Consider the following 49,289-nt stretch of genomic DNA (forward strand, 5'->3'; position numbering starts at 1 on the left):
CCGCGCGCAGGAAGAACTCCGTGCGCGCCCCGCCCGACCAGCCCCGGAAGCCCCGGCCGCCCAGCTCGGTGCCGCGCTCGTCGAAGATGCCGATGTCGAGGGCGTTGCCCGCGGTCCCGGCGGGCACGGAGGGGCGGTCGTAGGTGTAGGAGACCCTGATCTCCCGTACGCCGCCGGGGACTTCGACGGGGACGTACACGAAGTCGGGGGAGCCGGGCGGCAGGGTGCCGCGCACGGTCCTGGTCTCCTGGCCGCGGCCGGCCGCGGAAGCGAAGCTCACGCCTCCCAACGTAAGCGCGGCGGCGGCGCCCGTCACGAACAGGGCGCGTCTGCCGACCGCGCCGTGGCCGCCGCCGTGGTGGTCCTCGCACATGCTGCTGCTCCCGGGTGTCGTGGGTGGCGTGGCGTGGTGGTGCGGGGTGGTGCGGTGTGAGCGGTGCGGGGGGTGCGGGGTGATGCGGGGTGATGCGCGCAACCCTCGTATTGAGCAGTGAACCGCCGTGTACGGCAAGGGAGTCGGCAGTTTTCCGGGAGAAGGACGACATCCGATCCCGACCGGTCGGTATGGACAGGGGGAGCCGGGCCGGGTAGAGAGGGGGGCATGGACATCGCCGTCACGATCTTCCTCACCGACGAGACGATCACCCCGACCCGGCTCGCCCGGGAGCTGGAGCAGCGGGGCTTCGCCGGGCTGTACCTGCCCGAACACACGCACATCCCCGTCGAGCGGACCACCCCGTACCCGGCGGGCGGCGAGCTGCCGCCCGAGTACGGCCGCACCCTCGACCCCTTCGTCGCGCTCGGCCAGGCGGCGGCGGTCACCGAACGCCTCGGCCTGGGCACCGGCATCACGCTGGTCGCCCAGCACGACCCGATCGACCTCGCCAAGCAGGCCGCGACCCTGGACCACCTCTCCGGCGGGCGCTTCACACTCGGCGTCGGCTTCGGGTGGAACGTCGAGGAGGCCGCCGACCACGGTGTCCGGTGGGACACCCGGCGCGCGCTCGTCCGGGACCGGATGGCGCTGATGCGGGCGCTGTGGGCGCAGGAGCCCACCGCCTACCGGGGGGAGTTCGGCAGCGTGCGGGCCAGCCACGCCCACCCCAAGCCGGTGCGCAAGCCGCGCGGCCCGGTCGTCGGCCCGCGCACGCTGGTCGGCGGGGCGGCCGGGCCGAAGCTGTTCGCGCACATCTGCGAGTACGCCGACGGCTGGCTGCCCATCGGCGGGCGCGGCCTGTCCGAGTCCCTGCCGGCGCTGCGCGCCGCCTGGGCCGAGGCGGGCCGCGACCCGGACGACCTCCAGGTCGTCCCCTACGCCGTCCGCCCCACCCCGGGCAAGCTCGCCCACTACGCCGACCTCGGCATCCGGGAGGTGGTGGCGCAGCTGCCGCCGGCGGGGGAGGCGGAGGTGCTGCGGGCGCTGGACGGCTACGGCGCCCTCCTGGGCTGACACCGCCGCGTTGATCAGCGCGATCGTATGCTCGAAGGATGACGACTCCCGCGGCCTTTGGAACCGGTCCCACCGAGAACTCCCTGCGTCGCGCCCTCAAACGCGCCCGTGACGGCGTCTCCCTCGACGTCGCCGAGGCGGCGGTCCTGCTCCAGGCCCGCGGCGAGCACCTGGAGGACCTGGCCGCCTCGGCCGCCCGGGTGCGCGACGCGGGTCTGGAGGCGGCGGGCCGGCCCGGCGTCATCACGTACTCCAAGAGCGTCTTCATCCCCCTGACCCGGCTGTGCCGGGACAGGTGCCACTACTGCACCTTCGCCACCGTGCCCGGCAGGCTGCGCCGCGCCGGGCACGGGATGTTCATGTCCCCCGACGAGGTCCTGGACATCGCGCGCAAGGGCGCCGCCCTCGGCTGCAAGGAAGCCCTCATCACCCTCGGCGACAAGCCCGAGGACCGCTGGCCCGAGGCCCGCGAATGGCTCGACGCGCACGGCTACGACGACACGATCGCCTACGTGCGGGCCGTCTCCATCCGGATCCTGGAGGAGACCGGGCTCCTGCCGCACCTGAACCCGGGCGTCCTGACCTGGACCGACTTCCAGCGTCTGAAGCCGGTCGCCCCCAGCATGGGCATGATGCTGGAGACGACGGCGACCCGGCTGTGGTCCGAGCCGGGTGGCCCGCACCACGGCTCCCCGGACAAGGAGCCCGCCGTCCGCCTGCGGGTCCTTCAGGACGCGGGCCGCTCCTCCGTCCCCTTCACCTCCGGGATCCTCATAGGGATCGGGGAGACCTACGAGGAGCGCGCCGAGTCGCTGTTCGCGCTGCGGAAGGTGGCGCGCGCCCACCACGGCATCCAGGAACTGATCATCCAGAACTTCCGGGCCAAGCCGGACACCGCGATGCGGGGCATGCCCGACGCCGAGCTCGACGAACTGGTCGCCACGGTGGCCGTGGCCCGGCACGTCATGGGCCCCTCGGCCTGCCTCCAGGCGCCCCCCAACCTGGTCGACTCCGAGTACGAGCGCCTGATCGGCGCCGGCATCGACGACTGGGGCGGGGTCTCCCCGCTGACCATCGACCACGTCAACCCCGAGCGTCCCTGGCCGCAGATCGAGGAACTGGCGCGCAGGTCGGCGGCCGCCGGCTTCGAGCTGCGCGAACGGCTGTGCGTGTACCCGGAGTTCGTGCGCCGCGGCGAGCCCTGGCTGGACCCGCGCCTGCGCCCGCACGTCGCGGCCCTGGCGGACCCGCACACCGGCCTGGCGCGCGAGGACGCCGTCGTCGAGGGCCGCCCGTGGCAGGAGCCGGAGGAGGTGTTCACCGCCTCCGGCCGCACCGACCTGCACGCCTCGATCGACACCGAGGGCCGCAGCGCCGACCGCCGCGAGGACTTCGACGAGGTGTACGGCGACTGGGACGCCCTGCGCGAGGCCGCCGCCCCCGGCATGGCACCGGAGCGCATCGACACCGACGTGCGGCAGGCCCTTGCGACGGCCGCCGACGACCCGACGAGGCTGACCGACGCCGAGGCGCTGGCGCTGCTGCACGCGGACGGCCCGGCGCTGGACGCGCTGTGCCGGATCGCGGACGACGTGCGCAGGTCGGCGGTCGGCGACGACGTGACGTACATCGTCACCCGCAACATCAACTTCACCAACGTCTGCTACACCGGCTGCCGCTTCTGCGCCTTCGCCCAGCGCCGCACGGACGCCGACGCCTACACGCTGTCGCTGGAGCAGGTCGCCGACCGGGCCCAGCAGGCCTGGGACGTCGGCGCCGTGGAGGTCTGCATGCAGGGCGGCATCCACCCCGACCTGCCGGGCACCGCGTACTTCGACATCGCGCGGGCGGTGAAGGAGCGGGTGCCGGGGATGCACGTGCACGCCTTCTCCCCGATGGAGGTGGTCAACGGCGCGGCCCGCACCGGCCTGTCGATCCGCGAGTGGCTGACCGCCGCCAAGGAGGCGGGCCTGGACACCATCCCGGGCACGGCGGCGGAGATCCTCGACGACGAGGTCCGCTGGATCCTCACCAAGGGCAAGCTGCCCGCGGCGACCTGGATCGAGGTGGTGACCACCGCCCACGAGCTCGGCATCCGCTCGTCGTCGACGATGATGTACGGCCACGTCGACCAGCCCCGCCACTGGCTCGGCCACCTGCGCACCCTGGCCGGCATCCAGCAGCGCACGGGCGGCTTCACGGAGTTCGTGACCCTGCCGTTCGTCCACACGAACGCGCCGGTGTACCTGGCGGGCATCGCGCGCCCCGGCCCGACGGTCCGCGACAACCGCGCGGTCACGGCGATGGCGAGGCTGCTGCTGCACCCGTGGATCCCCAACATCCAGACGAGCTGGGTCAAGCTCGGCACCCAGGGCGCGGCCGAGATGCTCCGCTCCGGGGCCAACGACCTGGGCGGCACGCTGATGGAGGAGACGATCTCCCGCATGGCGGGCTCCTCGTACGGCTCGTACAAGTCGGTCCGGGACCTGGTCGCGGTCGCGGAGGCGGCGGGCCGCCCGGCGAAGCCGCGCACCACCCTCTACGGCGAGGTCCCCGAGGAGCGGCAGCGGGTGGCGCGGGCCTCCGACGGGCACCTGCCGGAGCTGCTGCCGGTACTGGACTGACGGGACGGGAAGGCGCCCGGGGTCCCCGCAGTACGATGATCGGGCCCCCGGGACGTCCGGGGCCCCGTGGCGTCCCGTAGCTGAGGAGATGCGTGCCCGTGGCTGCCCGAATTCCCTCATCGGCCTGGGTGACCGGCCTGACCGTGGGGGCGGTCGCGGCGGTGACCGTCCTGGCCGTGCAGGCGGACCGGGGGCCGCACCCCACCGCCGCGGCGGCCCGGCCGAGCGCCACGGCCTCCGCGAGCCCGCGGCCGGCCCCGAAGGAGTCCGCCCCGGCGGCGGTGCCCGACGGCTCCGGCACCGGGCGGCGCATCGTCTACTCCCTGGAACACCGGCGGGTGTGGCTGGTCGACGCCAGCGACAGCCCCCGCCGCACGTTCCCGGTGTGGCCGGGCACGGTCGACCCCGACCCCGGCACCTACACGGTCGGCACCCGGACGCAGGCCACCACCGGCTCGGACGGCGTGCAGATCGAGCACGTCGTCTACTTCGCGGCCAAGTCGGGCGTCAACATCGCCTTCTCCGCCGCCGTGGACGGCGCGTCGCCCCCGCCGCCCGCCTCCGGCACCCGCACCGGCGGCATCCGCATGAAGTCGGCGGACGGCTCGGCACTGTGGACGTTCGGAACGGCGGGGACGACGGTCGTGGTGGTCAGATAGCGTCGGCCTGCCGGGCCTGTCCGAAGGGCAGGTGGTTGACGAGCAGCACGATGCCGCTGAACGTGAACACCCGCGTCGCCGCGTCCAGCCCGTTCCAGTCCTCCGACTGCCACATCGCGAACCACTCGCCGCCGATGGCGATGAACCCGGCCCCGAACAGCAGCATGACCATCAGCAGGCCGTAGGTGGAGAACCGCCGGGCCCGGGCGTGGTCGCGCCGCGCCCACAGCCAGGTCCCGTATATCAGCACCAGCGCGGCGACGGTCTCCCAGACGATGATCGCGACGTAGGCGGCGTCCTGGAGCGGTCTGCTGGTGATCGCCCGCCACATCAGGTCCTCGTCCTTGAACGTCGTGTCCATCGCCAGGACGTGGCGCACGAACTGCTGGTTGGTGCCGAAGTCGGTGATGTTCCCGAGGGCGACGAGGGCCATGTAGAGGGCGACGCAGGCGGTCAGGAGGGTCGCCGCCAGGGGAAGCGTACGGGGGGTGGTAGTCATGCCGATCATTCTCCGCACGGGGCTCGGCGACGGGTAGGCATTGAGCCAGAACGAGGGCCGCTCCGAACCCCGTTGAGGAGGCCCTCACCCGGCGGGCGGCAGTCCCGTCCCGCCTCGGCGGGCGGCGAAACCGACGAACTCCACCCAGGAGCCGCCGGCGAAGGCGAGGCGCGGACCTGTCCTGTTCTTGGAGTCGCGGACGTGGACGGTGGTGTGGGCGGGGGGTATGGCGACTTCGACGCAGTCGGGCTCGTCGTTGCCGCTGTAGCTGCTCTTGAACCACGTCAGCGCGGAGGTCATGTCGCTTCTCCCTGTGCGTTCTCGACGGGGGCCAACGACTCCCGGTCAGGGGTCACTTGCCGACGTACGTGAGGAAGTCGGTCCAGGCGGCGGGAGCGATGGTCAGGTGGGAGGTGTCCGGGGTCTTGGAGTCGCGGACGTGGACGGTGGTGTGGGCGGGGGGTATGGCGACTTCGACGCAGTCAGGACCGTCGTTGCTGCTGTAGCTGCTCTTGATCCAGTTCAGCGTGGAGGTCATGTCTCTTCTCCCAGCACTTTTTCGATGAAGGCCATTGACTCCCGGGGGGCGAGAGCCTGCGCGCGGATCATGCCATAGCGCATCTCCAGGATCTGGACCTCCCGAGGATCGCTGATCACCCGGCTGTGCAGTTGGGCTTCCGAGTGCCCCAGCGTCTTGCCGTCGCGAAGTTTCAGCAGCCGGATCGACCCCGCCATGCCGGCGTGGACTTCCACACCCGTAGGCATCACCTGGATGGCGACATTCCGCAACTGACTTACGCGCAAAAGATGTTCGAGCTGTTGTCGCCACACCATTCTGCCGCCGATGGGCCGCCGCAGCGTCACCTCTTCCAGGACGAAGGTGAGCAGAGGCGGAGGCACCCGCTCGAAGACACGCTGGCGTGCCATGCGCGCGGCGACCTGCCGGTCGATCTCGTCTTCGGTGAGCGATGGGCTCCGCATCACGAACAAGGCCCGCGCGTACGCCTCCGTCTGAAGCAAGCCATGCATGTTGTGGTTGGCGTACGCCCCCAACTCGACCGCTTCGTCCTCCAGCTTCGCCAGGTCCCGGACCTGCTTCGGATACCGGGCCTTCTCCACGTCCTCCTTCATCGCGGCGAGCTTCCCGTCCGCCCCGAGCACCTCGTCGGCCTTGTCGAGGAAGTCCGGCTTCGGGATCCTGCGCGCACGCTCCACCGACGAGACCATCTCCTCGCCGTACCCGATCGCCGCGCCGAGTTCCGCCTGCTTCATCCCGGCGGCCTCGCGCCACATCTTGATCTGCCGCCCGACCGCCCTGAGCACGGCCGCGGCCTCCTCGTCCTCCATGTCGTCCCCTCCCGATGTACCAGCCGTACGACCCCGGCCCACGTCCGGACAGTCACTCTCCGTACCGAGGTCATCACTTTTCAGAGTAGGGGCGAACGGACACTCTGGGTGACATGAGCCAGAAATCCCTCCCGCGCACCACCGCCCCCGTCCGCCACTTCGCGGTCCAGCTGTCCTCCACCCGAAGGGGCGCCCGACTGGCCCGGCTGCTGGCGGAGCGCCAGCTCGACGAGTGGGGCGAGCCGTTCGAGGCGGCGGCGCAGGTCGTGGCCGAGCTGGCGTCGAACGCCGTGCTCCACGGGCGCGTACGGGGACGGGACTTCCGGCTCGGTCTCGGGCTCCGCCCCGACGGCACCCTCCGCGTCGAGGTCACCGACGCCCGGGGCGACCGGGTCCCGCGCGTCCCCGACCCGGTGGCGCCGGACGCGGAGTCGGGCCGGGGACTGCTGCTGGTGGCGGCGTACGCGGGCCGGTGGGGCGTGGACGCGGCGCCGGCGGGGTGCAAGACCGTGTGGGCCGAGCTGGCACCGGATCGCGCGGACCCATGACCCGGCCCGGCGCGACGCCAAAGACCAAAGAACCGGGGAAAGAACCCACCCCGCCCCCACCGCCCCCGTCGATCACCCGCAGGGGTGAACATCGCCAACTCGGCTGGCGCCAAGGGGAGTCGATGGTGCAGCGTCGGCCACGACAACCGCACACATGCATCGGCCCCCGCCGGGACTGCCATCCCAGTGCGAGGGCCTGATCACCGAGGAAGACAGGCCTTCCCGATGACTGACCAGCAGCCTAGCGCGCCCGCGCGCCCTTCGTCCGGCCGTTCCGCAGGCGGCGTCGAGCACGTCAGCGAACCCCACCACGACCGGTTCGTCGTGGTCGGCAACCACCTCGCCCAGCACCCGGAGCTGTCCCTGACGGCGATCGGTCTCGCGGTCCACATCCAGTCGCTGCCCGCCGGGACCCCGGTCGGCATCAAGGCGCTGGCCGCGAAGTTCCCCGAGGGCGAGGTCCGGATCGCCGCGGCCCTGCGGGAACTGGAAGCGCACGGGTACCTCGCTCGCCCCAAGGAGCGTCTTCAATCGGGCCGATTCGTGACCCGGACGATCTCGTACAACAAGCCCCGGACGGCCGCGGCGCCCCCCGGACCGGCACCGGCACCAGTGCCGGCACCGGCACCCGCCCCGAAGGCGCCGGACGCCGTTCCCCGGGCGCCGCACCGCGCCGCCGTCGGCCTCCTCGCCGGTCTGCGGGCCCTCGACCCCCGCCTGCTCCTCACCGAACGCGACGTGCACCGCCTGGCCCCGGACGTCTCGGCCTGGCTGGACCGGGGCGTACCGCCCGCCGTCGTGCAGCGGGCCCTGACGGCCGGACTGCCCCAGGACTCGATCAAGCACCCGGCGGCCCTCCTCGCCCACCGCCTCACCGCTCTGCTGCCGCCCCCGCTCCCCGTCCCGCCGCGCCCCGCTGCGGGCCCCGTCCCTGCCCGCCCGGACCCCTTCCAGACGTGCGACGGCTGCGACCGCGCCTTCCGCGCCCCCGGCCCCGGCCGCTGCCGCGACTGCCGCCCCTCCGATGCGGCGGCCTGACGAACCGCCGGCCCCTTCGCCCGAGCTCACCCCGGACGCGCTGCGGGCGGTGGTCGAGCGCGTCGCCCCGAGCCGGCTCCCGGACCTCACGCGGCACCTGTTCGAAGCCGCGACCAACGCCCACCGGACCCAGAGCCTCGCGCCCCTGCGGGCCTTCGTGCATTCCTGGGCGGTCCTCGTGGCGATCGAACGGAATCCGCAACGAGCCGCCCGGCTGCGTGAACTGGAGCTGACGGTGGACGCGGGGGAGCAGGACCCGGCGGAGGCCATCGCCGGGATCCGCGCGATCCGGGCGGCGGCCGAGGCCGAGGCGGGACTGTGACGGAGGGGGCGTAGTCGGCCACTCGCGGCCGCACCGGTCACTCCCCGCATTCCGGCCGACACCCGAACCGCTCCTTCCCCTTCGATTACAGTGCTGAGCGTCGTACGTACGGACGGTGCCTCCGGGGAGGACTGGGTGAGCGCGACAGCCGGTGCCGTCTGGGGGCGTACCGAGCAGCAGGACTTCCGCAGCCGGGTGCGCGGGACCCTGCTGGGCGTGGCCGTCGGGGACGCGCTGGGGGCGCCGGTCGACGGGCTGGACCTGCCCGGCATCCGGGAGGCGCACGGCCCCGAAGGGCTGCTGGACCTGGCTCCCGCCTACGGCAGGCGCGGTGCCGTCACCCACCTCACCCAGCTCACCCTGTTCTCCGTGGACGGGCTGATCCGCGCCCAGGTGCGGCGCGACACCGGCGCCTGGCACCCGCCGACCGACCTGCACCGGGCCTATCTGCGCTGGGCGGTGACCCAGCGGGACTGGGGGCCCGACGAGCGGCGCGGTGAGGACGGCTGGCTCGCCCGCGAGGAGTGGCTGTACGCCCGGCGCGGCCCCACCCGCGCCCTGCTGCTCGGCCTCGGCGACGACACCATGGGCACCCTCGACGCGCCCAAGAACCCCAAGGAGCGCGGGCCCGAGGCCGCCGTCCGGTCCGCGCCCTTCGGGCTGCTCGTCGGATGGGAGCCGCAGCTGGTCGCGCAACTCGCCGTGGAGTGCGCGGCGCAGACGCACGGGCATCCGGCGGCTTACCTCGCGGCGGGCGCGTACGCGCTGGTCGTGCACGCGCTGGCCCGGGGCGACAGCCTGGACGGGGCGGTGCAGCGGGCGCTGGCGCTGCTGGCCGCCCGTCCGGGGCACCAGCCCGTCTCGGACGCCCTTCAGCACGCGCTGGGCGCGGTGCGGCAGGGGATGCCGGCACCGGAGCGGGTGGCGCGGCTGGCGGGGGAGGGGACGGCGGAGGGGATGGTGGCCGCCGCCGTGTACTGCGCGCTGGTCGCCGAGGACGTCCGGCACGGGCTGTGCCTGGCCGTCAACCACGACGGGCGCTCCGCCGCGGCCGGGGCCCTGACCGGCGGTCTGCTCGGTGCCCTGCACGGCGAGACCGCCCTCCCGCCGGCCTGGCTGGCCGGGCTGGAGGGCCGTCCGACGATCCTGGAACTGGCCGACGACTTCGCCATGGAGATGACCCAGGGCCCCGCGCTGCACGGCCCGGGGGCGTCCAGCCCGGCCTGGCTGGCGCGGTATCCGAGGGCCTGACCGGGCGGAGACGACGGCCTGGCTTTTCACCGGCCGGTCCGCTCGTGCACGATGAACTGCTTTCATCATGCAAGTCGTCTTTACGATCACCTGGCGGGAGAATCCCACGTGTCCGAACAGCCGAACCAGCCGCCCCAGCCGCCCCAGTCCCCTCCGCCCGGGTACGGGTACCCCGGTTCCGGGCCGCAGGCCGGCGGCCCGGCCGGCCCCTACGGCTACCCGCAGCAGGACTACGCGCAGCAGGGCTACTCCCAGCAGGGCTACTCCCAGCAGGGTTACGCGCAGCAGGGCTACCCGCAGGGCGGCTACCCCGGTGCCGTCCCGCCGGGCACCTACAGCGGCGACCCCAACGCGCCCTACGGCTACGACCCCTACGGCCGCCCGTACTCCGACAAGTCCAAGATCGTCGCCGGTATCCTCCAGCTCTTCCTCGGCACCTTCGGCGTCGGGCGCTTCTACATCGGCAACGTCGGCCTGGGCCTCGCCCAGCTGTTCACCTGCGGCGGGCTCGGCATCTGGGCGCTGATCGACGGGATCGTCCTGCTGACCGGCAACAACACCACCGACGGCAACGGGCGGGTCCTGCGTGGCTGATGCGGTGGACCCGGCCGGGCCCGCCGCGGCGCGCCGGTTCCCCCCGCTGCACCCGGCGGCGGCACCCCTCGCCGTGCTCGCCGCCGGGGCGGCCGGCTCCGCCTACCTCTACGTCACCGACCCGCACGAATCCGGCCACCTCCTGCCGCGGTGCCCGTTCCGCCTCGTCACCGGGCTGCTCTGCCCCGCCTGCGGCGGCACCCGCATGGTGTACGACCTGATGCACGGTCACCTGGCCGGGGCCTGGCTGGACAACAGGGTCCTGCTGCTCGCCTCGCCGTACGCGCTGGCGCTGTGGGGGCGCTGGACGTGGGAGGGGCTGCGCGGCCGGCGCTGGCGGCCCCGGACCGGCCGCCGGGCGCAGGCGGTGATCCTCGCGGTGGCGGTGGTGTGGACGGTGGTCCGCAACGTGGTCCGGACGGCCGGGTGAGCGCGCCGCCCCTTGATCACGGAAGAGGAACAATCGGTTCTCGCCACTCCCCACGGTGGTGCGCGGTTCCTTAGACTCACCGGTCACAGGGGGGATCACCGGGCGGGGTCGGGGTCATGCAGCGTCGTGTTCAGGACACGGCCGAGGATGTCGCGGCGCTCTCGACGGCATTCGCCCTGGCGCCGGAACAGCCTGTTCCGGTCGCTCGCGGAAACTTCAGGAGCAGTTCGTCATGACCGTCCCCACCCCCGGAGCCCCCTACGGCGTCGACCCGCAGGGCCGTCCGTACTCCGACAAGTCCAAGATCGTCGCCGGTATCCTCCAGCTCTTCCTCGGCACCCTGGGCATCGGGCGCTTCTACGTCGGCTCCGTCGGCGTGGGCCTCGCCCAGCTGTTCACCTGCGGTGGTCTCGGCTTCTGGGCGCTGATCGACGGCATCCTGTTCCTGACCAGCAACGACCGCACCGACAAGCAGGGCCGCGTCCTGCGCGGCTGAGCACCGGCCCACGGCGAGGGCCCCGCTCCCCACGGGAGACGGGGCCCTCGCCCGGTCCACGGGGCCGGTGTCAGTCCTTCACCGGTGTGCGCACCGCGTCCTGTGCTCCGCCCGGGGGCGCCGGGACCGCGGCCGCCGCTCCGTCCCCGTCCGTGTTGATCCGCTCGATGACGGCCAGCCGCTCCGGGGTGTCCTCCGGCCGCAGGTAGCCGACGAGGACGTACAGCACCAGCGACACCGCCAGCGGCACCGACACCTGGTACTGCAACGGCACCCCGCCCTCGACGTTCCAGTCGACCGGGTAGTTGACCAGCCAGAAGGCCAGCAGGCCCATCGACCAGCTGACCAGGGCCGCGGTCGGGCCCGAGCGGCGGAAGGGCCGCAGCAGGCCCAGCATCATCGGGATGGCCATCGGGCCCATCAGACCGGCCACCCACTTGATGACGACCGTGATGATGTCCTTGAACGCGGGGGAGTTGACCTGCGTCGCCGCCGCCATGGACAGCCCGAGGAAGACGACGGTCGCGACCCGCGCCATGCGCAGCCCCTGCCCCTCGCTCCACATCCGCGCCCTGCGCCAGATCACGGGCGCGCAGTCCCGCGTGAACACGGCCGCGATGGCGTTGGCGTCCGAGGAGCACATGGCCATCGTGTGCGAGAAGAAGCCGACGATGACCAAGCCCAGCAGGCCGTGCGGCAGGAGCTGTTCGGTCATCAGGGCGTAGGAGTCGGAGCCGTCCGGCTTCTGCGACTCCACCAGCAGCGGCGACATCCACATCGGGAAGAACAGCACCAGCGGCCAGACCAGCCACAGCACCGCCGACAGCCGGGCCGAGCGCTCGGCCTCCTTCGCGCTGGGGGTGGCCATGTAGCGCTGGGCCTGGTTGAGCATGCCGCCGTTGTACTCGAAGAGCTTGATGAAGAGGAAGGCGAGCAGGAAGACCGTGCCGTACGGGCCGACCAGGGGCTTTTCGTGACCCTGGAGTTCGGGTGAGTCCCAGACGCCGAAGAAGCCGCCGTGGTCGTCGAGCCGTACCGCCACCGCGATGAACATCGCCACACCGGCCAGCAACTGGATGACGAACTGGCCGAGTTCGGTCAGCGCGTCCGCCCACAGGCCGCCGATGGTGCAGTAGATCGCGGTGATCCCGCCGGTGATGAGGATGCCCTGGTTGAGCGAGATCCCGGTGAAGACGGACAGCAGGGTCGCGATCGCGGCCCACTTCGCGCCCACGTCCACGATCTTCAGCAGCATGCCCGACCAGGCCAGCGCCTGCTGGGTCTTGAGGTCGTAACGGTTCTTCAGGTACTCCAGCGGGGAGGCCACGTGAAGGCGGGACCGCAGCCGGTTGATGCGCGGCGCGAACAGTTTCGACCCGATGGCGATGCCGAGGGCGATGGGGAAGGACCAGGTGACGAAAGAGGTGACGCCGTAGGTGTAGGCGATGCCCGCGTACCCGGTGAACATCACCGCGCTGTAGCCGGACATGTGGTGCGAGATGCCGGACAGCCACCAGGGCATCTTCCCGCCGGCCGTGAAGAAGTCGCTGACGTTGTCCACCCGCTTGTGCGACCAGACGCCGATCACGACCATCACGGCGAAGTAGCCGATGAGCACGGCCCAGTCGAGACTGTTCATGTGCCCCCTTCCAGGGTTCCGCCATGTGAACGGCTCGCTCATCGTGGGTGCGGTGAAGCGGGCACGACAAGCGCACGTCAGGTCAAGAGGAAGTAAAATAGTTCTACTTGTTGACCTGCGTTCATGCACATGAACGGCGGCGGGCGGTGTCGAGGAACGGTCCTGACAGGGTGGCCGCCGAGCCGGGAGGGCTCAGCGCAGCTCCTCCGGGCAGGGCGTCCCGCGCGGCAGCTGATAGGGGGCGGCGAGCCGGTACGTGCCCGCCTTCGGCGCCAGCAGCACCGTCCACCGGTCGCCGTGCGCGTCCTCCTCGGTCTCCATCAGGCAGCCGTTGACGTTCTCGTACGTCCTCGGCTCGCCGTCGGGCCGGTTCCGGGACTCCTCCGTCTCCTGCGGGGGCCGCAGGCTCCTGCCGTCCGCGTCGACGACGCTCAGCCACGGCGAGTAGGGGATGCGGATGAGGACCCGGCCCGCCCTCTTCACGTCGATCGTCATCTCGCCCTGCTCGGCGCGCTGCACGACCGCGTGCGGCTCGGCCAGCGGGGTGGGGTCGGTCACCCTGAACAGCTGCCAGTTGGCGTCGCCCCAGACCTGCTCCAGATAGGGCAGGCCCCGCTGCACCAGCTGCCGCTCCCGCTCGCCGCCGTCCCCGTCCGGCTCGTCCTTCGGCAGCACCACGAAGTGCACGGCCCAGCGCTTGAGCCACTCGTGGTAGTTCGCCGAGTTGAGCGTGTCGTCGTAGAAGAGCGGGTTGCGCTCCATGTCGGCCTGCCGGTTCCAGCCCCGGGCCAGGTTGACGTACGGCGCGAGGGCGGAGGCCTCGCGGTGCGAGCGGGCGGGCACGACCTCCACCCGGCCCTTCTCCGCGCCGACCTCCTGCAACTCGTTGACCAGCGGCGCCAGCTCGCGCGCCCAGGAGGCGGCGGGAGTGGTGTGGACGACGTCGTCGACCGACTTGAAGCCGATCCAGAAGGTGAAGCCGGCGAAGGCGACGACGATCGCGTACCACTTGCGCGTCCGCGGCGCCGCGAACGGCAGCGCGGCGATCAGCACGACCCCGCCGAACAGCATCGCCAGCCGCGTGATGTTCGAGCCGATCTGCGAGCTGATCAGCCACACCAGCACCACCGACAGGCCGTACACGGCGGCCGTGAGCCGGACCGTCCGCCACCCCTTCGGCACCAGCAGGAAGACCAGGACCGAGTACGTGAACGGCAGGATCACCGAGGCGAACGACATCGGCTGCGTCCCCGAGAAGGGGAACAGCCAGGCCGACACCGCCACCACGGCCGCCGGGGCCAGACCCAGGGCCCAGGCCCCCGGACGGCGCTTCTGCAGGAACAGGGCGACGGCCACCAGCCCCACGAACAGGCCCGCCACCGGCGAGGCCATGGTGGCCAGCGCCGCCAGCGGAGCCGCGCACAGGGCCTTCGCCCACCGCTTGCGGCGCCAGCGGTACGGCCAGCAGAACACCACCGCGACCGCGCCCAGCGCGAACATCGTGCCCAGACCGAAGGTCACCCGCCCGGACGCGGCGTTGCACAGGAACGCGAAGACACCCGCCAGCGCCGCCCACAGGGGATTCCGTATCGCCCGGCTGCGGATGAGGAGCAGGGTCAGCAGCCCCGCCGACACCGTCCCCGCGACCATCATCGTCGTCCGCACGCCGAGCAGGGACATCAGGTACGGGGAGACCACGCTGTACGACACCGGGTGCATGCCGCCGTACCAGGCCAGGTTGTACGCCGAGTCCGGGTGCCGGCCGACGAACTCGGCCCACGCGTCCTGCGCCGCCAGGTCGCCGCCGCTGTTGGCGAACGTGAAGAACCACACGACGTGCAGCACACCGGCCAGGCCGGTCACGGACAGCACCGGGTGCCGCAGCACACGCGCGCGCACGGCCGGCACGGCGGCCCTCATCCGGGAGGCGTCACGGGTGCCGCCGCCGTTCTCCCCGGCCGGCCCGGGCGGCTGTATTCGCGGGCCGCTCCCCGGGCCCGGACCGGTGTCGTCGGCGCGTGTCGGCTCCGCAGTGGCCACCTGAAGGCACTCCCCGTGTCCCGTCCTCTGTCCTGGGCCGCCCCCGCCGGCCCCGTCTTCACAGACGCGTCCGCCCGCGCGGCGACCTGTCCCGTTTCGCGACGCTAGCACGCGCCCCGCCGGGGGAGCTCCCCCGGCGGGGCACGGTCCGCGGCACCCCGTCCGGGGTCAGCCGAGACGGGTCAGCCGGTCCGTGAAACCGGGCTCCACGAGGTCCTCCCGGAGGGCGACCGGGACCTTGACGGCGCTGCTGCTGCCGTCGCCGACCGTGAGCGTGCCCACCTTGGTGCCGGCCTTCGCGGAGTGCGGCAGGCCGTCCGCGGCGAACGTCAGCCGCACCGTCAGGCCCGCCCAGCCGACCGCCTTGACGTCCTCGGTGACGACGACCGGCGTACGGCCGCCGAGACCGTCGTCGGCGTACCCGACGACCGTGCCCTTCTTCAGGATCGTCGCCGACTCCAGCGCCCCCTGCGCGGCCCGGATCAGCCGGTCGCCCTCGTACAGCGCGGCGCCCAGGATGGTGTTGTCCGGGCCGCCCGCGGGCTGGCGCACCACCGCGCCGACGATGGTCCGCGTCTCGCCGCCGACCTCCTTCTTCGCCGCGAAGACGAGGTTGCCGAGCGCCGAGGTCGTGGTGCCGGTCTTGATGCCGACGACGTCGTTGTGGCCGACGAGCTGGTTCCAGTTGGGGTGGTTGACGCCCTTGTAGTCGTCGTACGACATCATCGCGGCCACCTCGCGGAAGGCGGGCTGCTTCATCGCCGCCTTGGCCAGCTTCACCTGGTCCACGGCCGTGCTCACCGTCGTGTTGTTCAGCCCCGACGGGTCGGTGTACGTGGTGTTCTTCATGCCGAGGTCCTCGGCGGCCTTGTTCATCTTCGCCACGAACGCCTTCTCCGACCCGGCGTCCCAGCGGGCCAGCAGCCGCGCCACGTTGTTCGCGGACGCGATCAGGATGCCCTCCAGGGCCTCCCGCTGGGAGATCTTGTCGCCCTTCTTCACGTTGACCGTCGACTCCTGGCCGGCGTCGGACTGGTCCTCGGCGGCCTGGTCGATCTCGATCTGCGGGCCCTCCTCGCCGCTCTTGAGCGGGTGCTCGCGCAGGATGAGGTACGCCGTCATGACCTTGGCGACACTGGCGATCGGGACGGGCTTCTGCTCGCCCGACGAACCGAACGTGCCGATGCCCTGCACGTCCAGCGCGGCCTGCCCGGCGGACGGCCACGGGATGTCCACCTTGCCGCCCTCGAAGGTGTAGCCGTCCTCGGCGGTGAGGTCCAGGGTGGGCTCCGGCAGCGGGCGCACGCTCTGCACGACCGCGAAGACGACCACGAGCAGCAGGACGATCGGCGTCCAGATCTTGACGCGCCGCACGGCCGTCCGCAGCGGGGTGTCCGGCGGCGGCGGGGTGTTCGTCAGCTCGGCCAGCAGATCCAGCGGCGGCTTCGGCGGCAGCGGCTGCTGGGTCGTGCGCTCCGGCCCGATCTGCGGCACGGCCGCGGTCGCCTCGGCCGGGGACACCTCGGGCAGCGGCGCGGTCCGGTCGGCGGCCGGCGCCTTCGGCAGCGCGGCCGTCGCCCCGGCCGCCCTCGGCTTCCGCGTCGCCGGGTCGTCCGGGTCCTTGAGCGGGTCCTTGAGCGCGACGAACCTGCTGGTCCGCTCGGCACCGGACTCGGCCTTCGGCCGGGCGGTGTCCTCGGTGGCGGACTCGTCGCCGTCCTTGGCGGTCTTGGTGTCCTTGGCGTCCTTGGCAGCCTTGGTGTCCTCGGCGGTGTCCTTGGCGGCCCCGGCGGTTTTGGCGGTGCCCTCGGCGGCCTTGGCCGCGCCGCCCAGCTTCAGCATGGTGGTGGGCTGGTCGACGGGGGGCGCGGAGGGCCGCGCGGTCCTGAAGACGGCGGTGGGCTGATCGACGGGACGCCCGTCGGCACCGGCCTCGGGGGAGCCGGTCCCGGAGCCTGCCTCGGACTTCACCTCGGCGGGCTGTCCCTTGCCCTTGCCGGTGTCCGTGTCGGCGTCGGTCTTCGGCCCGGACGACCCGGGCGTGGACTCGGCGTCCCCGGCCTCGGGAGCGTCGTCCTCGGCCTTCCCCGCGCCGGTCCCGTCGGCACGGTCCCCGGCGGTCTTGCCGGCGACACCGCCCGCGCCGGGCTCCGCGGCGGAGCCGGACTCCGGGCCGGAGCCGCGCTCGGGGCCGGAGCCGGTCCGCGGGGCGGGCGCGTCGGCGGCCCGCGCGTCCTCGTCGCGCTCGGCGTCCGTCGCGGCGCGGTCACCCGCGGGCCCGGCGTCCGCACCGGCGCCCCCGTTCCCCGCCTCCGGCGCGGAAACGCGTTCGCCCTCACGGGCGGCAGCCGCCTTCCGGCCGGCCCCGCCGCCCTTCGCCGCGCGCTCCCCGGCCTCGTCGGCCCCGGTGGTTTTCGTCTCGCGGTCCCCGGCCTTGCCCGTGCGGGCCGTCTCGGCCTTGTTCGTGCCGGCGTCCTTCGCCCCGCGGTCCCCGGCCTCGTCCGTGCCGGAGGCCGTCCGCTCCGGGTCGCTCCCGGAGGCGTCCCCGTCCCGGCCCTCGTCCTCGTCCGTCGAGTCCGCCGACCGCGCCCATGCGGCCACGGCGTCCCGCAGGCGTCCGTCACGTGCCGGGGCGGCATCGCCGTCGCCGCCGGAAGGGCCGTCGGAAGAGCCGGAGGAGCTCGAAGGGCCGGCGGAGCCGGGCGCGTCGGCCCCGGCCGAGCCGGCGGCTTCGGCGGCTTCCACGGTCGCCCGCTCCGCCTCGCTCCCGCCCTCGGCGGAGTCCACGCCCTCGCCCTCGGCGGAGTCCTCGCCCTCGGCGGAGTCCTCGCTCCGCCCGGCCGCCGCGGGCTCCGGCCGCGACAGCACGCGGGTCGCCGTATCGACCCGGCCCCGCGCCGCCGAGGACGGCGCCGCGGCCTCACGGGCCACCGCGATCCGCGGATCGCGCGCCTTGCGCGACGAATCCGTCTCGCCCGCCTCGTCCTTCCCGGCCCTGGCCCCGGGAACCGGACCCGCGCTCCCCGACGTCGGTTCCGCCGACGACTCGCGCTGCTTCGACCTGTCGGGGGACTCGCCCGCCACCGATGCCTCCTCCATGCGCCGCACGCGCCGCGTGCGCGAACCGAACCGTGAACCGCCGCCCGGGCCATCGCCTCCAGGCGCTGTCCGAACCAAGTACCAGTGTCCTGTGTGCGGACTCGACTCACGCGGTAGACGAGAACGACATACCTACTGGTTCCACTACGAACCGGTCACGCACCCTCGACAGACCAATGTGAGAGGGGTCACCCTGTCATTCATCCACGCGGGGAGGCATGGATGGGCAGGAGCCGCAGAACACTTCCGGAGGAGCTTCTGCTGCTGGCACTGGACCCGACCACGGGTACCACTGCACAGCCGCAGTCGCTCGACCTGGGTCTGGCCGGAGCACAGCTAGTGGAGCTGGCGCTGGCCGGACGGATAGCCCCAGACGGGGATCGTATCGCCGTGGTGGTACCACGGCCGACAGGAGATCCGACACTGGACTGCGCGTTGGAGTTGCTGCGAAGGCGCGGCGCTCCGGTACGGGCCGTCCACTGGATCGGCGGGCCGCGTCTCGGGCTCCGCCAGACCTACCTCTCGCATCTGGAGCGGTGCGGCATGGTGCATGCCGTGGAGGGCCAGATGTGCGGAGTGCTGCCGACGACTCGCTACCAGGCGACGGACAACGCCATCAGCCGGGAGATCAGGGCCCGGCTGGATTCCGCGATCCGCACCGGCGTACCGCCGGACCCGCGGACCGCGGCGCTCGCCGCCCTGGCGCACGCGGTCGGCCTCGGCAAGCACCTGTACCCGGGCAACGAGGGACGCTCGTCCCGCTCCCGGCTCAGGGACCTGATCCGGCACGACCCCATGGGCGGCCTCGTGGCGCACGCCGTGATGGACGTCCAGAACGGCGCGGCGGCCCAGCCGCGCCGCGCCCCGGCCCCGCCCGGCCGCCCGGCCGCCGGGGGCAGGGCCACGGCGGAACCCGCCCGCGGTGTTCCGATGCAGCCGCGCCGCGGATCCATGGAGCGCGCCGTGGCGCACTGAGCCGCAGCCGCGGCAGGCAGCACCGCACGACCCGCACGACCCCGCACCACCCGCACCACAGCACGGCAGTCCGGCAGTACGGCGGCCGACACCACGCGCAACGGGACCCCCAAGACCCGGTCACCGGGAGCCGCTGTCCGAGCGGGGCGGAGAGACCTGACGGCCTCTCCGCCCCGCTCGGCGTGCCGAACTGGCGTGTACCCGTCGCATATCCGCCGTTTCCCAGCGGTAGAAAGCACCTTGGTGGCAATCTGCTCAACAGCAGATACGCAAAGTAGAGGCACGCAGCCGGAGGTGCACGTCCCGTGGCGTCCAATGTCAACCCCACCGTCAGGCGGCGCCGGCTGGGCCAGGAGCTGCGCAGGCTCCGCGAGCTCAAGGGCATGACGGCCGAGGAAGTGGCCGAACGGCTGCTGGTGTCGCAGTCGAAGATCAGCCGGCTGGAGAACGGCCGGCGCAGCATCAGCCAGCGTGACGTCCGCGACCTGTGCGGGGTCTACGAGGTGGAGGACCAGCGGATCGTCGAGTCGCTGATGCAGATGGCCAAGGACTCGCGCCAGCAGGGCTGGTGGCACGCCTTCGGCGACATCCCCTACAGCGTCTACATCGGCCTGGAGACGGACGCGGAGTCGCTCAGGGTCTACGAACCCCAGATCATCACCGGCCTGTTGCAGACCCGTCCGTACGCCGATGCCATCATCCGTGGCGGTTCGCCGGAGGCGACGGAGGCGGAGAACGACAAGCGCGTCGAGGTCCGCCTGCGCAGGCAGAGCCGCATCACCGCCGACAAGGACCCGCTGCGGCTGTGGGTGGTCCTGGACGAGGCGTCCCTGCACCGGGTCGTCGGCAGCCGGCAGGTGATGCGCGAGCAGCTGGAGCACGTCATCGAGATGTCCCGACTGCCCCACATCACCGTGCAGGTGCTGCCCTTCGAGGTCGGCGCGCACGCCGGCATCAACGGCCAGTACTCGATCCTGGAGTTCGCCGACGCGGCCGACTCGAGCGTGGTGTACATCGAGGGCGTGACCAGTGACCTGTACCTGGAGAAGCCGCACGACGTGCAGAAGTACACGGTGATGTACGAGCACCTCAGGGCGCAGGCCCTGAACGTGGACCAGTCGCGCCAGCTCGTCGAGCGGATCGCGAAGGAGTACGCGCGCTGACCATCTGTCGGGCAAGGGGGCGGGATGCTACCCCCTGATACACCTGACTGGAAGTCTCCTCTGGAATATGCCATCCGGTCGAGTGAATGACTGCTCCGTATGCGGATGTAGGCGAGTAGCGTCGATCACGCCAACGGCGAGTGAACGTTGGCGCAAACCGTTCTGCGGGTCCAAGACGGAACGAGCAGCCCGGTTACAGCAACTCGGCATCTGGCTACGGAGCGAACATGGCAATTCGTCTGGGCGCCACGGAAACGTGGACCACGTCCTCCCACACCAACAACAACGGCGCGTGCGTGATGGTCAGGTCGACCACCGAGGAAGCGCTGGAGCTCGGGGACACCAAGATCCCCGAGGGCCCCAAGCTGGCCTTCCCCGCCGACGCGTGGAACGCCTTCGTGGCCTCCGTCAGGGCCTAGCGGCCGCACCACCGGGACCGACAACCGAACAAGCACCACCGACAGAGCCCTCTCGACCAGTTCGCCGTCCTAGCCGAGGGGGCTCGGCTCGTACCCGGGCCCGGCCCGCCCTCACCCCACCGGAAACGCCACGTCACACACCGGGTCCCCGGGGCCCGCCGCGTCCCAGTCGGCGAAGTACACCTCCCGGCACGGACCGGCCGCCGTCAGGCCCCGCTCCGCCATCCACGCCTCCACCGCCTCGAACGCGGCCAGGATCTGAGGGTGCGCCACCTGCGCCTTGGTGATGCGGGTGTACGCGAGCCGCCGGGCCGGCTCCACCCGGACCCCCGTCCCCCGCGCCCGTCCCCGCCGCTGCGCCCACGCCCGCGCGGCGGCCTCGTCGGCCACCGGCACGCACGCCTCGGCGGGGCCGTCGCTCTCCGGCGACACCTCGGCGTGATAGGCCACGAACGGCGCCCCGGCCAGGCCCCCGCACACCCGGGCCGCCTCCTCCAGCCGGCCCAGCGACGCGCCGATCCACGCCGGCAGCTCCTCCACCAGCGTGTGCCGCACCTCGGTGACCAGCACCTGCTCGGGCACCTCCACCGTCTCCACCACGAACCCGCCGTACATCTCGGAACTCCTCCCCGACAGCCGTCCACGGAGGTACGCGGCGAGCGTGCGCTGCCCGGCCACCCGCGCCTCGACGTCCGCCCAGTACGCGTCGAGCAGACGGGCGGCCTCGGCGCCGTCCGCGGCGACCACCTCGGCGACCCGGGCCAGCGGCATGTCCAACTGCCGCAGCAGGGCCACCAGGCGGGCGCGTCCGACCTGGCCGGCGCGGTAGTAGCGGTAACCGCTGGAGCCGTCGACGTGCGCCGGGGCCAGCAGCCCGAGCCGGTCGTACAGCCGCAGCGCCTTGGGCGACAGCCGGGCCCGGGCGGCGAACGCCCCGATGGTGAGCAGCTCCCCGGCATCCCCGTCCGCGACGTCCACCACAGCATCCTCCGTCACCGGGCGGCCGTTCCGCCCGGTGACGGGGAGGCTCGGCCCTGCCCCAGGGGCAAGGTCAAGCGGCCAGCCGCTCCTCGATCGCCGCCACCACCTCGGCCGACTCCGGATCGGTCTGCGGCGAGAACCGGGCGACGACCTCGCCGTCCCTGCCGATCAGGAACTTCTCGAAGTTCCAGCGGACGTCCCCGCTGTGGCCGTCGGCGTCGGCGAAGCCGACCAGGCGCTCGTACAGCGGGTGCCGGCCCTCCCCGTTGACCTCCACCTTCTCGGTCATCGGGAAGCTCACGCCGTACGTCGCCGAGCAGAACTCGGCGATCTCCGCGGCGCTGCCGGGCTCCTGCCCGAGGAACTGGTTGCACGGCACGCCGAGCACGGTGAAGCCCCGCTGCGCGTACCGCTCGTGCAGCCGCTCCAGTCCGGCGTACTGCGGGGTCAGCCCGCACTTGGAGGCCACGTTCACGACCAGCACGACCTTGCCGGCGTACTGGGAGAGGTTCGCCGGACCGCCCTGGAGGGCGTCCATCTCGACGGTGAGGGGCGACTCGCCCCGGATGTCAGTCGTCATGGGCGGATGCTAGCCCGGCGGGTGCCGGCCGCGGCCGCGCGGCATCCAGGAGCGTCTGCCCGGCGGCCGTGCGCGCGTACAGCACCGACCGCCCCGCCCGCCGCCGGTCCACCAGCCCCGCCTCCAGCAGCACCTTCAGGTGCCGCCCGACCGAGCCGAGGCCCTGCCCGGTCACGGCGGTCACCTGGGTGGTGCTCATGGGGGCGTCGAGCAGGGCGAGCACCCCGGCCCGGGCGGTGCCGAGCAGCGCGGCCAGGCCCGCGGGCACGGACCTGCCGCGGCCGTCGGCGAGGACACCCGCGCACGGATAGACCACCGCGTACCGCTCGTCCCGCGTCCACGCCACCCAGCCGTGCCGCTGCGGGGTGACGGGGACGAAGACCAGCTCGGCCCCGGAGATGTCCCGCGGCGGATACTCGTGCGCGTTGACCTGGAACCGGTTCCCGCCGAGCCACCGGGTGCCCGGCCGCAGCCCGTCCAGGGCCGCCGCCCAGCCGCCCCGGCTCACCCGCGCGGTGCGCGCGACGACGTCGGCCTCCAGGATCCGCCGCCGCCGCGGCCAGGAGAGCCGTACCGTCTCGTGCCAGACGTACTCCATCAGCCGCGCCGCGCGTTCGGGCAGGTCGTCCCGCTCCAGTTCGGCGGGGAGCGGGCCGTCGAGCGACATCCGCAGGTGGCGGCGGGCCTGTGCCGGACGGACCGCCCGCACCCGTGCCAGGCCCTCGTCGAGGCTCTCCCCGTCCAGCGGGGTGGGCGTGAGGAAGTCGGCGATCCAGGCCCGCCCGAGCCCGCACCGCACCAGCAGCGCGGTGACCGGGTCCGCCGCCAGCCGCCGCCGGTAGCCGGGCAGGTGCTCGCGCAGCCAGGCCTGCTCGCCGGGGTGGGCGCCCGCGCCCGCGTGCAGCAGCTTCAGGCAGGCGAAGGTCTCGGCGAGGGGGGAGAGGACGAACCTGCTTCCGGCGAGGGTGTCGGCGTCGACCTGCCACCAGCCCATGAGCGCTCCCGGTGTTTCGCGGCTGCGCGAAACTCTAACGACCGGACCGCGGGCCGCCGGAGCCTGAAGCGCATGCGCAGCTACCGCGAGCTCTTCCGCACACCCGGGTTCACCCCGCTGTTCCTGGCGTCGTCGGCGCAGACCATGGCCCGGACGGTGGGCGGCCTGGCCCTGGGCGTCCTGGTGTTCCGGGCGACGCAGTCGCCGCTGCTGTCGGCGGTGAGCATGTTCGGCTCCTCGCTCACCCAGGTGTTCGGCGTGACGTTCCTGCTGTCGGCCGCCGACCGGCTGCCCCCACGGGCGGCCCTGACGGGCCTGTCCCTGACCTTCGCGGCCGGTACGGCCCTCCTCGCGCTGCCCGGCCTGCCGGTGTGGGCGGTCCTCGCCGTCGTCCTGGTCCAGGGACTGGGCGAGTCGGTGGGCGGCGGGGTCCGCTGGGGCCTGCTGGCCGAACTGCTCCCCGAGGAGGGCTACCTGCTGGGGCGCTCGGTGTTCAACATGACCGGCGGCGCCGTGCAGATCGCCGGATACGCCACCGGCGGCATCCTGGTGGCGGCCCTGTCCCCGCGCCCGGCCCTGCTGCTCGCCGCCGCGCTGTACGGCACGGCGGCCCTCACGGCCCGCCTCCGCCTGACCCGCCGCCCGGCCCGCGCCGACGGCCGCCCGTCCGTCGCCGCGACCCTGCGCACCAACGCCGTCCTGTGGTCGTCCCCGCCCCGCCGCCACGCCTACCTGGCCCTGTGGATCCCCAACGGCCTGGTCGTCGGCTGCGAGTCGCTCTTCGTCGCCTACGCCCCCGGCGGCGCGGGCACCCTGTTCGCCTGCGCCGCGCTCGGCATGCTCGCCGGGGACGTGACGGTGGGCCGGCTGGTCCCGCCCCGGCTGCGGCCCCGCCTCGGCACCCCGCTGCTCCTGCTGCTGGCCGCGCCGTACCTGGCCTTCCTCCTCCGCCCGCCGCTGCCCGCGGCCGCCGCCCTGGCGGCCCTGGCCTCCGTCGGCTTCGGCGCGAGCCTGGTCCAGCAGGAACAGCTGATGTCGCGCACGCCCGGCCACCTCGCGGGCCACGCCCTGGGGCTGCACTCCGCCGGCATGCTCACGGCGCAGGGCGCGAGCGCGGCGCTCGCCGGCACGCTGGCCCAACTGGCCTCCCCCGCGTGGGCGATCACCCTGCTGGCGGCCGGCTCGATCGTGGTCACCGCGGTGCTGTGGGGGAGGCCGCGGCGGGAGAAGGAGAAGGAGGGGGAGGGGGAGGGGGAGGGGGCCGAATCCGTGCGGTAGCCAGGGGTCCGTCGCGGACGCCCGGCCGGGCCGCCCGCACGGGTGGGCGGGCCGCCGGTGCGTCCGGGTCACCCGTCGTCCGGGTCACCCGTCGTCCGGGGTACCCGTCTTCCGGGTCACCCTTCGCCCGGGTCACCCTTCGCCCGGGTCACCAGTCGTCCGGGGCCCCGCCCTCGACGAGACGCTCCGCGATGTCGTCCGCCCACTCCTGGGCCCACCGGCGCAGCGCGGCGACGGCCCGCTCGTCGAGGCCGTACGCGCCGAACCGGGCGTCGTCGAACCAGTCCGTACCGGTCAGCCGGGCCTGCAGATCGGCGAGGTCGAAGGTGTCGGGGGCGTGCCGCCGGCCCAGCTCCTCCAGCTCGGGACGGCTCCAGCGGTCCGCCGCCGCGCGGACGTCCACGAGGTCACCGGGCAGTCCCCGGCCGGCCAGGGCCCGTACACGGGTGCCGACGAGGTCCTCCAGGCAGAGCGCCGGGCCGAGCCCGGTCCGCACGGGCGGTCGCCACAGCACCTCCTTGTGCACACCGGCCTCGCACCGGGCACCGCTCACCGGGTCGGTGACGACCAGCCGCGCGGCGAGCGGAACGGTTTCGGCCACGCGTACGTCCCAGCCGCGCGCCTCCAGCCCGCTGCGGACCGTGACGACGATGTCCGCCATCGCCGCGGCGTGCTCGGTGGCCGCGTCCACGCCGCGGCCGGGCCGCTCCACCAGACCGTGCGCCAGCACCGCGTAGTCGCCGGCGAGCACCAGCCGGTACCGCTCACCGGCCTCCAGCAGATCGCCCAGCAGCCGCAGGTGCGCCTCGTCCGGCTTCACGCGGCCGCCCGCGCACGGGTCGTACGGCACGGTTCCAGGACGCGGGACGGTACGGGCATGCCTCGATTGTCACCCGCGCCCGGCACGCGTCACAGGGCCCCCACATGTTGGCCGAAACGACAACTGCGGTCCAGGGAAACACAGTTGTTCGATCGTCACACGGTTGTCAGACTTTCCCCGCCGGCGGAACCGACGAGCGGTCGCGCCGGCGACGGGGCACTTCCATCTCTTCAGGGGGGACATCGATGAAACTCAGCGCGCCCGGACGCGTCCTGGCCCGCGCCACGGCCGTCCTCGTGCTCGCCCTGGGCATGGCGACCGGCACCACCGGCCTGCTGTCGGGCACCGAGGCGCACGCCCTGCCGGTCACCGAAGGATCCTTCGGCTTCAGCGGCGACGAGGGCGACTGGGTCAGCGGCGGCCGGTCCTACGCGTACGCGACCGCGTCCGGGGACCGCATGGACGTCTCCGCCGACGGCGACGGCAACGCGGTCCGCCTCTCGGTCGACGGAGCCAACGGCGACTGGTGGCACCTGGACCTGGCCGCGCCGTCCGGCCGGACCCTCGCGCCGGGCACCTACACCGGGGCCACCCGCCACCCGTTCAACGCGCCGACCGAGCCCGGCCTCTCCCTCGGCGGCAACGGGCGCGGCTGCAACACGCTCACCGGCGAGTTCACCATCCAGGCGCTGGAGTTCGGCCCGCAGGGGTACGTCAAGAAGCTCGACGCCACCTTCGTGCAGCACTGCGAGGGCGGCACGACCGCCGCCCGCGGCGAGGTCCACATCGACAACCCGCCCCCGCCGGCCCAGCTCGACCTCGGCCTCGCGGTGGCGCTGGAGGGCACGGCCAGCACCCTGAACGGCAAGGCCACCCTGCACGGGACGGTGAGCTGCAACAAGCCGGTACAGGTCTCCGTGTCCGGCGACGTCACGCAGGTGAAGAGGCAGCGCCTGATCCGAGGCTCCTACGTCACGTCGGTGTCCTGCGTCCCGGGCGCACCGGTCGCCTGGACCGCGACGGCCGAGCCCACCGGCGACGTCCCCTTCCAGCGCGGCGACGTCGAGGTCGCGGCCCGGGCGACGGCGACGGACCCGGACTACGCCCAGCCGGTGACGGCGACCGAGACGGTGGCGGTCACCCTCAAGCGCGCCTGACCCTTACCCGACGCCCCACGACCGGGGCCCGCACCACACGGCCGAGCCCGGGTCCCCGGCCCTCCCGCGAGGAGGCCGGGGACCCGGGCTCGGCCGTGTCCGCCGCGATCCGCCCCCGAAGAACGAGACCACCCCCCTTCTGTACCTACTAGTATGTACACTCGCGGGGAGGGCGACCCGTCGCCGGTGGGAGCAGCACGGCAGCGCACGACACCCCGTACGGACGCCGCCGCGCAGCCGCCCGGCCGGAGCCGCCACCGGTCCACCGCTTTCCGGAAGGGGCACGCCACCATGCCGCTTGTCCGCATCGACGCGCTGAAAGCCGACAGCGAACGGCTCGAAGCGCTCGGTCGCGCCGTGCACGAGGCCCTGGTCGAGACCATCGGCATCCCGCCCGACGACCGGTTCCAGATCCTGACGAGCCACGACGGCGTCAGCGGCACGCTGCGCCACGACGACTACCTCGGTGTGCACCGCGACGACGGCATCGTGTACGTGTCGATCACCCTGCGCTCCGGACGCACACCCGACCGGAAGCGGATGCTGTACCGGCGGATCGCCGAACTCGCCCACGCCTACGCGGGAACCGAGCCGCGCAACGTCTTCATCGTGCTGACGGAGAACGAATCGATCGACTGGTCCCTGGGCGAGGGAGCGGCCCAGTACGCCGCCCCGCCGGACCCGCCCGCACCGCCTCCCACGACCCCGCACCCGGAACCGGGGACACGCATGGTGCCCGGCACCTGAAAGGCCCTTTCCTCTCCGCCCCCTCCTCCGGCCCCGGCAGGACGCGAACCCGCGACACCCGCGTCGGGAGTTCTCCCTGGGGAGGGCTTCGACCTGCGAGAAGCCGGCCTCGGGGTGTCCGGCCCGGAGAGACGCCCCTCCTCGGTTCTCCCGTCTCCGCGGGGTTTCCCGGCCTCCTGCGCGCCGAATCCGTTCCGGCGGAGCCGACGACGACCGCCGGCCCGCCCCGGTCGCTCGCTGCATGCACGGCCGAAGCCTTGCCGACACAGGCCTTCGGCGGAAGTGCTACGTGGTGGCACCCGGTGCTACGGTGGTCGGTATGAGCGTTCAGCCCGAAATCACCCAGCGGGATCTGCGCAACCGGTCCCGGGAGATCATGGACGCCATACAGGGCGGCCAGTCGTTCACCGTCACCCGCGACGGACACCCGATCGGTCAGCTCGTCCCTCTGCGCCGACGCCGGCGGTTCGTCTCCCGCCAGGAGTTCGCCGCGATGTCCAGGACCGCCCCCGGCATCGACCTCGACACGTTCCGCGCGGACCAGGACGCCACGGCCGACACCTACCTGGACGATCCCTATGCCCGCTGACCGTCCGGCGTACAAGCAGGGACTCCTCGACACCAACATCATGATTCTGCGCCGGTGGGTGGCACCCGAGGAACTGCCGGACGAAATGGCGATCACCGCCATCACCCTGGCCGAGTTGTCCGCCGGTCCGCACGAGGTCCGTCGCAACGACGAACAGAGCGGCTATGACGAACACGCCGAACGCGCCCGCAGGCTCGACGTCCTGCAACGCGCCGAGAACGAGTTCGACCCCATTCCCTTCGACGCCGACGCGGCCCGCATCTACGGGCGCATCTGTGCCGCGGTGATCGGTTCGGGCCGCAAGCCGCGCCGCCGGGTGGCCGACCTGATGATCGCCGCCATCGCCGTGGCCGAGGACCTCCCGCTCTTCACCACCAATCCCGACGACTTCAAAGGACTGGACGACCTCCTCACCGTCGTACCGGTCACCCGCCCGAAGGTGCCTCACGAAGGCTGATGCCGGGGCGCCGGGGCGCCGGGTGGGCGAGTGCTCAGTCGATGTCAGTCGTGGATGTCGGAGGAAAGGTTCGTCGGCACCGGACCGGGCGTCCAGGTCCTGCCCGGGGGCAGAGAGGAACCGCTCCACAGCCGACGAGAGCCGTCACCCCGCGGAAAAAGGCAGGCGCCGGAGCCAACCGTCCACGTTGTCGTCCACCTGGTGTGCCGCTATTGAGACGCGATCGTCTTGAGCCAGTCGTCGACGGTGACGACATCCGCCCACTGCGGGAACAGCCGCTCGACGAGGACCCGGTGCACCTCCGGGTCGGTGTCCAGACAGGCGTCGGAGAGGACGGTGAGGCCGAAGTCCAGGTCGTTCGCGTGGCACAGGGTGGACAGCACCACAGCGCTGGTGGCGATGCCGGTGAGCACGAGGCTCCCGATACCGCGTGCCCTCAGCACCACGTCGAGATCGCTGCCCGAGAACGCGCTCGCCCGCCTCTTGGTGACCACCACGTCGCCCGGCCGGGGCGCGACCTCGGGGTGGATCTCGGTGCCCGGGGCGCCCTCGACGTAGAGGCCGGCGCGTGCGATGGCAGTGAGGGCCCTGTTGCGGGTGCCGACTTCCGGGAAGCCGGGACGTAACGCGATGACCACGTAGATCACGGGGATGTCGGCCGCCCGGGCTCCGTCGATCGCCCTGCGCAGGCGTGGCAGGTATCCGGAGCCGTCGTCGGCGATGTCCACGATGGCCCGTTGGACGTCCATCACGAGAAGGGCGCTGCTCATGTCGTCTCCAGTAAAGGAAGCCGGTTCGGCGTTGAAACGGGCCGGGTTCTCCGCGCCCTCGGGCAGGGTGGTGGTGCGTCTGTCGGGCAAGATAGGGCGGGCGCGGGCGCTCAGCCGGCAGTTCGCGCGACGCACGGTGAACGACACGGCCCGGCACGGCTCTCACCGAAGACGGCGTTCCCGAACGCCGACGGGTCCAGCCATACGTCCCGTCACCATGGGGAGTTGGCCAGAGCCAGGACTGCCGGGACGAGGTGGATCCGGAAGTTCGCCAGGCGCCGGCTGTCCTCCTTCACGGGCGCGAGGGCAGGGGGCAGTACTGACACCGGAACGTCGCCCATCGCCTCGAAACCATGATCCGCAAGGGTGGCAGGAGTCTCCGGCCAGGAGGGATGGACTCTGCGTGGACGCTGGTGACACGCCTGAGGCACGGCATCCGGAACGACAAGGGCCGGCCCGAGAGGAAACCCCTCCCGAACCGGCCCTTTCCCCTGTGCCCGGCAGGATTCGAACCTGCGACACCCGCTTCAGGAGTTCGATCCGGCAACCACCGTGAAGCCTTCAGGCTTCTTCCGCCACGGTCCGGGGGATTGCTCAAAACTGCCTGTGTCTGTCTCGTTGATGTCAGCTGGCGTTGCTACGCGGGCGTAGCCGATACGAGGTTGGTGACCGGCTTGCTGCCGTGCTTGCGGCGGATCACCGGTGACTCGACCGTGGCCGTTGTTCAGCACCATTGCGTTTTCGCATGGTCCGCGACGATTTCCACCTGGACAAGGCCGTCGTCCGGTCCTTCTACGCCGAGGTAAGCGGTCGTGCCTCCCATTGATTTGGTGAAACAACCGGGCACAAGCTCGTCGCCGGCCGCAAGCCGCGGCCGCCAGCCGTCGGCCCGAGCGGTCTTCTCGTAGTACCGCAAGGCCTTCTCCGGCGAACCGTCGTACCGGTACTGCGTCCCCACGACCACGAAGCGGTCATCGTCGTCGCACTCCTGGTAGCGGTCCTTCCGACCCGCTCCTTCCGGAGCCGCGTCCAGTACCGTCTCCGCGGCCATCACCTCGGCAAGCCGGTCCTCCTTCTCGCCGCAGCCGTAGCCAGCCAGGAAGTACAGCGCGGGCAACCCCAACAGCAGCAATCCTGAAACGGCCACGACAGCGGTCAGCCGGGCCCCCGTTCCCATCTCTCTCATGCCTCCGGACGTTAACGCACCACCGTGAAGGCATACCGGGCACTCCAGCCCCGCCGCACCACTCGGGCCGTGACCAGCCTGGAGCATGCAATGGCAGCACTTCCGGCAGGGGCCCCAACCTCCACTCCCGCTTTGGGGAGAGGCTGGGTGATCCCGGGCCTGATCTGCGGCCTCGCCGGCCGAGGGAGCGAGCGGCTACTCCACCGCAGAGCGCCGGCGTCGACCGGGCTGACCCCTGCATCCGGCACGGTCGTGGCACGAACCTCAGCCGACGACAGCCAGCCACGATGGCGTGTGCCAAGTTGAAGGACCTCATGGTCCGCGCGGGCCAGTTCTCGGAGCGTGCCCATCCGATTCACCAGCACTCGACGGCGAAGCACCAGCGCAGGCTGATCCAGGGGATCGATTCCGAGGTGCAGCAGCAGCTGCGTGAGCCAGCTGCCAAGCAGACGGGAGCCAAGGAAGCGTAATGGCATTTCCGGCAGTCTCCGGAGCACCGTGCGCCCCTTGTGCCCCCTTGAGGGACGGCGGTGAATGAGATCAGCTTTTCCTGCGTGTGATGCCAGGGGAGTTGTGGTCGGCGGTGACCGGCCCGACCGGAGGGGGAGCGATGGCGATCAAGCTGGTATCCGTTTCGCCCGCGCAGGACGAGCTGATCGACAAGGCCATAGCCCTGGGTGATCGCTACACGAAGAGGCTGGGACTTCTCACACCTCCTGCTTACCGGAAGGCAGCGGAAGACGGCGGACTTCTGGCTGCGGTCGAAGCGGACGAGGTGCTCGGCTACGCGCTGTTCGGACTACCGAAGAGGAGCGCGCGTATTCGGCTCGCACACCTGTGTGTGGCTGAGGAACAGCGCGGCCGGGGAATCGCCCGTCGGCTGGTGGAGGGCATCAAGGAGCGGTACCCACAGCGACTCGGAATCAAGGCCAAGTGCCGACGGGACTACAACCTGAGCGGGATGTGGAGGAGTCTCGGCTTCGTCCCGGATGGCGAGGTGCGAGGGCGGGGCCGTGACGGCGAGATCCTGGACGGATGGTGGTTGGATCTCGGTCACCCGGACCTGTTCACGGAGATGGAGAGCGACGCGCTCCTGGTGGTCACGGTCGACCATGGAGTCTTCGCCGATCTGCGTGGCCTCGTTGACACGGCCGACGCGGAGGAGTCCCGCGCGCTGGAAGCCGGCTGGATGGCGGATCTCGTCGAGCTCGCCTACACACCCCAGTTGGTCCATGAGATCCGGGACCTCCCGGACACGGCAGAACGTCAGCACCAGCGGGCGGCGCTGACCGGCCTGCGCAAGCTCTCCCCGGACTTGGCGGCCGTGGACGAGCGAAGCCGTGAACTGCTCCAAGCCGCTACGCGGGCCATGCCCGACCTGACCGACGACGCTGAGTTTCGATCACGCCTGCGGTATGTGGCCGAGACGTCGTGCGCCGGTCTGCAAGTCCTGGCGACCCGTGATCCACTGCTGTCCCGTCTGGCCGACGTGGCCTGGGAGGTCGCCCGTGTCCGGGTCGTCTCACCTCCTACCGTGACGCTGCACGTGGACGAGTTGCGGCAGGCCCAGGTGTATCGTCCGGCCGATCTGATGGGGACCGAGTTCCGGTCCGGAGAAGTGGCACCAGGTGCGGAGGATGAACTGGTCGCCTTCTTCCACCAATCGGGTGGCGACGACGGATCGGCCTTCGCCGAGCGGCTGCGGTCGCTGAACGAGGGCGCGGTCGCCTGGCGCCGCGAGCTGCTCCGGGATGGTCGGGGCCGCCCGGTCGCCCTCTACGCATGGGCACTGGACGGACGAACCCTGGTTGTCCCCGTCCTCCGCACGGCCGGCCACCCACTGGAACAGACCCTGGCCAGGCAGCTCCTCTTCCTGATCAAGCGGCTCGGCCGGGACTGCGGTGCAGAGATCATCCGCATCAGCGACCCGCATCCCTCCGATGCCGCCAGGTCCGCGGCAGGCGACGATGGGTTCTTCGAGCATGACGGCAGGCTCGTAGCCCTCCTCGTGAATGTGTGCGGGACGGCAGCCGAGGTGGAGGCTGTGGCCGGCGGGCTCGCCCGCGAGCTGACTGTCGATACGACTGCGCTCCGCGCCGGCATGCCCGCCGAGGTGGCTGCCGTGGTGGAGCGCGCGTGGTGGCCGGCGAAGGTCATCGACTCGAAACTGCCGTCCTTCCTGGTGCCCATCAAGCCGCGCTGGTCGACCGAGCTGTTCAACGTGCCCGCCATGCTCATTCCGCGCAGTGACGTCCTGGGCATCAGCAGAGAGCACGTCTACTACCGCTCCTCGGGCCGCCGCGGAGAAAGCGTTCCGGCTCGCCTGCTCTGGTACGTCAGCGAGGGCAACTTCCCGGGCGAGGGCCAGATGGTGGTGGGCAGTTCGCGACTCGACGAGGTGCTCATCGACACACCCGACACCCTCTTCTCGAAATTCGAACACCTGGGCGTATATGGTCGGGCTGAGGTTCAAGAAGCTGCCGACGCCTCCGGTCGCGCCATGGCGCTGAGATTCTCGGACACCGAGATCTTCCCGAAGCCGGTGACGCTGCGGCGATTGACCTCCCTGGCGAAGGAGCTGGGACTACCGTTGTCGCTGATCTCACTGTCGAAGATCAGTAGCGAGCTGTTCCAGGCGGTCTACCAAGAGGGGCACCGAACGACGTGAACGATCCGGAACGCGCGATGCTGCTGTCCGTCCACCCGCGCTTCGCCACCGCGATCCTGGCCGGCAGCAAGACGGTGGAGGTACGCCGCCAGCGCGTCGCCGCGCCGCCCGGAACCCCGGTTCTGCTGTACGCGACCGCACCCACCATGGCCCTGGTGGGCATGGCGCGCATCGCCTCGGTTCATGTGGGCTCCCCCAAGGAGGTCTGGTCGGCGCATCGTGCCCAAACAGGGATCACTCGACGCGAGTACGACGCCTACATGGACGGTGCTACCCAGGCGAGCGGCCTGACCTTGGAGGATCCCGTGCCCTTCGACGAGCCGGTGCCCCTCAGTGCACTGCGCGCCGCGGGGACCTTCCATCCGCCGCAGAGCTATCGCTACTTGAGAAGTACTGATCTGCGTCGGGTATCAGAGGCCGGGCCCGCCGTGGGCAGTGCGCTTCGAAAGGTGCTGCCGGACGCGGTTCACGCGTAGCGGGCCGAGGCTCCGAGCGATTGATCGTCGGATCCCGTGCGGCGCTGGTCAGCCACCGAAAACGGCTTGACCTGATGCGCTTCTAGCGCAGGGTTGCCACGCCGCATGCCGGGTATCCGTCCCTGCATGCTGGCCATCGTGTACCGGTCCTACGACGCAGCGACGACCGTCTGGGCGTTCGCGCTGTCGCTTCTGGTTGTGCTGGTCGTGGGCTGGTACGTCCGGCGTCGCAGGTAGGTGTGACCACCACATCAGAAGTTCGAACAAGGGGGCGTCACGGCACGCCGGAGTAGAGGGTGCGAGGGCGGGGCGGGCTGCCGGGGACCGTGGGCGTGCGTCGTCGTCGATGTCGGATATGGACGTCAGGCAGGCCTGGGCACAATGCTCACCGCTCGGTAGTCGTATCCGTCCTGCTTGAAGCCAGGGGCCTCCCACATGAGGACCACCTGTTGTCCGGGCGACAGGGTGCGGAAGCCGGACGCTTGGATGTCGGAGTAGTGGCCGAAGCAGCCGCCGGGGGTCTCGGGGGAGTCGAGTACGCCCCAGCCTTCCTCGTCGTCCCACTCGCGGACGGTCGCGGTCACCATGAGCGGAACCCTACAGACGCTGTCCGCGTCGGCACGTGCCTGGCTCTCAGCTCGGATCGTCTACGGGCGGTTGCCGGGCCGACCTGTGGTGGAGCGGCCCTGAGGCCTGGCCGGCCGACCCTCTGGTCCCCGCCTCGGCCGTGCGCCGGGCCATGGCCCGGATGATGGGACGGCAGGCGGCACCCGTACCGCCCCGCCGTTCGCTGCCGCTGCCGACCGGGTCCGGTCTCGTGATGCGGCTGCGCATGGCGGCCGGCCAGGCGCCCGAGGACTTCACCGCCTCGGCCGACCGGCTGTGGCACGCCTGGGGCGTCCACGCCGTGCACGTCCGTCCGACCGAGCCGGGACGGCTCGAGCTGCGCCTGACCGGCTGGGACGTGCTCGCCGAGGTACGGCCCGCCAAGCGCACACTGAGGACCGGCCCCCTCTCCCTGCCGCTGGCACTCCGGGAGGACGGACGGCGACACGTACGGGACTTCCGCACCGTGCCGCACGAACTGATCCTCGGCGCCACGCAGTCCGGCAAGTCTGTGTACCTGCGCAACCTGCTGTGCGGCCTGGCCCGCCGACCGGTCGTGCTCGTCGGCATCGACTGCAAGTGGGGCATCGAACTGGCCCCGTTCGCGCCCCGGTTGTCGGCGCTCGCCGACACCCCGGACCGGGCGAACGACCTCCTCGACGCCTTGCTGGCCGAGATGGAAGCGCGGTTCCGCCTCATCGGCCACGGCGGTGGCTCGCCTCCTATGGGAGCGCGGGGGGTTGCTCGTGTCCGGGCCGACCTGCGGTGACGCCATGATCGTTTAGGAGATATTCAGGGGACGAGACCCCGTAGTAAGGGTGTAGTGAGGGTGTAGCCGGACCGTAGCCAGAGTGGCCGTCGTGCCCACGGGGAGGGCCCTGGGCCCTCCCCGACCTGGAGTTCCGAGGCCCTCACCCTGATCGACAGCGTGCCCCCGGCAGGATTCGAACCTGCGACACCCGCTTTAGGAGTTCGATCCGGGTCTGCTCCGGCTGGGGTCGTCGCCTGGTGCAGCAGCCGGGTAGAGACGCTGATGCTCGCCCCCGTTCGGCGTCGTTGATGTCAGCCGTGGATGTCAGACACACGGTTGCGGCACTGCGATGCCGTACAGCAGGATTCCGGCGGGGGTGACCATGGAACGGCACTTGTTGGTGCGGCTGCTGGGCAGTGACGACGAGGCGTCCGTGGCTGCCCAGGCTGCCGTCCTCAGCGGCGCCACCTACGTTGTGTGGGACGGGACTTTTCCCGCCGAGTGGCATGCCCGGACCTATGCACGCCGACTTCAGCACACCCAGCGGAAGGGGATCGAGACGCTTGGGTTGGAGCGAGCAGTGCAGTTCCTTCGCCAGCATGACCAACCGGTTCGCCTTGGACGGATCACCGCTGCCGATGGGACATGGATCTTCATGCTCTTCCTAACCGAAGACGGCGGCGCACTAGTGGCCTGCACGGGCGTACGGCGATCGAGCGAGCAATCACCGCTTTAGGAGAGAGGCTGGGGCGCTTGGCCGGTGACCTGCGGCTTCTTGGGTTGAGCTAGCGAGCACGGATGCCCTCGCTCGTCCCCGCTGTTGACCGTAGCCGACCCCTGCATCTGGCACGACTGTGGCACGGGAGCTTTTCGTCCCGAACTACTGGGTAGGTGGGCTGGTCGGGAGGCCACCTGTGCGCATTGGCGGTTGGCTGCGGCCGGGGTGGTTATGTACTCCGCTGCTGTACTGCAGCTCTCAGGGAAGTTGTTCAGCTAGTCGTACTCGGCAGCTTGAAGGTGGCTCGTACATGAGGGCGGGTGGGTGTTGCTGGCTGCCAACCGCGCAGTTCTGTCCTACAGATCACGTCTCGTGGTGACGGCTCTGAGAGTCCACTACGGTGGATCACCCTGTTGGAAGGGGAACCCGATGCCTACGCTGCTCTACTACCCTTTGGTAAGACCGCCTCAGGAGGTCCTGCATCAGGCGTTGTTGTACTGGGACGACATGGCGTCCGTGGTGCCGATGGATCCAGAGGTATACGAGGATGCAGTCTCGGATGAGCTGAAGGATCTCAGAGAACGAGGGCTCTACCATCCCATCGTCCTCGGTACTGAATACCGCCAGCCACTCGACGACATGCTTCATCTTGAAGTCTTGACCCGGGAACTTCGTGATCTCGCTGCCGGGCCGCCTAGTCCTCAGGTTTCTGTCATGGATGCCTTTCTCTTCCGCTCGAAGCTCGGCCACTTTTTGGAGCAAGAGATCATCCGCTTAGGTTTGGGGCGTAGGCTTGAGAGCTCGGCGAGGTGGCGTGGCGCCGGTCTGGCCGTGTCTAGGGAGGTGCGCCTCCTATTACTCGGCACACTGGCACAGGAAGTGGCTTTTACGACTGACACTCGCGCCTACACGCCGTACACCGATCAACGATCCGCCCATGAGACGTCGCTTCGGCCGATGGCTCCTGGCTTCGGTGTAGCAGCCTGGCGAGTTGAGCTTGGCCGTCTGCTGCCCATGCCAGCACCGGGCACCACCACATCAGAGGTGCTGGCCTTTCGTGACAGGTATGCCGACGAGCGGGAACGTTTGATGGGTGCCACTCAGACCATGCTCAGCGATTTGCGCCGCGAATGGGAGCACCCGGCCGACGTGCTGGAACGCATGCGAGTGGCGCTGAAACAGGCGCGCGAAGACTACCAGGCAGCTGCCCAAGCCAGCCGTATGGCCTGGGTGCAGAGGTCCATCTCAGTCACGGTGGGAGTGGCTACGGCTGCTGTAGGTGCGTTGGTTGTCCCAGATCTCGCCTGGGTGGCAGGCATAGCGGGCAGCATAGGGTTCAATATCGCTACCCGTGAGGTCCGTCCGCTGTTCCGGACGAGGGATGGGCACCCGTTCAGTTATCTCCACCAGGTTGATCGCGAGCTGGCGTAACGATAACTGCCGTCGGTGTTGCACGCGTGGTATAGCACCTGAAACAGCAAAGGGCTGGCTCGGGAGGAACCTCTTCTGAGCCGGTCCTTCTCGCTGTGCCCCGGCAGGATTCGAACCTGCGATACCCGCTTTAGGAGTTCACTCACCGAGCCGTGCGACCTGCTCCGCACTCATGACGCTGAAGGTTTCCGGTGTCCCTGTGGCTGTTTCAGTCCGATGGCGTCTGAGGGCGCTGATGTCACTTCGCGGAATGTCAACGCGTTGCCAGTCGACGCAGCCTACGGCGGCGCTGTCCCGCTGCGCGCTGCTGAGCTCTCACGATGGCGACTGTCTGCGGATCACTGATCAGGTCGTAGTCGTGCATCAGGAGCGCGCCATCGTCCTCGGCAAGCAGGCACCGTAACGTGTCGATGTGACGCTCAGGGCTGGTGAGGAGCCGCTTCGACTCCAGCCAAGCGGCCAGACCACCATCGTCTTCCAACACGGGACCACCGTAGTTAGCCGGCCCGGCTTCGGCATGCCAGTTCTCCGGGCTTGGGCATGGCTGTACCAGTGTCGCAGACAGATGGGCGTGACCTGGGGTCGTCGGGTAGGACCCCTGTCACTGCTGGTCGTCGGTGGTCACTGTTGAGCGGCCTCGGACGGCCCAGAGACGGCCCAGGACTCAGCCGACACGGCCGCAGCGGCCAAGCGCCAGCCCTCCGCTTCCCCTCATTCGAGCGGCACAGGAGCGACCGGGAGCTGTTCCCTGTAGGGCCAGGTGAGGGTGCGGTCCGGTTCGAGGTGGGCCTCTCCCCAGTGGATGACGTGGATGCCCTTCTCCGCGTCCGCAGTAAAGAACACGCAGACGAGTCGGGTGGAGGATCCCAGTTCCTCGAAGGCTTCGTGCAGTCCGAGGTACTCCTCCGTCGCCAGGCCGCCGTCGACCTCGAACAGACCGTCTGGGGAATCCGGCCCGTGCGCCTGGAACAGCCGGCGGCGAGTGGGCGACACGTTGGCAGGCAACCGGGCTCGGTCCAGAGGCCTCGGCCTGTCGGCGTACCGAAACGGGAAGAGCGCGTAACCGTTGATCACCGCATACTCGTACCCGCGGACATCCCGCACGGACTCACCCAGCTCCCGCGCCGTCTCCGCCAGGTTCTCGCGCACCACCCCCGCCAGGGCTACACCGTAGGGACTCCGCTTCTTCAGTCCCGCTGCGAGGTGCGCAGCGTGCGCCTTCGCGTGCGCCTTGGCTAGCTGCTCCGGAACAGCAGCGGCAACCACGCCAGCATGCCGCCCGAACCGCTCGACAGCCCAAGCCGACGGTCCCACCACGTGAGCCTCCGGTACTGACACGTCCTCCCCCTCCGCCGATCCCCACCCTCTGTGTGACACGCCCACGAAGGGGACACAAGGAGGCAATCCGGCCACGGGTGGTTCCCGTGCCTCAAAACAGTTCAGAGCTGACCACCTGCGACCGTCTCATGGATCAACTCGCTGACCTGCTGCTGAGCCGTCGGCAGCAGCTCGACGCTGGTCAGCATTGAGCACCGATCCGGATCCCTGGGACCGCCCGGGAGGGCGCCCATGAGTGAGCACGCGGACATCTGAAGTAATGTCGAACGCGACGATGATTCGTCATGAACTGCCCCCCGATCGTCACGACTAGCGCTAACATGCCTACTCAAGGTCGCGGCGTATCCCTGGGGGGGAAATGCTTAATATTTCGGAAGCCAGCAACTTCGGTGCGATTGACGCGGATGCCGACACATTGTTGCGGGAATGCTTCCAGGATCACCCAGCTTACATTGCGGCGAAGAGGAATGAGAAATTCCTCATCCTCGGACGTAAGGGTTCCGGGAAAACCGCCATCTTCAAGCGCTTCCTTACGGAACGAAACCCTAACGAATTCTCCTACGGTCATTCCTTTAATGATTACCCGTGGCAGCATCATGACCTCCAAGCCCAGACTGGCGTCCCGGAGGAGAGGAGGTTCTTTCACAGTTGGAAGTATCTTATCCTTATGGGGCTCGCTAAAATTCTTTTGAATCAAGACCAGAGTCAGCCATGGAGTGAGCAGTCTTCCGAGTCCATGCAGGCACTTGAAGATTTCGTGGTCGACTCGTACGGATCCCGCGACCCTGATGTGCGACAGATCTTTAGCCCGGAGAAGGAACTGCGGTTCAAGGGGGCGCTAAAGATTCCATTCCTTGAAATTTCGGGCGAGCGAGTTCGAGTTAGGGAGCTTCCTCCTCACATTCAGGAAGTAAACCAGGTGATTCAGGAGCACGTGCTCCGCTCACTAAATCCCGAAAACTCATACTATGTTTGCTTTGACGAGCTTGACCTAGGGTTCGGAAAGACTGACGAAGCGTATTCACAGCGACTTATCGGTCTAATCCTTGCGGCTCGCGACCTCTTCCTTTCTGGGCGGGATAGAGGCAAGAAGCTCAATATCGTCGTATTCCTACGGGATGACATTTACCAAGATCTGCACTTCGAGGACAAAAATAAGATCACCGAAAACTTGATGGAACGAGTTGAATGGCATGAATCATCGGGAGGCTTGACACTGAAAAGGCTGATGGAAAGTCGCTTCAGTCGAGCACTGAGTGACGGATCCGGGCAAGTCGGCTGGGACAGTATTTTCGATGAGACTCGCGAGATGCCCAGCAGGCAGACAAAATACAAGCACATTTGCGACCGTACGTTTCTGCGTCCGCGTGACATCATCAAGTTTTGCAACGAAATTCTGAAGCAGTATAAGCTGATGGGTGGTGAGGGTCAGTTCGATAACCAAGCCATTCATGAGGCGCGATCCGGCTACTCCGACTACCTACTGAATGAGCTAGACGACGAAATCGCGAAGCATGTTCCTCAGTACAAGGAATACTTGGAGGTCGTGAAGGAGCTCGGCTCCCTTTCGTTCACGTTGGATAACTTTTCGACCGCCTGGTCGAGAAGGGCAACCTTGACTGATATCGACCCCGTTGTAGGTCTGGGGCAGCTGTTCGAGTTCTCGGTGGTCGGTTATTTGAAGCCTGGCGGACGTGGCGGCGGATCCGAATACGTATGGCGCTATCGGGACCCCCGTGCCCGCTTCAATGCGGCGTCCGAATCATTCCGTGTGCACCCTGGCTTCAAGGAAGCTCTGGACCTACTGACCGGCCGAAGCTGACGTGTAGGTCGGCGGAGCGGCTTTGGGCTGGAGCTGCTTTGGGGCGAGTGATCATGGCCCCGTAAGCTTCCGGCGCGTCGGGCAGTCTGTGGACCTGCCCGTTAAAGCACGACGTTGGGGCCATGATCTTCGAGGCTCGCCCCAAAGTGGCTGCCTAAAGCCGTGGAGCCGACCGCCCCAGCCACAGAGGGTGTCTCCCCACTTCATGCCCGCAGCCGCCGAGCGCGCCGCCGGGCGCGGCCAGCCGGGGCGAAGACAGGAGGCAGGCCGCGCCGCAGAGGCGGCGCGCGCCCGCGCCGTGCGCGGGCCTTGAACCCGTAGAGAAAGTTGTAACTCAGTCTGCGCGGTGGGGCTTGAAGCTGTGTGCGCATGCTGGGAGTTCGGCGTCCTGCCGGTGCGCGAGGGGCAGGAAGAGCACTGGTCGGATCGTCCAGGTGATGCGGACGTCGGCATGGGTGATGGTTACCGTGCAGGGCTCGGAGCGCATCAGGGCTCTGCGGGTTTCGGCGCGCTCTTCGTACAGCCACGTCCAGGCTTCGTCCGACGCGTCGGAGTCGAGCGCCGGTGAGATGGTGCGGAGAGCGATGGCTACCCAGCGGTCTGCCTGGGGTGCCGAGTATGCGTCGAACGATGCCAGGCGCGCTGGCCTTCCTGCGCTGGTGACTTGCTCGGTCCAGCATTCGCACCAGTAGCCGCGGGTGGGCCCGTTCATGGGGTCGCTCCCGCCGGGTAGGCCAGCAGCACGTAGCGGGTGCTCTCGTCGTAGAGAGTGAGTTGGTACCCCGTGCCGCTGGTCAGGTAGGCGAGGGCTCGTTCGTGTTCGGCCTCGTCCGTCAGCCAGTGCAGGCCCGGCTGTGCGTATGCGGCGTCGAGCTGGTCGGTGATGTGCTGCGTGCGCTCGCGTAACCAGCGCAGTGCCAGGCGTGGGCTCGTGGCGTCGTGTGAGCCCAAGGGGATGGAACAGACCTCGTTCAACGGGTAGGCCGCGGCTCGGCATCGGTAGGGGAGGGGCCGGCTGCTTGTGCTCAGCGCTGCGGGAGGAGCGGACGTCAGCACAGGTGCCCTCCTGCCGGGCTGGCATCGGTGAAGAGTTCCGCGGTGACCGTGTGGCTGCCGTGGACGACGACCCGGTGAGCGAGTGCGCTGACCATGCTCAGGCCCCGGCCGTGCTCCGCCTCCTGGTCCTGGTGCTCGACCTTCGGCACCGTGCCGGTGCTTCCGTCGTCCGTGACGGACAGGGCGATCACCTGCGGGGAGACCGCGAGGGCCAGATGGAAGCTGCCGGATGCCTGGCCGCTGGCCGTGTGAAGGATCGCGTTCGCGCTCAGCTCGCTGACGATCAGCTCGGCGTCCTCCGCCAGCGGCGATCCCCGCAGGATGTCGCGGGTCCAGCGGCGGGCCCTGCTGACCTCTTCCGGGAATCCTGGGCAACTGAGCCCCCAGACCCGGGCGCTACTCGTATACTCGTGCATACAAGTTCCTTCGTGCTGGTAGGCCGCCATGTGCAGCGGGTTCGGGCTAGACGAGTTTCACGCCGTCGTGGGCGCGGACGGCCGGCGGGGACGCCGCGTCGAGTGCGTCAAGCACGCGGATCGCGTACGCCTCGTCGGCGAGTTCGATGACTTCTTCGCGGGTGGCCCAGCGCAGTGCGCGGGTCTCGTCCCCCGTGGTGGGAGTGCCGTCGGCCGCCTGGCAGCGGAAGACGAGGGAGACGATCAAGCCCGTCATGTTCTTGTAGACGCCGGTCAGGGTCGCGGGAAGCTCGATCTTGATGCCGGTCTCTTCGAGGACTTCGCGCTGGAGGGCTTCGGGGATGGTCTCCTCGCGTTCGAGGACTCCGCCCGGGGGCTCCCAGTGGCCGTTGTCGCGGCGCTTGATCAGGAGGGCCCGGCCTTGGTCATCGACGATGACCCCGGCGACGCTCACGGAGTGCGGGCGTTCTGTGCTCACGTTCCTCGGCCCTCTCGGCTGACTAGGCTCTCCACCGTAGCAACAAGACTCGCCCACTCGTCTAGATACCTAAAGGAGTACGCATGGCGTCTCTACCGAGCATTCTCGGCGGCCTCGACCCGACCAGTGATCGTGCGGTCTTCCGGCAGATCGCCGACCAGCTGCGCGAGGCCATCGACCGTGGGCGATTCAAGGAGGGGGAGAAGCTGCCCTCCGAGGCTGAATTGGTCGAGCACTACGGGGTCTCCCGGATGACGGTCCGGAACTCCTTCTCGATCCTCCAGGGCGAGGGCCTGGTGCACGCCGAGCACGGCCGGGGCGTCTTCGTCCGGCCCCGGCCTCCGGTGCGCCGCCTCGCCTCCGACCGGTTCGCCCGGCGCCATCGAGAGCAGGGGAAGTCCGCGTTCATCGTGGAGGCCGACGCCGCCGGCAGTCACCCCACCGTGGACAGCCTGGAGGTGAAGGAGGAGAAGGCCAGCCAGGACATCTCCACCCGGCTCGGGTCCGTGCGGCGCGTGCTTGCCCGGCGTCGCCGGTACCTGCTCGACGGCCGGCCGGTCGAGTTCGCCACGTCGTATCTCCCGCTCGACATCGCCCGCGGTACGCAGATCGCCGAGCCCAACCCGGGCCCCGGTGGCATCTACGCCCGCCTCGAGGAACTGGGCCACCAGCTCGACCACTTCGAGGAGGAGATCCGGGCCCGGATGCCTTCGCCGTCCGAGGTGAAGACGCTGCAACTGGCCTCCGGTGTGCCGGTGATTCACCTGATTCGTACCGCCTTCGACACGGCGGGGCGGGCCGTGGAGGTCTGTGACACGGTGATGGCGGCCGACGCCTACGTTCTCTCCTACCAGCTTCCGGCGAACTGATCGGCGGTGCGCGAGGCCACTTTCCCGGACTCGTACACACCGACACGCATACTCGTATAGACGAGTGGGCAAGTTGTGTGGCAAGGTGATCCCGTTCCCGGCGTCGTCGGGTTCGAAGGGTGCATCTTGTCTAGACGAGTAGATGAGGAGAAGCCTTGCGCACCATCCGTGTGGAGACCTCGGCCGCGACGATCCTGCTGACCGAGGCGCCCGAGCCCAAGGTCCGCGACCGGGCAGTCGGGCGAGATCGCGAAGGACGCCGTCAGCGGTGAGGCGCTGATGACGATCGGCGTCGTGTACATCGAGGAGGGGGAGTCGTCCCTGATCAGGGTGACCGTTCCGGAGAGCGGGGTGTCGGAAGGGCTCGCCCTCGGTGCCCCGGTCTCGCTGCCGGGCCTGGTCGCCCGGCCGTGGGAGAGCGTGTTCAACGGCCAGCAGCGCCACGGCATCGCCTTCCGGGCCGCCGCCGTCACTCCGGCCGCCTTCCCGGCCGCCATGGGGCCACGGCCTGATGACCGACCTGGCAACACTTCTGGAGGTGGGTGGTCCCGTCGCCGCGCTCGGCGGTGGGGCCGCCTACGCCCGGGCGCGACACCCTGGCGTCTACTGGTCCACGGTCGGCTTACCGGTGTCCACGGTCCGGCTGCTCAGCTCCTACGGCTCCGTCATGGAGGCGTGCGGGCTGACCGTGGCCCCCTCCCGGCTGCGGGTCCTGGCGGTCAAGGCCACCACGCGCCGTGAGGTCCGGCCTGTACCGCCGCGTCGGGGATCATCCGGCCGACCACGACGGGGCTGCGGGTCCGCCTGCGGCTCGCCCCGGGGCAGGAACCCGCCGACGTGGCCGCCTCCGCCGAACGACTGCGGCACGCCTGGGGCGTCCACGCCGTCTACGTGACCACGATCAAGCCGGGCGTGGTGGAACTGCGGCTCGTCGGCTTCGACGTGCTGCGGCGGGTGCGTATGCCGCGCAAGCTCCGCCCGGACCTGCTCCGGGTGCCGGTCGCGCTGCGAGAGGACGCCACTCCGTTCGTACGCGACTACCGCACCGTGCCGCACCAACTCACCCTCGGCGCGACGCTGTCCGGCAAGTCCATGTACCTGCGTCACCTCGTCGTCGGCCTCGCCCGTCAACCCGTCGCCCTGGTCGGCATCGACTGCAAGCGGGGCGTGGAACTGGCGCCCTTCGCCCCGCGCCTGTCCGCGCTCGCCACCGACCCGGAGCAGGCCGCCGAACTGCTGCCCGTGCTCATCAAGGAAATGGAGGACCGGTACGACCTGATCAAGGTCCGGCAGGGCATTGCGCCGAGCACGCCGGACGAGGAGATCACCTCCGACCTCTGGGGCCTGCCCGAGCACGAACGCCCGGTGCCCGTCGTGCTGTTCGTCGACGAGGTGGCCGAACTCTTCCTCGTCGCCACGAAGAAGGACGAGGAACGCCGGGACGAGATGGTCACCCAACTCATCCGGCTCGCCCAGCTCGGCCGGGCCGCCGGCATCTACCTGGAGGTCTGCGGCCAGCGCTTCGGCGCCGAACTGGGCAAGGGCGCGACCATGCTGCGGGCCCAGTTGACCGGCCGCGTCTGCCACCGCGTCAATGACGAAGCCTCCGCCAAGATGGCACTCGGCGACATCGCCCCCGAGGCGGTCTCCGCCGCCTGCGCCATCGCCCCCGAACGGCCCGGCCTCGCCGTGGCCGGTGACACCTCCGGCGGCTGGTCCCGCATCCGCACGCCGTACCTCTCCCTCGGCGACGCCGCCGAGACCTGCCGCGAGTCGGCCCACCTGGTCCCGGACCTGCCCGCGCTCAAGCCCTTCCGGCCCGACGTGCCCGTACGACCTGCTGAGACACCGAACCCGGTCGTGCGGCCCCGCCAGCGGCGGGGGAGGGGCCTCCGGCTAGGGGATGTGGACTCCGCGTGGACTCTAGTGGCACGCGTGTGGCACGACCCCGGGCACGACGAAGGGCCAGCCTGGGAGGAAACCCCTCCTGAGCTGGCCCTTTTCTCTGTGCCCCCGGCAGGATTCGAACCTGCGACACCCGCTTTAGGAGAGCGGTGCTCTATCCCCTGAGCTACGAAGGCGTGGGCGTGGCCGTGAGGCCACAGGCGTCAGCGTACCGGATACGGATCGCCGGGTGGGGGCCAGGTCGGCCGACGCGGACCGCGGCGGTGAGGACCGGGTCGGTGGGACGCGCGGCGTCGAGCAGGGAGGCCGGGCCGGCGGGGCGCGCGGCGTCGAGCGGGAAGGCCGGGCCGGCGGGGCGCGCGGCGTCGAGCGGGAAGGCCGGGCCGGCGGGGCGCGCGGCGTCGAGCGGGAAGGTCAGGCCGGTGGGACAGGGGTGAAGCGGCTGGCGGTGTGGAGGTCCGTCTCGATGCGGGTGGCCGTCGCCGACAGCGCGGGGAGGATGTCCGTCACGCACTCCTCGACCGTGTGGCGGGTGGCGTGCATCGCCGTGTTGAGGGCGGCGACCACCCGGCCCGTGCGGTCGCGGACCGGGACCGCGATGGAGCGCAGGCCCTCCTCCAGTTCCTCGTCGACCAGGGCGTAGCCCTGGTCGCGGACTTCGGCCAGGACGCGTGTCAGGGCCGACGGGTCCGTCACCGTGTTCGGTGTCAGGGGGCGCGGGGTGCCGAGGCGGCGGTCCGGCTGCGGGAGGTCCGCCAGCAGGACGCGGCCCAGGGAGGTGGCGTACGCGGGCAGCCGTGTGCCGACCGTGATGTTGACGCTCATGACGCGGCTGGTGGCCGCCCGGGCCGTGTACTGGATCTCCTCGCCCGACGGCGTCAGCACGGCCAGGGACGTCGACTCGTGGACGCGGGCCGCGAGCTCCGCCAGGTGCGGCTGGGCGATCTGCGCCAGCGTGGTGCGGGACAGGGGCGGGAAGCCCAGGGACAGGACCCTGGGGGTCAGGGTGAACGCGCGGTCGCCGGCCGGTGCCACCAGTCCCAGGTGCTCGTAGGTGACCAGGGCCCGGCGGGCCGTCGCGCGGGCGAGGCCCGTCGCCTTGGCCACCTCCGTGAGCGTCAGCTCCGCCCGGCCCTCGCCGAAAGCAGTCAGGACCGTCAGGCCGCGGGCCAGGGACTCGACGAACTCCCGTCCCAGTTCCTGCTTGGACGCGCCCGTCCAGATCGCCAGGCCCGAGGGCGCGGGGCCCGGTTCCGGGGGCGGGGCCTGGCTCAGGTCGCGTTCCATCCCGGCCACCGCCGAGCGCAGTCTCGGCAGCAGGCCGGCGCGCAGGTCCTCGGCGGTGTGCCGGCTGGTGTGGCTGACCACGCTGGCCACGCAGGCGATACGGCCCGTCCGGGGATCCCGGACGGGGACCGCGACCGCCACCAGACCCGGCTCGATGAGCTGGTCGTCCAGCGCCCAGCCGTCCTCGGCCGCCCGCGCGGTCCGCCGTACGAAGTCCTCGTCGTGCGGTGCCCGGCCGCCCGCGGCCGCCTGGTCGCGCGGCGGTACGGCCGGGAAGCCCCGGTCCTGCGGGTCGGCCGCCCTGCGTTCGCGCCAGCGCCGCCAGTCGGTGTCCGTCCACTCGGTCGCGAACAGCGGGCCGGGCGCGGTGCGTTCGGCCGGGAGCAGGTCGCCGATGCGGAAGCTCAGGGACATCGCGCGGCGGCGGGTCGCCTGGTGGATGAAGCGGATGCCGTCGCGGTCGGCGACCGCCAGGGACACCGACTCGTCCAGTTCGTCGGCCAGGGCGTCGGCCCGCCGGGACAGCAGCGCGGGCAGGCGCAGGGCGGCCAGGTAGGCGTTGCCCAGTTCCATCAGGCGGGGGGCGAGGGTCACGTCCCGGCCGTCCTGGCGGACGTAGCCCATGCGCGCGAGGGTGGCCGTGATCCGGTCGACCGTGGAGCGGGCCAGGCCGGTCGCCCGCTCCAGCCGGCTCGGGCTCAGCGTCCCGCCCTCGGCCTCGGTCAGTTCCCGCAGCACCGCGATCCCGCGCATCAGGGGCGTGACCGCCTCGGCCGGCACGGCAGCCCTCTCGGGGGTGTCCTTCATGGTCTTCGCGGGCATCGGCGGGCTCTCCGTACGGCGGGTGCGGCAGGCCTACGGTAATCGGGGGCGGTTTCGCGGCCGGCGCCACGGCGCGGAATCCACGGCCGCCCCGCCCCTTCGCGCCCGGCCGGTCTACCCCCGCGTCACCTGCACCCGGTGGTTCCCCGCCGGGTCCGTCCCCGCCACGGTGATCCGGATGCCCCGGTGCGGATCGGTGAACGTCTCGCCCGGTGCCAGGGTCGCGTCGGAGAGTTCCGCGTGGACGTTGGGGGTGCGGGTGCAGCCGCCGGTGTCCCGGTGCGCGTCGTACACCGCCACCGGTCCCATCCCGGTGTCCACCTCCGCGTCGACCCGGTAGACCAGCACGCCCGGCCGGCACACGGCCTCGTCGTTGCCCGCGCGGATGCGCAGTTCGACGGCGTACGCGGTCGAGTCGTCCAGGGGGACGACCACCAGTTTCGGGCCGCCCGGGCGGGCCAGGGGCGTCAGCGTGTACTCGGACGTCCCGGGCGCCGCCGCGCAGTGCACCTGGGCGGCGTCCAGCCAGTTCAGCTTCCACTTGTGCCAGCCGAGCAGGTCGTTGTTGGCGCCCCAGTCCTCGCTCATGATGTCCCAGTGGCCGACCGCGCCCCCTCCCTCCTGGGTGTAGAGGTCGGGCAGGCCGAAGACGTGGCCGTTCTCGTGGGGGAGGACCCGGTAGCCGGTGCGGTGGTAGGAGCCGGAGCCGTCGTCCTGGCGGGAGTAGACGAAGGACGCGTTGGCCACCGGGACGCCGTCCGCGGTCGGTGCCTGGGGGTTGCCGGCGAAGGTGACGGACAGGACCGTGTCCAGGGCGGAGGGGCCGGCGTTCGGGGTCACCAGGACGTTCATCATGTCGTACGCCCGGAAGTCCACCTCGGTGTCGGCCGCCTCGACGATGTCCTGCACCAGGGCGCGGTAGCCGGGCTCGAAGGGGGCGCCGCGCTCTATGCCGTACGCCCGGAACGGCTCGGGCAGGCGCAGCCAGTCGCGGATCGGGGTCTCGGGGCGGTAGTCGAGGCGGCCGTAGGAGCTGGTGTGGAACCACTGCCGGGTCTTGGGGAAGAACTCCCGGTAGCGGTCGAGGGCGCTGCCCTCGCCGGGCGCGTCGGAGAAGTCGACCATCAGGGTGAGGGCGCGGACGGTGCCGGTGGAGCGGGCGTAACCGGCGGGGGTGGGGATGCCCTCCGACATCTGGACGTCGCGGCTGCCGCTGATCATGCAGGGCCCGTGGGCGGCGGGAGGGGCCACGGTTATGGGGCCGGCGCCGGCCGCCGTGCCGCCGGGGGAGAGGTGTCCGGAGCCGGCCGAGGTGCTGACGGCGAGGGTCAGCGCGGTCACCGATGCCAGAGCGGCTACGCGGCGGGGGCGTATCCGACTGCTGCTCGGCCGCTGCTGCATGCAGGGAGGTCCTCCGTATCCGCGGCAGCCGCCGGTTTCCGGCTGCACCCATGCGATCACCCTGCGTCGGGGGGTGCGGGGGCGCGCGTTGGGAGAGACCGATCGTGGGTTTCCCGCCGGTAGATGTGTGACTCAGGTCACAGGCGTTCTTCGTCCGGACGGGAAATATCCGGGGATCGATTCCCCGTTTAACCCAGCGTCCGAACGAAACGGGGACTCGCTCCCCGGATCGCCACCGTCAAGCCGTCGCAAGCCCGCTCGAGGCGCCCGGAGTCCGTCCGGGACGCCTCAGGTCATCCAGGAGTACGCCGTGCAGACCGCGACCCCCGTACAGCGCAAGGCGACCCGGCCGCGCGCCGACGCCCTGCGCAACCGGGAGCGGATCGTCACCGCCGCCCGGGAGATGTTCGTCGAGTTCGGCCCCGACGTGCCGCTGGACGAGGTCGCCCGGCGGGCCGGCGTGGGCAACGCCACGGTGTACCGCCACTTCCCGGACCGCGACGCGCTGGTCCGCGAGGTCGTCTGCTCCGTCATGGAGCGCATGGCGCGGGCGGCCGAGCGGGCGCTCGCGGAGACCGGCGACGCCTTCGAGGTGCTGGAGCGCTTCGTGCACACCGCCGCCGACGAGCGGATCAGCGCGCTGTGCCCGATGATCTCCAGCACCTTCGACCAGCACCACCCCGACCTGGAGGCCGCGCGCCGGCGGGTCGAGGGGCTCGTCGGCGAGGTCATGGAGCGGGCCCGGGCGGCCGGGCAGCTCCGCCCCGACGTCGGGGTCGGCGACCTCATGATCGCCGTGGCCCAGCTCAGCAGGCCCCCGGCCGGCACGGAGTGCCTGCGCGCCGACCGTTTCGTCCACCGCCATCTACAGCTGTTCCTCGACGGGATGCGGGCGCCGGCCCCGTCCGTCCTGCCGGGCGCGGCCGTGACCTTGGAGGAACTGCGCCAGTCCTGAGCGAACGGACCGGCCGGCCGGGGGGGGGGGGGGCGGGGGGGCGCGCGGGGGGGCCCCGCCCCCCCCCCCCCCCCCCCCCCCCCCCCCCCCAGGCCCGCCCCCCCCCCGCCCCCCCCCGGCGCAGTAACCCGAGCGGGC

Annotated in this window: 49 protein-coding genes, 1 tRNA gene and 3 pseudogenes (1 of these 53 running past the window's edge); 29 read left to right on the forward strand and 24 right to left on the reverse strand. The window is 70.9% G+C overall.

Features of this window, described 5'->3' with window-relative positions; genetic code table 11:
- Positions 1–373 carry the 5' end (the start) of a CehA/McbA family metallohydrolase gene (locus AB0L29_RS04170; protein ID WP_365823109.1) on the reverse strand. 1,148 nt of this gene lie to the left of the window's left edge, so the window shows 373 of its 1,521 coding nt (coding positions 1–373); its start codon is at positions 371–373; the stop codon falls past the left edge of the window.
- A 228-nt stretch (positions 374–601) separates the two neighbouring features.
- On the opposite strand from AB0L29_RS04170, the gene AB0L29_RS04175 reads away from it, so the two are divergent.
- The 3 genes from AB0L29_RS04175 (at position 602) to AB0L29_RS04185 (ending at position 4,733) form a co-directional block, all read left to right on the forward strand.
- A complete protein-coding gene (locus AB0L29_RS04175) occupies positions 602–1,450 on the forward strand; it encodes an LLM class F420-dependent oxidoreductase (protein WP_365823111.1) in 849 nt (282 codons plus the stop codon).
- A 38-nt stretch (positions 1,451–1,488) separates the two neighbouring features.
- A complete protein-coding gene (locus AB0L29_RS04180; RefSeq protein ID WP_365823113.1) occupies positions 1,489–4,074 on the forward strand; it encodes a bifunctional FO biosynthesis protein CofGH in 2,586 nt (861 codons plus the stop codon).
- Positions 4,075–4,166: 92 nt separating this feature from the next.
- Positions 4,167–4,733: a hypothetical protein gene (locus AB0L29_RS04185; protein WP_365823115.1), complete on the forward strand. Its 567-nt coding sequence runs from the start codon at positions 4,167–4,169 to the stop codon at positions 4,731–4,733.
- Here the strand turns inward: AB0L29_RS04185 and AB0L29_RS04190 are convergent.
- From AB0L29_RS04190 to AB0L29_RS04205, 4 genes are all read right to left on the reverse strand, one after another.
- On the reverse strand, positions 4,726–5,232 hold the full coding sequence (locus AB0L29_RS04190; RefSeq protein WP_365823117.1) for a DUF2165 domain-containing protein: 507 nt from the start codon (positions 5,230–5,232) through the stop codon (positions 4,726–4,728). The two genes, AB0L29_RS04185 and AB0L29_RS04190, sit on opposite strands and share 8 nt — an antisense overlap.
- Before the next feature lie 84 nt (positions 5,233–5,316).
- A complete protein-coding gene (locus AB0L29_RS04195) occupies positions 5,317–5,532 on the reverse strand; it encodes a DUF397 domain-containing protein (protein WP_365823119.1) in 216 nt (71 codons plus the stop codon).
- A gap of 52 nt (positions 5,533–5,584) precedes the next feature.
- Entirely contained in the window at positions 5,585–5,770 is a 186-nt protein-coding gene (locus AB0L29_RS04200; protein WP_365823121.1) for a DUF397 domain-containing protein, read from the reverse strand.
- Complete coding sequence (locus AB0L29_RS04205) at positions 5,767–6,579, reverse strand: helix-turn-helix transcriptional regulator (RefSeq protein ID WP_365823123.1); 813 nt, start codon at positions 6,577–6,579, stop codon at positions 5,767–5,769. Before AB0L29_RS04205 ends, AB0L29_RS04200 begins: the two co-directional genes overlap by 4 nt.
- Before the next feature lie 113 nt (positions 6,580–6,692).
- Here AB0L29_RS04205 and AB0L29_RS04210 point away from each other — a divergent pair, with 113 nt between their 5' ends.
- From AB0L29_RS04210 to AB0L29_RS04240, 7 genes are all read left to right on the forward strand, one after another.
- Positions 6,693–7,127, forward strand: a complete 435-nt coding sequence (locus AB0L29_RS04210; protein WP_365823125.1) for an ATP-binding protein — start codon at positions 6,693–6,695, stop codon at positions 7,125–7,127.
- A gap of 225 nt (positions 7,128–7,352) precedes the next feature.
- The gene (locus AB0L29_RS04215; protein WP_365823127.1) at positions 7,353–8,165 is read left to right on the forward strand and encodes a helix-turn-helix domain-containing protein; all 813 of its coding nucleotides are present in this window, start codon (positions 7,353–7,355) and stop codon (positions 8,163–8,165) included.
- The gene (locus AB0L29_RS04220; protein WP_365823129.1) at positions 8,152–8,487 is read left to right on the forward strand and encodes a hypothetical protein; all 336 of its coding nucleotides are present in this window, start codon (positions 8,152–8,154) and stop codon (positions 8,485–8,487) included. Before AB0L29_RS04215 ends, AB0L29_RS04220 begins: the two co-directional genes overlap by 14 nt.
- Before the next feature lie 135 nt (positions 8,488–8,622).
- Positions 8,623–9,738, forward strand: a complete 1,116-nt coding sequence (locus AB0L29_RS04225; protein WP_365823131.1) for an ADP-ribosylglycohydrolase family protein — start codon at positions 8,623–8,625, stop codon at positions 9,736–9,738.
- A 108-nt stretch (positions 9,739–9,846) separates the two neighbouring features.
- Positions 9,847–10,332 (forward strand): NINE protein, encoded by a 486-nt coding sequence (locus AB0L29_RS04230; RefSeq protein ID WP_365823133.1) that lies wholly within the window; start codon positions 9,847–9,849, stop codon positions 10,330–10,332.
- Positions 10,325–10,762 (forward strand): DUF2752 domain-containing protein, encoded by a 438-nt coding sequence (locus AB0L29_RS04235; protein WP_365823135.1) that lies wholly within the window; start codon positions 10,325–10,327, stop codon positions 10,760–10,762. Before AB0L29_RS04230 ends, AB0L29_RS04235 begins: the two co-directional genes overlap by 8 nt.
- A 232-nt stretch (positions 10,763–10,994) precedes the next feature.
- Positions 10,995–11,258, forward strand: a complete 264-nt coding sequence (locus AB0L29_RS04240; RefSeq protein WP_365823137.1) for a TM2 domain-containing protein — start codon at positions 10,995–10,997, stop codon at positions 11,256–11,258.
- A gap of 70 nt (positions 11,259–11,328) precedes the next feature.
- Here the strand turns inward: AB0L29_RS04240 and AB0L29_RS04245 are convergent, their stop codons facing one another.
- The 3 genes from AB0L29_RS04245 to AB0L29_RS04255 form a co-directional block, all read right to left on the reverse strand.
- Positions 11,329–12,897 carry a sodium:solute symporter family protein gene (locus AB0L29_RS04245; protein ID WP_365823139.1) on the reverse strand — a complete coding sequence of 523 codons (1,569 nt, stop codon included), beginning with the start codon at positions 12,895–12,897 and terminating at the stop codon, positions 11,329–11,331.
- A 192-nt stretch (positions 12,898–13,089) separates the two neighbouring features.
- Entirely contained in the window at positions 13,090–14,937 is a 1,848-nt protein-coding gene (locus tag AB0L29_RS04250; RefSeq protein ID WP_365823141.1) for an MFS transporter, read from the reverse strand.
- A gap of 168 nt (positions 14,938–15,105) precedes the next feature.
- On the reverse strand, positions 15,106–18,021 hold the full coding sequence (locus AB0L29_RS04255) for a D-alanyl-D-alanine carboxypeptidase (RefSeq protein WP_365823143.1): 2,916 nt from the start codon (positions 18,019–18,021) through the stop codon (positions 15,106–15,108).
- Positions 18,022–18,258: 237 nt separating this feature from the next.
- Between AB0L29_RS04255 and AB0L29_RS04260 the strand changes: the two genes are divergently transcribed.
- The 3 genes from AB0L29_RS04260 to AB0L29_RS04270 all read left to right on the forward strand — a co-directional run bounded on the left by AB0L29_RS04260 (position 18,259) and on the right by AB0L29_RS04270 (position 20,593).
- On the forward strand, positions 18,259–19,011 hold the full coding sequence (locus AB0L29_RS04260) for a GPP34 family phosphoprotein (RefSeq protein WP_365823145.1): 753 nt from the start codon (positions 18,259–18,261) through the stop codon (positions 19,009–19,011).
- A 305-nt stretch (positions 19,012–19,316) separates the two neighbouring features.
- Positions 19,317–20,174 carry a helix-turn-helix transcriptional regulator gene (locus AB0L29_RS04265; RefSeq protein WP_365823147.1) on the forward strand — a complete coding sequence of 286 codons (858 nt, stop codon included), beginning with the start codon at positions 19,317–19,319 and terminating at the stop codon, positions 20,172–20,174.
- Between the two features lie 227 nt (positions 20,175–20,401).
- The gene (locus AB0L29_RS04270) at positions 20,402–20,593 is read left to right on the forward strand and encodes a DUF397 domain-containing protein (protein ID WP_365823149.1); all 192 of its coding nucleotides are present in this window, start codon (positions 20,402–20,404) and stop codon (positions 20,591–20,593) included.
- Between the two features lie 111 nt (positions 20,594–20,704).
- Here AB0L29_RS04270 and AB0L29_RS04275 read toward each other — a convergent pair whose 3' ends face one another.
- The 3 genes from AB0L29_RS04275 to AB0L29_RS04285 are packed head-to-tail and all read right to left on the reverse strand — an operon-like array spanning position 20,705 to position 23,148.
- Positions 20,705–21,589, reverse strand: coding sequence for a MerR family transcriptional regulator (locus AB0L29_RS04275; protein WP_365823151.1), 885 nt, complete (start codon positions 21,587–21,589; stop codon positions 20,705–20,707).
- A gap of 55 nt (positions 21,590–21,644) precedes the next feature.
- On the reverse strand, positions 21,645–22,154 hold the full coding sequence (locus AB0L29_RS04280) for a glutathione peroxidase (RefSeq protein ID WP_365823152.1): 510 nt from the start codon (positions 22,152–22,154) through the stop codon (positions 21,645–21,647).
- Complete coding sequence (locus tag AB0L29_RS04285) at positions 22,144–23,148, reverse strand: helix-turn-helix domain-containing protein (protein WP_365823154.1); 1,005 nt, start codon at positions 23,146–23,148, stop codon at positions 22,144–22,146. Before AB0L29_RS04285 ends, AB0L29_RS04280 begins: the two co-directional genes overlap by 11 nt.
- Positions 23,149–23,220: 72 nt before the next feature.
- Between AB0L29_RS04285 and AB0L29_RS04290 the strand changes: the two genes are divergently transcribed.
- A complete protein-coding gene (locus tag AB0L29_RS04290) occupies positions 23,221–24,426 on the forward strand; it encodes an MFS transporter (RefSeq protein WP_365823156.1) in 1,206 nt (401 codons plus the stop codon).
- A gap of 148 nt (positions 24,427–24,574) precedes the next feature.
- Here AB0L29_RS04290 and AB0L29_RS04295 read toward each other — a convergent pair whose 3' ends face one another.
- Entirely contained in the window at positions 24,575–25,246 is a 672-nt protein-coding gene (locus AB0L29_RS04295) for a hypothetical protein (RefSeq protein ID WP_365823433.1), read from the reverse strand.
- A gap of 245 nt (positions 25,247–25,491) precedes the next feature.
- Between AB0L29_RS04295 and AB0L29_RS04300 the strand changes: the two genes are divergently transcribed.
- The 4 genes from AB0L29_RS04300 (at position 25,492) to AB0L29_RS04315 (ending at position 28,196) form a co-directional block, all read left to right on the forward strand.
- Positions 25,492–26,403, forward strand: coding sequence for a hypothetical protein (locus tag AB0L29_RS04300; RefSeq protein ID WP_365823158.1), 912 nt, complete (start codon positions 25,492–25,494; stop codon positions 26,401–26,403).
- 291 nt (positions 26,404–26,694) lie between these two features.
- Entirely contained in the window at positions 26,695–27,150 is a 456-nt protein-coding gene (locus tag AB0L29_RS04305) for a tautomerase family protein (RefSeq protein ID WP_365823160.1), read from the forward strand.
- 319 nt (positions 27,151–27,469) lie between these two features.
- Positions 27,470–27,739: a type II toxin-antitoxin system prevent-host-death family antitoxin gene (locus AB0L29_RS04310; protein ID WP_365823162.1), complete on the forward strand. Its 270-nt coding sequence runs from the start codon at positions 27,470–27,472 to the stop codon at positions 27,737–27,739.
- Positions 27,729–28,196 (forward strand): type II toxin-antitoxin system VapC family toxin, encoded by a 468-nt coding sequence (locus AB0L29_RS04315; protein WP_365823164.1) that lies wholly within the window; start codon positions 27,729–27,731, stop codon positions 28,194–28,196. The genes AB0L29_RS04310 and AB0L29_RS04315 overlap by 11 nt, the downstream gene beginning before the upstream one ends.
- Before the next feature lie 209 nt (positions 28,197–28,405).
- On the opposite strand, the gene AB0L29_RS04320 is transcribed toward AB0L29_RS04315, so the two are convergent.
- A complete protein-coding gene (locus AB0L29_RS04320) occupies positions 28,406–28,966 on the reverse strand; it encodes an isochorismatase family cysteine hydrolase (RefSeq protein ID WP_365823166.1) in 561 nt (186 codons plus the stop codon).
- 724 nt (positions 28,967–29,690) lie between these two features.
- Positions 29,691–30,152, reverse strand: a complete 462-nt coding sequence (locus AB0L29_RS04325) for a hypothetical protein (protein ID WP_365823168.1) — start codon at positions 30,150–30,152, stop codon at positions 29,691–29,693.
- Between the two features lie 610 nt (positions 30,153–30,762).
- Between AB0L29_RS04325 and AB0L29_RS04330 the strand changes: the two genes are divergently transcribed.
- The 3 genes from AB0L29_RS04330 to AB0L29_RS04340 all read left to right on the forward strand — a co-directional run bounded on the left by AB0L29_RS04330 (position 30,763) and on the right by AB0L29_RS04340 (position 33,533).
- On the forward strand, positions 30,763–32,820 hold the full coding sequence (locus AB0L29_RS04330) for a GNAT family N-acetyltransferase (RefSeq protein WP_365823170.1): 2,058 nt from the start codon (positions 30,763–30,765) through the stop codon (positions 32,818–32,820).
- Positions 32,817–33,296: an ASCH domain-containing protein gene (locus AB0L29_RS04335; RefSeq protein ID WP_365823172.1), complete on the forward strand. Its 480-nt coding sequence runs from the start codon at positions 32,817–32,819 to the stop codon at positions 33,294–33,296. Before AB0L29_RS04330 ends, AB0L29_RS04335 begins: the two co-directional genes overlap by 4 nt.
- Positions 33,297–33,401: 105 nt before the next feature.
- Positions 33,402–33,533 (forward strand): hypothetical protein, encoded by a 132-nt coding sequence (locus AB0L29_RS04340; protein ID WP_365823174.1) that lies wholly within the window; start codon positions 33,402–33,404, stop codon positions 33,531–33,533.
- A 125-nt stretch (positions 33,534–33,658) separates the two neighbouring features.
- Here the strand turns inward: AB0L29_RS04340 and AB0L29_RS04345 are convergent, their stop codons facing one another.
- A complete protein-coding gene (locus tag AB0L29_RS04345) occupies positions 33,659–33,883 on the reverse strand; it encodes a cold shock domain-containing protein (RefSeq protein ID WP_365823176.1) in 225 nt (74 codons plus the stop codon).
- Between the two features lie 125 nt (positions 33,884–34,008).
- On the opposite strand from AB0L29_RS04345, the pseudogene AB0L29_RS04350 reads away from it, so the two are divergent.
- From AB0L29_RS04350 to AB0L29_RS04360, 3 genes and pseudogenes are all read left to right on the forward strand, one after another.
- A pseudogene (locus AB0L29_RS04350) lies at positions 34,009–34,605 on the forward strand (FtsK/SpoIIIE domain-containing protein); the annotation flags it as partial.
- Between the two features lie 430 nt (positions 34,606–35,035).
- On the forward strand, positions 35,036–35,389 hold the full coding sequence (locus AB0L29_RS04355; protein WP_365823435.1) for a hypothetical protein: 354 nt from the start codon (positions 35,036–35,038) through the stop codon (positions 35,387–35,389).
- A 411-nt stretch (positions 35,390–35,800) separates the two neighbouring features.
- Positions 35,801–36,802 (forward strand): hypothetical protein, encoded by a 1,002-nt coding sequence (locus AB0L29_RS04360; RefSeq protein WP_365823178.1) that lies wholly within the window; start codon positions 35,801–35,803, stop codon positions 36,800–36,802.
- Positions 36,803–37,055: 253 nt separating this feature from the next.
- Here AB0L29_RS04360 and AB0L29_RS04365 read toward each other — a convergent pair whose 3' ends face one another.
- A complete protein-coding gene (locus AB0L29_RS04365; RefSeq protein WP_365823180.1) occupies positions 37,056–37,286 on the reverse strand; it encodes a hypothetical protein in 231 nt (76 codons plus the stop codon).
- Between the two features lie 227 nt (positions 37,287–37,513).
- Entirely contained in the window at positions 37,514–38,140 is a 627-nt protein-coding gene (locus tag AB0L29_RS04370) for a hypothetical protein (RefSeq protein ID WP_365823182.1), read from the reverse strand.
- Between the two features lie 358 nt (positions 38,141–38,498).
- On the opposite strand from AB0L29_RS04370, the gene AB0L29_RS04375 reads away from it, so the two are divergent.
- Complete coding sequence (locus AB0L29_RS04375; RefSeq protein WP_365823184.1) at positions 38,499–39,962, forward strand: hypothetical protein; 1,464 nt, start codon at positions 38,499–38,501, stop codon at positions 39,960–39,962.
- Positions 39,963–40,296: 334 nt separating this feature from the next.
- Here the strand turns inward: AB0L29_RS04375 and AB0L29_RS04380 are convergent, their stop codons facing one another.
- The 4 genes from AB0L29_RS04380 to AB0L29_RS04395 all read right to left on the reverse strand — a co-directional run bounded on the left by AB0L29_RS04380 (position 40,297) and on the right by AB0L29_RS04395 (position 41,888).
- Positions 40,297–40,674, reverse strand: coding sequence for a hypothetical protein (locus AB0L29_RS04380; RefSeq protein WP_365823186.1), 378 nt, complete (start codon positions 40,672–40,674; stop codon positions 40,297–40,299).
- Complete coding sequence (locus AB0L29_RS04385; RefSeq protein WP_308035165.1) at positions 40,671–40,913, reverse strand: hypothetical protein; 243 nt, start codon at positions 40,911–40,913, stop codon at positions 40,671–40,673. The genes AB0L29_RS04380 and AB0L29_RS04385 overlap by 4 nt, the downstream gene beginning before the upstream one ends.
- Positions 40,914–41,011: 98 nt before the next feature.
- Positions 41,012–41,434, reverse strand: coding sequence for an ATP-binding protein (locus tag AB0L29_RS04390; protein ID WP_365823188.1), 423 nt, complete (start codon positions 41,432–41,434; stop codon positions 41,012–41,014).
- A 46-nt stretch (positions 41,435–41,480) separates the two neighbouring features.
- Complete coding sequence (locus tag AB0L29_RS04395; RefSeq protein ID WP_053914019.1) at positions 41,481–41,888, reverse strand: NUDIX hydrolase; 408 nt, start codon at positions 41,886–41,888, stop codon at positions 41,481–41,483.
- Positions 41,889–41,995: 107 nt separating this feature from the next.
- Between AB0L29_RS04395 and AB0L29_RS04400 the strand changes: the two genes are divergently transcribed.
- From AB0L29_RS04400 to AB0L29_RS04410, 3 genes and pseudogenes are all read left to right on the forward strand, one after another.
- Complete coding sequence (locus AB0L29_RS04400) at positions 41,996–42,781, forward strand: GntR family transcriptional regulator (protein ID WP_365823190.1); 786 nt, start codon at positions 41,996–41,998, stop codon at positions 42,779–42,781.
- 155 nt (positions 42,782–42,936) lie between these two features.
- Positions 42,937–43,282: pseudogene (locus AB0L29_RS04405) on the forward strand (hypothetical protein); the annotation flags it as partial.
- 10 nt (positions 43,283–43,292) lie between these two features.
- A pseudogene (locus AB0L29_RS04410) lies at positions 43,293–44,650 on the forward strand (FtsK/SpoIIIE domain-containing protein); the annotation flags it as partial.
- A gap of 139 nt (positions 44,651–44,789) precedes the next feature.
- Here AB0L29_RS04410 and AB0L29_RS04415 read toward each other — a convergent pair.
- The 3 genes from AB0L29_RS04415 to AB0L29_RS04425 all read right to left on the reverse strand — a co-directional run bounded on the left by AB0L29_RS04415 (position 44,790) and on the right by AB0L29_RS04425 (position 48,196).
- Positions 44,790–44,862 (reverse strand) — tRNA-Arg (locus AB0L29_RS04415).
- A gap of 238 nt (positions 44,863–45,100) precedes the next feature.
- Complete coding sequence (locus AB0L29_RS04420; protein WP_365823192.1) at positions 45,101–46,795, reverse strand: IclR family transcriptional regulator C-terminal domain-containing protein; 1,695 nt, start codon at positions 46,793–46,795, stop codon at positions 45,101–45,103.
- Positions 46,796–46,909: 114 nt separating this feature from the next.
- Positions 46,910–48,196 carry a M6 family metalloprotease domain-containing protein gene (locus AB0L29_RS04425; RefSeq protein ID WP_365823194.1) on the reverse strand — a complete coding sequence of 429 codons (1,287 nt, stop codon included), beginning with the start codon at positions 48,194–48,196 and terminating at the stop codon, positions 46,910–46,912.
- Positions 48,197–48,506: 310 nt separating this feature from the next.
- On the opposite strand from AB0L29_RS04425, the gene AB0L29_RS04430 reads away from it, so the two are divergent.
- Positions 48,507–49,151 (forward strand): helix-turn-helix domain-containing protein, encoded by a 645-nt coding sequence (locus AB0L29_RS04430; protein WP_365823196.1) that lies wholly within the window; start codon positions 48,507–48,509, stop codon positions 49,149–49,151.
- Positions 49,152–49,289: the final 138 nt, after the last annotated feature.

Origin of the sequence: Streptomyces sp. NPDC052701, from assembly GCF_040678355.1 — a bacterium.
Taxonomy (GTDB): domain Bacteria; phylum Actinomycetota; class Actinomycetes; order Streptomycetales; family Streptomycetaceae; genus Streptomyces.

Bases quoted from the DNA above. Each gene is read 5' to 3' on its own strand.
- AB0L29_RS04420 (WP_365823192.1), bottom strand. From the start codon at position 46,795: ATGCCCGCGAAGACCATGAAGGACACCCCCGAGAGGGCTGCCGTGCCG.
- AB0L29_RS04200 (WP_365823121.1), bottom strand. From the start codon at position 5,770: ATGACCTCCACGCTGAACTGGATCAAGAGCAGCTACAGCAGCAACGAC.
- AB0L29_RS04280 (WP_365823152.1), bottom strand. From the start codon at position 22,154: ATGACGACTGACATCCGGGGCGAGTCGCCCCTCACCGTCGAGATGGAC.
- AB0L29_RS04195 (WP_365823119.1), bottom strand. From the start codon at position 5,532: ATGACCTCCGCGCTGACGTGGTTCAAGAGCAGCTACAGCGGCAACGAC.
- AB0L29_RS04190 (WP_365823117.1), bottom strand. From the start codon at position 5,232: ATGACTACCACCCCCCGTACGCTTCCCCTGGCGGCGACCCTCCTGACC.
- AB0L29_RS04355 (WP_365823435.1), top strand. From the start codon at position 35,036: ATGGAACGGCACTTGTTGGTGCGGCTGCTGGGCAGTGACGACGAGGCG.
- AB0L29_RS04240 (WP_365823137.1), top strand. From the start codon at position 10,995: ATGACCGTCCCCACCCCCGGAGCCCCCTACGGCGTCGACCCGCAGGGC.
- AB0L29_RS04210 (WP_365823125.1), top strand. From the start codon at position 6,693: ATGAGCCAGAAATCCCTCCCGCGCACCACCGCCCCCGTCCGCCACTTC.
- AB0L29_RS04380 (WP_365823186.1), bottom strand. From the start codon at position 40,674: ATGAACGGGCCCACCCGCGGCTACTGGTGCGAATGCTGGACCGAGCAA.
- AB0L29_RS04375 (WP_365823184.1), top strand. From the start codon at position 38,499: ATGCTTAATATTTCGGAAGCCAGCAACTTCGGTGCGATTGACGCGGAT.
- AB0L29_RS04340 (WP_365823174.1), top strand. From the start codon at position 33,402: ATGCCGGGTATCCGTCCCTGCATGCTGGCCATCGTGTACCGGTCCTAC.
- AB0L29_RS04310 (WP_365823162.1), top strand. From the start codon at position 27,470: ATGAGCGTTCAGCCCGAAATCACCCAGCGGGATCTGCGCAACCGGTCC.
- AB0L29_RS04305 (WP_365823160.1), top strand. From the start codon at position 26,695: ATGCCGCTTGTCCGCATCGACGCGCTGAAAGCCGACAGCGAACGGCTC.
- AB0L29_RS04425 (WP_365823194.1), bottom strand. From the start codon at position 48,196: ATGCAGCAGCGGCCGAGCAGCAGTCGGATACGCCCCCGCCGCGTAGCC.
- AB0L29_RS04215 (WP_365823127.1), top strand. From the start codon at position 7,353: ATGACTGACCAGCAGCCTAGCGCGCCCGCGCGCCCTTCGTCCGGCCGT.
- AB0L29_RS04330 (WP_365823170.1), top strand. From the start codon at position 30,763: ATGGCGATCAAGCTGGTATCCGTTTCGCCCGCGCAGGACGAGCTGATC.
- AB0L29_RS04220 (WP_365823129.1), top strand. From the start codon at position 8,152: ATGCGGCGGCCTGACGAACCGCCGGCCCCTTCGCCCGAGCTCACCCCG.
- AB0L29_RS04245 (WP_365823139.1), bottom strand. From the start codon at position 12,897: ATGAACAGTCTCGACTGGGCCGTGCTCATCGGCTACTTCGCCGTGATG.
- AB0L29_RS04390 (WP_365823188.1), bottom strand. From the start codon at position 41,434: ATGCACGAGTATACGAGTAGCGCCCGGGTCTGGGGGCTCAGTTGCCCA.
- AB0L29_RS04400 (WP_365823190.1), top strand. From the start codon at position 41,996: ATGGCGTCTCTACCGAGCATTCTCGGCGGCCTCGACCCGACCAGTGAT.
- AB0L29_RS04345 (WP_365823176.1), bottom strand. From the start codon at position 33,883: ATGGTGACCGCGACCGTCCGCGAGTGGGACGACGAGGAAGGCTGGGGC.
- AB0L29_RS04285 (WP_365823154.1), bottom strand. From the start codon at position 23,148: ATGGGCTGGTGGCAGGTCGACGCCGACACCCTCGCCGGAAGCAGGTTC.
- AB0L29_RS04300 (WP_365823158.1), top strand. From the start codon at position 25,492: ATGAAACTCAGCGCGCCCGGACGCGTCCTGGCCCGCGCCACGGCCGTC.
- AB0L29_RS04325 (WP_365823168.1), bottom strand. From the start codon at position 30,152: ATGAGAGAGATGGGAACGGGGGCCCGGCTGACCGCTGTCGTGGCCGTT.
- AB0L29_RS04360 (WP_365823178.1), top strand. From the start codon at position 35,801: ATGCCTACGCTGCTCTACTACCCTTTGGTAAGACCGCCTCAGGAGGTC.
- AB0L29_RS04180 (WP_365823113.1), top strand. From the start codon at position 1,489: ATGACGACTCCCGCGGCCTTTGGAACCGGTCCCACCGAGAACTCCCTG.
- AB0L29_RS04205 (WP_365823123.1), bottom strand. From the start codon at position 6,579: ATGGAGGACGAGGAGGCCGCGGCCGTGCTCAGGGCGGTCGGGCGGCAG.
- AB0L29_RS04260 (WP_365823145.1), top strand. From the start codon at position 18,259: ATGGGCAGGAGCCGCAGAACACTTCCGGAGGAGCTTCTGCTGCTGGCA.
- AB0L29_RS04290 (WP_365823156.1), top strand. From the start codon at position 23,221: ATGCGCAGCTACCGCGAGCTCTTCCGCACACCCGGGTTCACCCCGCTG.
- AB0L29_RS04320 (WP_365823166.1), bottom strand. From the start codon at position 28,966: ATGAGCAGCGCCCTTCTCGTGATGGACGTCCAACGGGCCATCGTGGAC.
- AB0L29_RS04175 (WP_365823111.1), top strand. From the start codon at position 602: ATGGACATCGCCGTCACGATCTTCCTCACCGACGAGACGATCACCCCG.
- AB0L29_RS04315 (WP_365823164.1), top strand. From the start codon at position 27,729: ATGCCCGCTGACCGTCCGGCGTACAAGCAGGGACTCCTCGACACCAAC.
- AB0L29_RS04270 (WP_365823149.1), top strand. From the start codon at position 20,402: ATGGCAATTCGTCTGGGCGCCACGGAAACGTGGACCACGTCCTCCCAC.